The sequence below is a fragment of the Microvirga sp. HS2 genome (assembly GCF_055792805.1).
Map to the genome: position 1 here is coordinate 1 of NZ_JBVVAJ010000039.1, position 43,941 is coordinate 43,941.

A 43,941-nucleotide genomic window follows, 5' to 3' on the forward strand; every position below is an offset into this window, starting at 1 on the left:
GAGATGGCCCCCGGTCACCGACACGGCGCTGATCGTCTCCGTGCGCAGCTCGTCCGCAACCTGCTGCAGCCGCCCTTCGGAAAGACGACGCAGGTCGTCCGGTGTCTTGATGGTATCCAGGAGAGGTGTATGCGTTGCGCTCACGTAGTCACCAGAATGCAGGATGTCCTTCACCGGGAGCCTAAGCTTGGCAGCGCCGTAAAGGTTGAAAGCATAGAAGCCAGATGGTAGACGGCCAGAAACAATATCCCAAGTCCCATGTCGGGAAGAGGATCCCGCTTCCGATGTTTTCCATCTCGTCCCGACTGACATATGCTGCTCTCGGGCTGCGAAAGCAACACGCGGGTCAGGATTGGCTCAATTCCGTCAGCGCAGCGGCTTTCCTCATTTTCGTGGTCGCGTCCTTCTTTATCCGTGGGCATGCAATTCCCGTCGGCACGATCGTTCTGACGGCAATCCTGGCCTTGTTCAGCGGAGCAGCGGCGGTCGCGTTCAGGCAAAGCGTCTGGTTGGCTCTCTTCGGCGTTTTCTTCGGGGCGTGGGTCGTGCTCGGGGGCATGATCGGAGGTCCGGGATACAACACGTCCGATTTCTTCAATCTCGTGCTGCTGGCGGCCTTTTTCCTGTCCATGGCCCAGGTCGCCCGTGTCTTGAGCACGAGACAGGTTCTCTCCATCATCGCCATTGCCGGCGGAGCCAGTGCCGTTGCAGCCATGCTGCTGCACATTGTCTCAGCCGATGATGTCTTCGACCGTCTGGTGCCCCTCGGGCGCGGACGCAATCCCATCCCCGGCGCCGGCGGGCTCGCCGTCGCCCTGATCGCCTTTGCGGCATTGTGGTTCGACCGCCCGCCCGTGCGCCGATTCGCGTCCTTGCACATCATCCTGAGCGTCGCCCTCCTGGCGGCTCTGGCCTGGACACAGAGTCGCGCTCCCATCATTGCCCTCGGGTTGGCGCTGCCGCTGGCTCTATGGCTCAGCCGTCGGGGAGGGACTGCCACCGTGCTCGCCGCCTGCGGCGCGGTCTGGCTCATCGTCACCGGTCTCGGCCTGTTGGAGCCGATGATCAAGGCGGCGATCTGCGGCAGCGACGCCGATTGGTGCCGCCCTGCGCTTCGGACTCAGATTTGGGGCTGGGTGCGCGAGCAGGTCGCCCTTCATCCTGTGATGGGAACCGGCCCGAGCTTCCGGTTCCAGAAGGTCTGGATGAGCCATCCTCACAATGGCCTCTTCGGGATCGCCATGTATTACGGTCTGGCAGCCCTCGCGGTCTTTTGGGTCATGATCGGTTTCTACGCCAGACAGCTGACCCTGCGGGAGAATCGGGCGCTGCGCTTCTTCGGGCTGGCCTCCATCATCTTTTCGTTCGGCTATATGGGAACGGACCTGTCGAACCCGTTCGCCTTCTTCAATATGCACTACCTCTTCCTCTGGTTGCCGATCTTCCTTGTTTTGGCCTCAAGCCAGTCTGCGGCCCGGAACGAGGAGGGAGTTCCCGTACCGGGATCCGGTGAGTTCCAGCGTATCTGACGGCTCGCAATGGCAAGGCATCGTTCAGCGCTCCATCGCAAATTCGACTTCAAGCCGATCGCTTTCCGGGTAATGAAGGGGGTGACCGGCTCTCAACCGGCGCTTCGGAAGGCCGTTTCCTTTTTTCCCGATTTCGGCTGGCCCGACGCGGCGAGGGTCGATCTCCGGGAGGACAGCATCCGCTCCTTCAACCTCCAGCAGGAGCGCTACGACCGTCAGCGGGCCTTCGTGGGTTCCAACGACGTCGATGTGATGAACCCGCATTGCCGGTTCCGGGATCCGGACTCAGCCCATCGGGTGGTCGCCTTCATCACGGATATCCTGGTGCCGGGGCATACGCTGACCCCGGTCGATTCCGCCACCGGGAGGCAGCTCGCCTTCGATACGACCGCCGACAGCAACTGGCACTTCGCCTATCCCGCGCCGGCTGCCTTCCGCACACGCCATGTCGAAGGCGCGGTTGCCGCAATCCCGCCCTACAAGCATTACGGCCACCTGCTCACCGACGTGCTGATGCCCCTGGCCTACGCCCTTCACAGCGGCGCTCTGGGCCCCGGCGAGCCGTTGACCATCGTCACGGCACGATCGGTCAACCCAATGGTGCAGAGCTTCATCGAAGGCTTGGGACGGATCGGCGTTCCCGTGACTCATGTGAAGCTCGCTCCGTGGGAGCGCGTCCGGGCCAAGCGATACCTTTATGCGCGCAGCCATTGCTGCAACCACGAGCGGGTGTTCGCGACGCCCGAGGCGCTGGGCTATGCCCGCTCCATTTTCGATGCGGCCTATGCGGACCGTCCGCGGCCCGAGGCCGCATCCCGGATCTATCTCACCCGCGGCCAGACGCGGCTGCGCCAGGTGGAAGGGGAGCCTGAACTCATCGAGGGGTTGCGCGGGCGCGGGTTCAGGATCGTCGAGGCCTCCTGGGCGAACCATCACGAGCAGATCGAATGGTTCGGGGAGGCGGACACCGTCATGGCCGTCCACGGAGCGGGCCTCGCCAACATTCTCTGGGCCCGCCGACAGCCTCTGCTGATCGAGCTGATGGCCCAGAATGCCCGCAAGAGCACCGGTCTTCATTGGGCCGCCGAGGTGGGGGCGGATTACGAGCCGGTCGTCGGCGGACCGGAAGGGCAGAGGCAGGCTTTCAGCATCGACCCCGCAGCCGTCCTGCGGGAGGTCGATGCCATTCTCGAACGGCGGCCTGCGCGCTGACGCGCAGGCTGGAGCGTGGAAAGACGCTTAAAAACCAAAATCTTAAACAGCGGGCGTGGGGACGATGTATCGTCCGATGCCTTAAGCGTCGACGTCGAGCGGAGCCGCGCCGGAGGCCGCGCCGTCGGGGCCGATGGTGATCTTCTCGATCCGGGCCTCGGCCTTCTTCAGAAGCTGCTCGCAATGCTTCTTGAGAGCCTCTCCGCGCTCGTAGATGGCGATGGAATCCTCCAGCGGCACGTCGCCGCGCTCGAGACGCCGCACGATTTCCTCCAGCTCGGCCAGGGCCTTTTCGAAGGGGAGGGACTTGATGGAAGTGGTGTCGGTCATGCAGCTATCCGTCAATAATCGTTATCGTTCCGCTCTCTCACGAGATTGCGGCATTGCTCGGCCGTCGGGCGAGGAATCTCTGATAGACGAGGCCGATGCCGATGAGAACAAGCCCGAGGCCAGTAAATGACAGGGCCCGCATCACGCCTTCCAGGTTGGACAGGTCGATGATGAACACCTTCAGAACGGCGAGGACAAGATAGACCGCCGAGGCGGTCCGCGCAAAGCGGTTGTCGCGGAGGATGCCATAGCCGAGGAGGGCTATGCCAATGAGGAGGAGCGCCACGGAATAGCTCCATTGCTCGCCTTGGGTATATCCCCTCCAACCGGCGAGCAGCGGGCCGATGAAGATGCGCCGGATTTCCAGCCCGACATAGGTGCTCAGCAGAATGAGGCTCAGGATCGCGGAGGCCAGGGCATGGGGCCAGGGTTTGGTGCGCTGCTCGGTCCATGCCAGCGCTCCGGCCAGGATCGAGGGCAGGAGATAGGCGAGGATCAGGCTGTTGAAGACGGTCCCGCCCGAGACGGCGTGCTCTGAAACGAGCGGGTTCTCGATCAGCAGCAGTCCCAGAGCGGACAATCCGAACGAGGCCGCCTTGAAGACGAGGGAGCCCCATCGATAGACCGGGTCGGGACGACGAACCTCCATGCGTGTGAGCAGGATCGCGAAGGCGAGGCTTTCCGTCGCAATGAGACCTGCCTCCAGAAGACTGAAATCGGCCGCGAGCGGATCGCCCGCATGGAGAGCGTGGCGGATCTCGAAGAACACGAGGAAGGCTGCGAAGACGATGGCGAGGCTCTCGGCAAGCTGGACGATCCGGTCGCGACCGGTGCGCTCCAGCAGGCGGCCCGCCAGCCAGAACGAGACGGCGGGAACCCCGTAGGCCCAGAGAAGCCAATTGAAGATAACCGGCCCCGGATCGCCGCCGACGATGACGGGATCCCAGATCAGGCGCCCCAGCACGATGAGGCCGATGGCTCCCACCGCATAGCGCAGGGCCGGAATGGCGATGCGCCCGGCAATCCAGGCCGTTCCAAGGGCCGCCAGGGCGAAGGCCACGGTGAGCATGCCTTTTTCGAGGGCGAAGGTCAGGCCCAGCGCCAGAGCGCCCAAGGCCGCCGAGGCGGTGGCTCCGAGCCCGAGGCGGATGGCTGCCTCTTCGTCCGCTGATCCACGGCGCATGAGCCATTGGGCGGCCAGCACGAAGGCGAGGGCCAGAACGCCGGCGACGAGAGCGAAGGAGAGGCTGCGCTCGAACGCGGTGACCCGCCAATAGGCGGCGGCCAGGGCGAGGAGGGGACCGGCGCTCACGGCCGCCGCGTACCACGCGGCCACCGGCAGGCGCAGGCCCTGGGACCGCGCGAGCCGCAGCAGGGACGCTCCGGCGATCGCGGCCGGCAGCAGACCGGCGAGAACAAGATAGGTATCGAGGGCATAAGGCCGAACCGCGAAAATATCGCCGCTCTGGTAGAACAGGTTTTCAGGCTCGCCGCCGATCTCGCGGGCGAGGGGCCAGATTACGAGCGCTCCCGTCGCAAGAAGGGCGCTGCTCGCGGCCGCCGTCGAGACATTGGCGATGCGGATGCCCGCCGCCAGGAGAACGAGCGCCAGGGCGGCCACGAAGACCGGCCGCCCGTCGCCCGCGCCGATCGTGCTCGTCACGACGATCCCGGCAATGGCAAAGGCCATGAGGACAAGGCTCGCGGCCCAGTCAGTCCGCGCTTCCTCATCCGGCACACGGCCGTAGGGATCGACGGTGAGGAAGAACGCGGCGAGGCCTGCCTGGAGCACCAGATGCACCATCGCAGGCAGCACGTTTGCCCCCTTGCTCAAGAAGATGGGCCCAGCCCACAGGAGCACGCCAGTCGAGGCCACAAGCGCCAGCCAGCGCCAAAGGCGAAGCCGCGCGACGCCATAGGCGGGCAGAACCACGAAGGCGAGATAGACCACGAGCGTCCAGGGCGGGGGCCTGTCCGAGGAGACGAGGAGCGGGCTCCCCATGGCGCCGAGCAGGCCGAGCGCGGCCAGAGTCGGTCCATGGAGCGTCGAGGCCACCATGGCGAGAACCGCGATGAGCCCGAGGGTCACGAAGGTGGTGCCGGGGCCGATGAGGCCGTAGAGCGCATAGGCCCCATAGGCCGAGGCGAAGGCCGTGCAGGTGCCCGCGGCCGTGAGGATGCTCGGCACGTTGGCGCTCGGAAACCCCGGCAGGCCGAAACGGCGCTCGCGGCGGCGCATCCATTCGCCCGTCCCGATCAGAGTGAGCGCAAAGAGGAGGCCGAGCGCGACGCGGACCCGTGGCTCGAGCAGGCCCTGCTCGATGGAATAGCGCACGAGGAAGATGCCGCCCAACGCCAGGGCCACGCCGCCGACCCACACGGCCCAGCGGGTGCCGAGCGTCTCTTCGAGGTCCTGGCGCGGCGGGATCGGCCTGGCCACGGCGGCAGGGATCGGTGGAACGGAGGTCGGTTTGGTCCCCTCGGGCTCGGGTGAAATGACTTCCTCTCGCTCGGCCGGAACAGGTTCCGGTGAAATGGCGGGACCTTGTTCAGGAGCCCTGTCGGAGGGCCTTTGCGGGGCCCGGGATTCCGCATCGATCCGGTCGAGGCGAAGCTGAAGGCTGTGCAGCTTCCGCTGCAATTGTAGCGCCATTACTACGGCGACGACGGCGGCGATCGGAGCGCCGATCCCGATGAGAACAGCCAGAAGAATGGCAAAGCCGATCAGTGCGTCGTCCACGAAAGCCCCTCCGGATCCAGTATCGGGGCAATCCTCGCACAGGCGGAATCGCGTTAGCCCCTGTTAATCTGTAACATGAAGGGCGAGCCCTCCATAGCCTCGGCTCCCCGGCCGATGGCGCGCACGGCATCCACCATGCGGCCCCGGCGTCCGAGGAGGTCGTCGGCAAGGGCCACGAAGCGTGCATTGGGCGTAGCCGAGGGGGCGGCTGACCTTAAGGCATGGGCGAGCTCGGCCTCGTCCCGCTCGGGCGCGAGAGCGCAGGCGGCGATATAGGCGGCCGCCGTCGAGCGGCTGATTCCCGCCCAGCAATGGAAGAGCAGGGGGCGCTCGCGGTCCCAGGCGCGGACGAAGGCGAGAAGCCGCTCCATGTGCTCGGGGCCTGCCAGCACATGCCCTTCCAGGGGCTCGACGATATCGCTGACGCTGATGACGAGATGACGGTCGGGCGCAATGGAGCCGGGCCGCTCCACCGTCGCGCCCACGCCCATGAGGCTCACCATGTGGCTAGGGCCGACAGCCGCAACCGTTTCCTTCAGCCGGGAGAGGGGGCAAACATGGAGCTTCGGCATGGGCTTCACGCCAGAACGGCGAGAACGCGTTCCCGGTAGCGCTCTTCCGCCTGCGCCACGGGCCATGGATCGAGAAGCGCGTGAACGCCGCGGGGCATCGGGTCCGGCCGGCCGAAGAACTTGATCGCTTCCTCGCGCCCGAAGCCCGCAAGATGCGTCGCTTCGAGATAGGCGGCCTGCCGGTCCGCCTGCTTGATGAAGCGCTTCAGCGCAGCGCTGGGCGCGGCGGGCAATCCGAAATGCAGATGGATCGCGCCGAGCAATCCCGCCTCGATGGCCTTGTAGGCGTCGCCGATCACCGCCTTGAACGGGGAGATGATGTCGCCGATCACGTATTCCGGCGCGTCGTGCAGGAGCACTGCGAGGCGCGTCGTCCGGGGCATGTCGGGATCGAGATGATCGGCGATGGCTTCGACGAGAAGGCTGTGCTGCGCCACGGAGAAAATGTGCCCGCCGATGGTCTGGCCGTTCCAGCGCGCGACGCGCGCGAGGCCATGCGCGATGTCGTCGAGCTCCACGTCGAGGGGCGAGGGGTCGAGCAGGTTGAGGCGGCGGCCGGAGAGCATCCGCTGCCAGACGCGAGGTTCCTTCGCCATTCAGAGCTTCTCGGCGAGAGCCGCGCATTCCGCATGGCGGAAGCAGCCGACGAGGTGATCGTTCACCATGCCCACCGCCTGCATGAAGGCATAGACGATGGTGGGCCCGACGAAGTTGAAGCCCTCCGCTTTCAGGGCTTTCGAGATGCGCCGCGAGACATCCGTTTCCGCCTGAACGTGGCCGCGGCTGATCAGGTTGTTCTGGATCGGGCGGCCGTCGACGAAATTCCAGAGGAAGTTGGAGAATCCCCCTCGTTCCTGAAGGCTCAGCCATACGCGCGCTCCCGCGATCGTCGCTTCGATCTTGGCGCGGTTGCGCACGATGCCCTTGTCGAGCATCAGCGTCTCCACATGCGACTGATCGAACCGCGCGATCACGGCGGGGTCGAAGCCGGCGAAGGCCTGTCTGAAATTCTCCCGCTTGCGCAGGATCGTGATCCAGGAAAGTCCTGCCTGGAAACCGTCGAGAATGAGCTTCTCGAAGAGAGCGCGGTCGTCGAATTCGGGCACGCCCCATTCGGTGTCGTGATAGGCGACATAGAAGGGATCCGTGCCGGGCCACCAGCAGCGGTGCTTGTCGTCGGGGTGCAGGATCAGTCCGTCGGTCATGGGCAAGGTGTAGCGGCCCCGGACGAAAATCGGAAGATCCGCCTGGTCGGAAATCACCGTCGAGGAGGGAGTGGTTTGCGAAAATAGACCACTCGTTCGGTCTCCTCGAAGCCGACGGCTCGGTGCATGCTGTGAGAGATGCTGTTGTGGAGCTCCGCATCGGACGCCAGCTCCGAGCAGCCGAGATCCCTAGCCCAATGCTCCACCGCTTCGATCAGGAGGCGGGCGACGCCTTGCTTTCGCCAGTCCGGACGGACGTAGATTCCTTCCAGGAAGGCGACCGGGGACGTGAAGCACCCGTTCACATAGTCATGGCGGAGCGCCGCCTCCGCGAAGCCAGCGGCCGCACCGTGATCGTCCTGCGCCAGGAAGGCCACGGTCTGACCGGGATCGGTGAGAGCGGCTTCGGTTTCCAGGGCATGGTCCGCCGGGGAGGTCTCCGGCCACAGCTCGGATCGAAGCGCTGTCCATGCGCTCAGGGTTTGAACATCGCAGAGGACGACCCGCATCATGCCCCTCGGGTCTCAACGAGATCGGCCATCTGAAGGGCGGCCTCGCCGCCATCTTCCCGCAGACCGGCCACGACGCCCCTGCGGTCCGCCTCGGGCCTGTTCTGGCTCGCCTTCCATTTGCCCTCGATCCGCGTGATCTCGATCTCCACGCCGACGATGCCTTTCAACTGCGCGGCCAGGAAATCGGGGGGCGCATCGCCGACGGCCCGGGGCTCGGACCGCCTGGCCTCCTGGGTGGACGTCATGGCGGCGACCTGCTCCAGGAGCCAGGCGGGGTCGTCCAAGACCCGCATGCGCCCATAGGCCTGGACGATGGCGTAGTTCCAGGTCGGCACGACCCTGCCGTGCTCGCGCTTGGTCTCGTACCAGGACGGCGTGATGTAGGTTTCCGCGCCCTGGAAGACGACGAGAGCTTCCTGTGCCGGGTCGAAGTCGCGCCACTGCGAGTTTGCGCGGGAGAGATGCGCCCGCAACGTGCCGAGGGGAGAGGCTGACGCGTCCACAATAAAAGGGATGGGGTTGGCGATGAGGCCCGTCCTCCCGCAGGTCACGAGAAGGCCCAGGGGATGTGCCCTGATGAGCGCATGCTGGATGTCCAGGCGGTCTTCGCGAAAGTGCGGCGGCTGATACATGGCATTCCCGTTGCGTGTCGCGGAAATGCTAATCCCAAGCCCCAGGGCGGGACCAATGAAAAATCCTGATCCCGGTGATCAAGGCGACGCGCGGTCGGCAGTCCGCGGCGGACGGAACGTGCGCCAGCGAAGCGGACGAAACGGCCTCCCGTGCGCAACCGCTCCGCGGGGGCGCGGGAATGACTCACAGGGAGTACGGCCATTGCCCAACAGGTTTGCGGTTCAGAAACGGTTATAATTTTCCCGCGGGGGCATGGCTGACACTCGGATTTCCGGAGGGGATGACATGGCACGTGTTTTCGGCACCAACCGCGACGATCTGATTTCCCCTACCAAAACGTCCCCGGGCGTATCAGGCATCCCATCCTCGACCGACTGGAACTTCATCTTTGGCCACAATGGCGACGACACGATCAACGGTGGCCGCGGGAGCGACGAGATCCATGCGGGCAACGGCAACGATACCGTGTCGGGGAGCTACTCCCTGACCGGAGGCCCTGATCTGCTTTATGGCGACAACGGCAACGATCTTCTGTTCGGCAGCTCCAGCAGTGATCGCCTGTTCGGCGGCAACGGCAATGACACGCTCGTGGGTGGTGATGCCGAGTTCGAGAATGGCAACGACTTCCTCAGTGGGGGGAAGGGCAATGACATCCTCGACGGCATGAAGGGAAGCGATACCCTGTTCGGCGGCCAAGGCGCGGATACTTTCCGCTTCTGGGTCGGAGTCACCGGTCCTGTCGCTGTCTCCACGAGTGCTCCGGGCGAGGGAAATCGAGATGTGATCCTCGACTTCGAGGACAGGAAGGACGTGATCGATCTCTCGAACTATCAGACCTATCTGAGCCCTTTCATCACACCAGACGCTCCGCGGTTTATCGGCACCGGTCAGTTCGACGACGGCACGGGCCTGCAGGTCCGTTACAATTATGTCGGCGGGCACACGATCGTGCAGTTCCGGAGTGCTTTCGACCCGACTTGGGGCCGCTCGATGCTGGGCGAGATCGATCTCGTCGGGATCCACCGTCTCACCGCCGACAACTTCGTCCTGATCTAGGAACCTTCGGACACACACATTGATGCGCTCATCGCGAGTCCCCGGCTCGGACCGATGAATATCCGATCGCGGCGATCGCCGCGATCGGTGAAAGCTCAGGAGCCGACCCGCAGGGAGCGTAGCTTGTCGGCCAGCTCCGTCCAGCGATAGGGCTTGCTGATGAAGGAGACGCCCTCGTCGAATCCTTCCGACGGCAGAGCCGACATGGGATAGCCGGAGGCGAGCAGGATCTTGATGCCGGGCCTGAGCTCGCGAGCCTTGCGGGACAACTCGAAACCGTTCATGCCGTTGGGCATGACCACATCGCTGAACAGCACGTCGATGGGCACGTCGCGTTCGAGCACCTCGATGGCCCGTGTCGCATCGGGAGCTGTCAGCACATCGTATCCGAGGCTGTCGAAGATTTCCGTGGCCACGTCCAGCACGGCGGGTTCGTCCTCGACGATCAGCACGGTCCCGGCGGTGTCGCGTGCGGGCCTCTCGGCACCCGACGAAGCCTCTTCGTCGTCATCCTGTTGTCGATCGCCATGGGACGGAAGCAGCATGGTGATCGTCGTGCCGCGGTCCGGTTCGCTCTCGATCTCGATATGCCCGCCCGACTGCGTGATGAAGCCATAGACCTGACTCAGGCCGAGGCCCGTGCCTTTGCCGATTTCCTTCGTGGTGAAGAAGGGCTCGAACACGCGCGCTGCGACCTCCTTCGTCATGCCGCAGCCCGTATCCCGGACCGACAGACGAATATAAGGGCCGGATGGGACATTCCGGGCGACGGCGCGCGCTTCGTCCAGGACGGTTTCGTCGAGAGCGATGGCCAATTCGCCCCCCTCCGGCATGGCATCGCGGGCATTGACGACAAGGTTGAGAAGAGCAGCCTCGAATTGCGCGCCGTCCACGTTGATCGTGCTGGTCCGGGGGGGAAGGGAGAGCTTCAGCCTCACCATTTCGCCGCAGGCCCGGCGCAAGACGGTCTCGAACCCCAGGATCAGCGAGACCGGATTGTGCAGCGCCGGCTGAAGGGGCTGGCGACGCGAGAAGGCCAGAAGCTGCTGTGTCAGCTTCGCTCCCCGCTCGGCCGCGCGCTGCGCGCTCTCGATGAGGCGGGTCTCTCGGGGGCCGGTCACGTTTCGGGTCAGAAGGTCCAGGTTGTTGACGATGATCGTCAGGAGATTGTTGAAGTCGTGCGCGATGCCACCCGTCAATTGCCCGACGGTTTCCATCTTCTGCGACTGGAACAACGCGGCCTGGGCCTGGGCCAGCGCCTCCTGCGCGTTGCGGCGCTCGGTGATGTCGCGCGTGATCTTGGCGAAGCCGATCAGCATCCCACGATCATTGTAGATCGGATCGATCACGACGCTGGCCCAGAAGCGGGTGCCGTCCTTGCGCACGCGCCAGCCTTCCGCATCGAACCGGCCTTCCCGCTTCGCGATGTCGAGGGCGCGGTAGGGCAGCCCGACGGCGCGGTCCTCCTCTGTATAGAAGCGGGAGAAATGCTGACCGCGGATCTCGTCTTCGGTATAGCCCTTGATGCGCTGTGCCCCTGGGTTCCAGTTCGACACGTGGCCTTCGGGATCGAGCATGTAGATGGCGTAGTCGGTGACGGCCTGCACCAGCAGGCGGAAGCGCTGCTCGCTCTCCTTCAGGGCATCCTCGGCCTTGCGGCGCTCGGTCAGGTCACGGGTGATCTTGGCGTAGCCCAGCAGGTTGCCATTGCCGTCCCGGATCGGATCGATCACCACGTGCGCCCAGTAGCGGGTGCCGTCCTTGCGCACGCGCCAGCCCTCGGCTTCGAACTTGCCCTCCCGCGCCGCCGTATCGAGGGCGCGCTGCGGCAGGTTCGTGGCGCGATCCTCCTCCGTGTAGAAGCGGGAGAAATGTTCGCCGATGATTTCGCTTTCGATATAACCTTTGAAACGCTGCGCTCCGGAGTTCCAACTTGCGATGATGCCGTTCGGGTCGAGCATGTAGATGGCGTAATCCGTCACGGCGTCGACAAGAAGCTGGAAGCGTTCCTTGTCCCGCGCCCTCACGTGCGCTTGTACAGCAATCATCGAGAAACCCTTGGAAAGGCGCCTCCGCGCATGACTTCCGGCGCGTGAGAGGTCCGTTCGCGGCTAACGCAGTTTCGATTGATCCGGTTCCTTGGAATATACTCCTAAGCCGGTTCCGCTCCCGAATGAGTAACAGCTTCCCCAGGGTAGGGAAAGTTCACCCAATGCGGTTTTTCGATATGGACGGGAATGCCTCCCGCCAGAATGGGATGTCCGGCCGACAACGCGTCGGCGGCGCGATCCAGGCGGATCATCAGGAGGCCTCGTCCCTCGATTCCCGTGCCGGTCTTGCCGAGGGCCTTGTCGCCGGCCGTCACCTCGACGCCGGTCTCGGCCGCGAAGCCGCCCTCGTAGACGGCGGGCACGATGCGGGTCCGCGCCGTTCCCCGGTGCTGCATGCGGGAGACGACCTCCTGTCCCACATAGCAGCCCTTGTCGAAGTCGACGCCGTGCAGCTGGTCCATCAGCGCTTCATGGGGGAAGGCGTCCCCGAACAGGAAGTCGCGCCCGCCCTCCGGCACGCCGAGCCCGATGCGGTGGGCGTGATAGGCCGTGGCCGGGACCTTCTCGAATTCCCCGGCGTCCTGCGCCGCGACGATGGCGCGCCAGCCGAGCTCGGGCAGGCGAGGGTCCTGCGCCACGAGGCCGACCTCGTCCTCGGGACGCGGCTCGTCCCAGCCCGCCACGACGGCCATGGTTTCCGACATGTCGTCGATCACGACCTTGGCCCGGAGCTTGTAGAAGCGCAGGCGCTTGGCGAGATCGGGGGCGAAAATCCTGAAGGTGTCGAGATAAAATCCCCCGCCGATCTCGTCGGGCGCCTGGAAGACGATGAAATCGAACAGGATCTTGCCCTGGGGCGAAAGCAGGGCGCCGAGCCGCGGGGCCTCCGGCGAGACCCGGTCAAGGTCGCAGGTGACGAGACCGTCCAGAAAACTCTTGGCGTCCTCGCCCGAAACCCTTACCACGCCACGGTCGGCTAAATGGACTGACGGCATGTCCCGCTCCAGTTGCTCTTCACGACAGGCGTGACATATGCCCCCTTTGCTCCAGCCTCAAGGGATGAGATTGCCATGCCCCAAACCTTCGACCTGATCCTCAAAGGCGGCATCGTCGTCAATCAGGACGGGCGCGTCGAGCGCGACGTCGGCGTCCGGGCCGGCATGATCGCGGCCATCGGCGATCTCTCGCAGGCCTCGGCGGGCCGGGAGATCGACTGTCGCGGCCTGCACATCCTGCCTGGGGTCATCGACACGCAGGTGCATTTCCGTGAGCCGGGGCTCGATCACAAGGAGGATCTCGAATCGGGCTCCCGCGCCGCCGTCATGGGCGGCGTGACGGCGGTCTTCGAGATGCCAAACACCGATCCGCAGACCACCACGCCGGAGACGCTCGCCGACAAGGTGCGGCGCGGGCATCACCGCATGCATTGCGATTTCGCCTTCTGGGTCGGCGGCACCCACGAGAACGCGAAGGACGTCGCGGAGCTGGAGCGCCTGCCGGGCGCCGCCGGCATCAAGGTGTTCATGGGCTCGTCCACCGGTTCGCTGCTGGTGGAGGACGACGAGGGCATCGCCAACATCCTGCGCAACACGCGCCGCCGTTCCGCCTTCCACTCGGAAGACGAGGCGATGCTGCGTGAGCGCAAAGGCCTGCGCGTCGAGAACGATCCGCGCTCCCATCCCGTCTGGCGCTCGGCGGAAGTGGCGCTCGCCTGCACGCAGCGCCTCGTGCGCATCTCCCGGGAGACGGGCGCGCGCATCCACGTGCTCCACGTCACCACGGCGGAGGAGATGGCGCTGTTGAAGGACTACAAGGATCTCGTCTCCGTTGAGGTCACGCCGCATCATCTGACGTTGGCGGGCCCTGAGGATTACGAGCGCCTCGGCACCTATATCCAGATGAACCCGCCCGTGCGCGACGAGCATCATCGCGCCGCGATCTGGCAAGGCCTCGACGAGGGCATCGCGGATATCCTCGGCTCCGATCACGCGCCGCATACGCGCGAAGAGAAGGACAAGGTCTATCCGAACACGCCGTCGGGCATGACCGGCGTGCAGACGCTCGTGCCGATCATGCTCGACCACGTGAACGCGAGCAGGCTCACGCTGGAGCGCTTCGTCGACATGACGAGCGCAGGTCCCAAGCGCCTCTTCGGCATCGCCCGGAAAGGCCGCATCGCCGTGGGCTACGACGCGGATTTCACCGTGGTCGACCTGAAGCGCACCGAGACCATCACCAACGACTGGATCGCCTCGAAGTCCCAATGGACCCCCTACGACGGCAGGCGGGTCACCGGCTGGCCCATCGGCACCATCGTGCGTGGGCATGTGGTGATGTGGGACGGCGGCCTCGAGACGCCGTCTCAGGGCGAGACGGTGCAGTTCGAGGAGACGCTGGGCGCAGCCCGATAGGCTGATCATCCGCTTTAAAGGGCGCTGCTGTTGGCCGGATAGCCAAAGGGTTGCAGCACGTCCTTCGTCGCCTTCGTGAAGGACTGCATCACCGCGCCTGCAAACGGATTATCGGCGAGGATCGACCGGAACAGCGCCTCGGAATCGTGGCGCACCATACCGATCATGGATTCGAGATGCGTGTAGGTCGTCGTCTTGTGCTCCAGGGGCGGCACGTCCATGGCGAGCACGATCCGTGAAATCAGATGCGTGAGGCCCTGCACATAGGCCATCTGCCGGTCGTGCTCCTCGGGCGTCATGCGGGCGGTTGCGAGCCGTAGGCGCGATCGCAGGAAGCGTGCGACGAGCGCGCTCCTGCGGCCTCGTGCGGGGCAGATCGCGATGCGCAACCCCGCGATCCCGTCGCGACCGCTCTGCGGGCCGAACAGCGGATGGGTTCCGACGATGTCGACGTGATCCGGAAGTTCCTCCCGCAGAAGCGCGAGCGGCTTCACCTTCACGGAGCAGACATCGATCACGAGGGCCCCGGGCTTCACGTGCGGTGCGATGGCGCGCGCGACGGAGCGCAGGTGACGAAAGGGAACTGCCAGAAGCACGATGTCCTGACGCGCGGCGCTCGCGAGATCGGCGGCGGCGACGCCGTGCCGCTCGCATATATCCTCGAGCTCATGCCTCGGATCGACGACGCAGACGTCGAAGAAGCGCTGCAGATGCGGAATGCAGAATTCCCCGAATGCGCCGGCGCCGATGATGGCGAGGCGAGGCCTGTCGGGCGGGAAGGAAGGAGGGCGGCTCATCCTGTGGTCCTCGGTGGTGCTTGGGACCGCCGCGAGGACGTCACTCGAAATGAAAACGCCGCCACGCGGCGGCATCATTTCGACAAAAACAATCGACCCGTGCCGCTTCTATGAAGACGGCGGATAATACGAAAAAGCGATGTGGCGGGTCGAAGTCATGCGCGCATCATGGCGAGTTTCGGTGTCAGGTCAAGCCCGTTGCTCACATCAGCGCCGGACCGGTGGCGCTTCGCCCGTCAGGGCAAGGCGCAGCCCGAGGGCGACCATGATGATTCCGGCGCCTCTCTCCTGCCACGCGACGAGAGCCGGCCGCCGCGAGATCCAGTTGCCGATGGTCCCCGTTCCGAGGGCGACCGTTCCGAGAACCACGAAGCCGGACATCTTCTGGACGGCGCCCAGGAAGAGCAATTGCGCCGTCACGGACCAGCCATTCGACGGATCGACGAACTGGGGAAGGAAGGCCAGCATGAAGACCATCGCCTTCGGGTTCGTCAGATTGTTGATCATGCCCTGGCGGAGCGCGGCGGCCGCCGAGATCGGCTGAGGCGCTGCGCGCGCGGACCCGCGCGTGCCGAAGGACCCGATGACGAGCTTGGCTCCGAGCCAGACGAGATAGGCGGCTCCCAACCATCGCAGAAGATCGAAGGCGAGGGGCGAGGCTTGAAGCAGCGAGGTCACGCCCAGGGCCAGGAGCGGAAGCTGAACGAGCCCCGCCACCAGGGTCATGCCGGTGGCGGTGAGGAACGCGGTGCGCCGGCCCTGGCCGACACCGCGGCTGAGCAGGAGCATCATGTCCGGCCCGGGAGCAATCTGAAGCGCCAGCACGGCCGTGTAGAAGGTCAGAAAGGTTGGGAGGTCCGGCATGGGAGGTCTCTCGACGCCTCGTTCGACAAGGGCCGACGTTGCAAAGGCACTCGATGCTATCCGGATCGCGGGCGGTGGTCACGCCGATTCGAGAGCCGCATCTCGAGATGCGTGCCGAGTACCCGGCTTGGGGCGGGGAAGCGCCGAAGCTCGGCCGGGGAATGAGGCGCGCAGAGGCCGCTCCCCGTCATCCCCGGGCTTGTCCCGGGGATCCACGCCTTCGTTCCGGCGCGGCTCTCAAGACGTGGATGGCCGTGACGGGCACGGCCATGACGCCTTACGGATGGCGCGCGCTCTCGATCGCGAACCGCGCTCCTCGCGGCTCGTCCGGTGCCCTCAATGCTTCAGCGAGCCCGCCATGGAGAAGACGCCGCTGCGGATCTTGTCCGCGAGCGTCGAGGCGTATTGCGCCACGGCGTCCTCGCCGTAGGTGGCGACGAGTTCGCTGAAGGCGGCGAACAGCGCGGCCTGGGCCATGCAGTCGGCGTCGAGCCCGTCGAGCTCGGCCTCGGCGAAAGCCTCGGTCACATAGCTCAGGGCAGCCTGCTTGATGGCGCTGAGTTCGGGCAGTTCGGTGAGAGGGACGTCGTTATCGTTCATGAATCCATGCCCCTTTGAGGGGCGGCGCGCGGGTCGGTTGAATCGACCTTAGGACATCGCGCCGTCCCGCAGCCAGCATCACCTTGCAAAGAGGTTAACGCGAGAGGGTTGTACGCGAAAAATGTGGATAAAACCCTTTGCAGATAATGGACTTATCGCCGCACTCTCCGATTGGAGAGGAAGGCGGAGGGCTCCCAGGCACGACGGCCGTCAGCCGCCGTAACGTCCGGTGATGTTGCGGGCGAGCTGCTCGCCTTCCCGGATGAATCGGGTCGAGGCCTCCTGGGCCGACGGGGTGCAGACCCGATAGGTGAGGGCATAGGCCTGATAGCCCTTGTTGTAGGCTCCGGCCAGGCGCTCGCGGCGGCCCGGAGTGGTGCCCTCCGTGTCGATCAGGAACTGCATGCGCCGGCTCCATTCACCGGCATCGGGCGCGGTGCAGAGGGGGCGCAGCATCGCGAGCGCTCCCATGATCTCGGCGAGCCGCAGAAGCTCCTTCTCGTAGGGGGCGGGCGGCGGTTCGGCCGCAGGAGCGGGATCGGCCTGCTGCTGATTGGGCTGAGGCTGGGGCGCCGCCTGCTGCGGCCGCCGCTGCTGCTGCTGGGGCTGCGGACGCGGGCGATATTGCTGCGGTGGCGGCTGGTATCCCTGCCGCGGAACGTTCGGGTCCCGTGGGGGGCCGAACAGGCGCTCGAAAAAGCCCTGCGCCGCTCCCGGCTGGACGGAGGCCGGAAGCATCGCGAGGGCGGTGAGCAGGACGAGGATGCGCCTCATGGGCGCGCGTCCTCGCGGGCGATCCTGAAAGCCCGCTCCAGAATTCCGCCGAGTCCCGCTGTCATGGGCAGATTCGCAATATCCCGTTCCGTAACCCAACGGATGTCCTTTGCTTCCGGTCCTGTCTGGGGTTCGCCGGAGACCCAGCGCGCGGCATGGGCGGCGATGACGACATGATGCTTTATATGGCCGCGCCCGTCCCTTTCAATGAATTCTACGGGCGCGATGAGGCCCAGGATCTCCGCTTCGACGCCGACCTCCTCGCGCAACTCCCGGCGGGCCGCCTCGGCGAGCGTCTCTCCCGTTTCCACCATGCCGCCCGGCAGGGAATACAGCCCCTCGCTCGGCGGCTTCCCGCGCGCCGCGAGCAGAATGCGGCCGTCCCGGATCACCGCCACCGAGGCGGCGAGGATGGGGCGGGAGGGATAGAAGCGGTCGCTGGTCATGACGGTCGCGGCTCCTCGCCCACGCTGTATCGGGCGCGGGGACGGATCAGCCGGGCCTGGCTGCGCTGCTCGATGGCATGGGCCAGCCAGCCGGCGCTCCTCCCGACCGCGAAAAGCGTAAAGGCTGCTCCGCGCGGGAGTCCATAGGCGCGCTCCAGCATGACCAGGGCGGCGTCGACGCTGGGCTTTCCGCCCGTGGCTTCTGCGATCACCTGAAGGATCGTTCCATCGGCGGCGAGCAGCGGCACATTCTCGAGAATCGCCGATGTCCGGGGATCCCCCTCGGGATAGAGCCTGTGCCGAAAGTTCGGAGCGGGAGCTTTGTCGGGTGCCTCCAGGAAGGCCCGCACCCGCTCGGTCATGCCGCCGTGATAGGGCCCGCTCAGGGCCGCGAGCCCGGCGATGACGGCATTGCGCAGCGACGCGCCGGTGGAGGCTGTGACCCGCACCGCAAAGGCGGAGGAGCTGAGTTCGTGATCAGCGCAGAGGACGAGGGCCCGGCGGATCGCTTCCGATGCCTGAGGCACCCTCCAGGTCCGGGCCAGATGCAGATGCAGGGGTTCCGATCCCGGGTCCGCTCCGCTGGCCGCGGCAGCCATCAGGCGCAGGATCGTGGCCACTTCCGTGGCCCGCATCTCCTTGGGGACAGGCTCGGAGAGGAGGCGCATGGCGTTCGACACGAAGGCATGCAGACCGTCCGCGGGAGCGGGGAGGCCGTGAGGCAATCGGGAGGGCAGGCGGAAGGCTTCGTCGTCGAGACCGCCGATCAGCAGGAGCGCCGTGTCTTCCAGGGTCGCGTCCTGCGCCCAGCTCAGCGCGTCGTGCCCGCGATAGAACAGCCGCCCGTCCTTGATCTGGGTGATGCTGGTCTCCAACACCGGAAGCCCCCAATCGAGGGCTGTCGCCGCTGCCGCCGTCGGTCGGCGAAACCGGGTCTTGCGGGCGACGAGGGCTTCGACGTCGTCCAGGGCATAGAGCCGCTGACGGGGATCGTGGGGCGAGGAGAAGGACCTGATCAGGCCCCGGCTCACATAGGCATAGAGGCTCGCTCGGCTGATGCCGAGACGGGCGGAGGCTGCTTCGGCGGAGGTCAGTTCCAGGCTCATATGTTGACATGTTGATTCAAGATTGACGGTTCCGCAAGCCCGGCGCGATGGTCCTTGCGAACAAGGAGAAATCTCATGAGCATCGGACTAGACGGCGTCGTTGCCGCGGAGACCGTACTGAGCGACGTGGACGGCGAGGCGGGCCGCCTGATCATCCGTGGGCACGACCTGGAGGAACTGGCCGGCCGCGTATCCTTCGAGGACGTTGCCGGGATGTTGTGGGAGGGCCTGGTGCCCGGAACACCGGCCGATCTGCGCGCCGGGTTCGGCAAGGCGCGGGAGAGGGCCTTCCGCTATCTCTTGCCCTTGGCCGGGAACCTGTCCGGCCTCACGCCGGTCGAAGGGATGCGTCTTCTGCTGGCGGCCCTGCCGGACGCGGACGAGGAGCCTGCCCTGCTCGCAGTTGGCGGGTCGGCGGTTGCCGCCGCCATGGCGATCCGGGGCGCGAAGGGGCTTGCGCCCGTCGCTCCCGACGGTTCGGTCGGTCATGCGGCGGATCTGCTCCGCATGATCATCGGAGCGCCGGTCGACGAGGAGAGGGCGAAGGGGCTCGACACCTATCTCGTGACGGTGATCGACCACGGCCTCAACGCATCGACCTTCGCGGCCCGGGTGGTGGCGTCCACGGATGCCGGTCTGCTCTCCGCCGTCGTCGCGGGGCTGTGCGCTCTCAAGGGACCGCTCCATGGCGGCGCTCCCGGCCCGGTGCTCGACATGCTCGACGCGATCGGCACGGTCGAGAAGGCCGATTCCTGGCTCGACGCCGCCATGGCGCGCGGCGAGCGCCTCATGGGCTTCGGTCATCGCATCTACCGCGTGCGCGATCCTCGTGCCGACGTGCTGAAAGCCGCCGCCGCGCGGCTGCGGGAGGACGGCAATCGCATCGCCTTCGCGGAAGCGGTGGAACGGACGGCGCTCGGCGTGCTCCAGCGCCGCAAGCCCGGCCGCCGGCTCGACACAAACGTGGAGTTCTACACGGCGATCCTTCTGGATTCGCTCGGCGTCCCGCGCGAGGGCTTCACGCCGCTCTTCGCCGCCGGGCGCACGGCGGGCTGGGTGGCTCACGCCTTCGAGCAGGAGAACGCGGGCCGCATCATCCGCCCCCTGTCACGCTATGTGGGGCCGCGGCCGGCAGAGGCCGCTTGAGGCCGATCCGTACGGCTTTGCGAGAAGAGACCGGCCCGCCTATTGCGCGGGCTGGTCGGCCGGGAAGGCGAGGCACGGATCCAGGACCACGTGGTCGTCGTCCGGCCTGTTGTAGTCCCCGGTCACCGTCACCACGTCGCCGGCCTTCATGCCGTTGGCTTGGTAGGTGATGCAGAGCACCTTCGGCTCCGGTGGCGTGCCGCACAGGCCGAGATAGGTCAGCGCCTTGTCGATATGCACGAGAGCGAGCGGCCCCGTCACGCTGAAATCCACGCGCTGGCCGCCCGTCTCGCGCCCCTCGGTCAGGCGGCGAACTTCGTCGCAGCGGGCACGGATGGCCGGAGGCATGTCCGCATCGGCGAAGGGGCTCGGCTCGGCCTGTTCCTGCGCGAATGCGGCGGGCAGCGATCCGGCGCACATGACCATGACGAGCGTGGCGAGGGTTGTGCGCATCGGACCTGACCCGTGACGCGGCTCAGACGTGCTGACCGCCGTTGATGTGCAGCTCCGCGCCGTTCACGTAGGAGCTCGCTTCCGTGCAGAGGAAGTAGATGGCTTTCGCCACCTCGTCCGGGGTGCCGAGGCGGCGCATGGGGATCTGCTCGACGATCTTTTCCGTGCCCGGCGACAGGATCGAGGTGTCGATCTCGCCAGGGGAGATGGCGTTCACGCGAACGCCCAGGGGGCCGAAATCGGCGGCCATCTCGCGGGTGAGCGCGGCGAGTGCCGCCTTTGAGGTGGAGTAAGCCGCCCCCGCGAAGGGGTGGACGCGCGAGCCCGCGATGGAGGTGACGTTCACCACGGATCCCTTGGCGCGGGTCAGCTCGTCCTGCAGGCCGCGGGCGAGCATGATCGAGGCGAAGAAGTTCACCTGGAAGACCCGCAGCCAATCCTCATAGGCCGTATTGATCGCGTTCAGCCGCGAACCGCCGGGGCCCTTGGGCGAGATGCCCGCATTGTTGACGAGCGCGTGGAGGCAGCCGCCCTCGGTCGCGAGGCGTTCCTTCACCTCGGCGATGGCGCGCAGGGTGTCCTGCGCATTCGCGAGGTCGACCTGGAGATGATCCTCCGGCCCCATTTCCCACGGGCAGTTTTCCGGAAAGCCGTGGCGCGAGCAGGTGATCACCCGCCAGCCGGCGGCGGAGAACCGCTTGACCGTGGCATGCCCGATCCCGCGGCTGGCGCCGGTGAGCAGCATGATGCGGCGGGAGGTATTGGACGAAGAGGACATGGCAACATCTCTATGGTCGGGGGCGCATCCTTATCCGATCCGCGGGCGCAAGTCTCACGGATAAAGCCGGACTTTTCGCCATCCGTCACCCTCGCGGGTGAAGACCACCCGGTCGTGGAGGCGGAAGGGCTTGTCCTGCCAGAACTCGATGGAGACGGGCGCGATGCGGAAACCGGTCCAGTAGGGCGGGCGCGGCACCTCGCCGATGGCGTATTTCGCAGCGTTGACCGCCACCGCCTTCTCGAGCGCGAAGCGGCTCTCCAGCGGACGGGATTGCTGGCTCGCCCAGGCGCCGATGCGGCTGTCGCGGGGGCGGCTCTGGAAATAGGCGTCGGCTTCCGCATCGCTCACCACGCTCACCGGTCCGCGCGCGCGGACCTGGCGGCGCAGGGTCTTCCAATGCAGCACGAGGGCGGCCTTCTTCTGTCCCAGCAGCTCGCGGCCCTTGTTGGATTCCGTGTTGGTGTAGAACACGAAGCCGTTCTCGTCGAAACCCTTGAGCAGCACCATGCGGACATTGGGCAGCCCCGTCTCGTCGACGGTGGCGAGCGCCATGGCGTTGGGGTCGTTCGGCTCGGCGGCTTCCGCCTCGCTCAGCCAGGACTGGAACAGGGTGAAGGGCTCTTCGGATTCGGTGAAGTCACCGGTTATTAACTGGTTCAATGGTTTATCTCGGTGTGTGACTTTTCGATACGGGGACCCGACGCGTGCCGTGGACCAATACGCGCCGTTATAGATCAGATGAGATCCTGCGCGAAGCCGGGAAAATCCTGGCGGCGGGCCTTGTTGCCCTGTCGACGTCGGCGTGCAGCTTCTCCCTCGGCAGGGCGGGACTGGACGTCGACGAACCCAAGGCCACGGGCTCCATCGGTTCGATCCAGTCTCAGTCCGCCCCATCCCCGCTCTCGCCGGATCTGAACGATGAGGACTGGCGCCGGGCCAAGGCGGCTCTGGGCGTCGCCCTCGATCCTCAGGGGCCGGGCACTCAGGTCTCCTGGGACAACCCGGACACGTCGATGAAGGGGAGCTTCACGCCCGCGGGCGCGCCCTACGTGAAGAACGACGAGATCTGCCGCGCCTTCGACGCGCACCTCAGCGGCCCGGCCAACGCCTCCCTGCACGGCACCGCCTGCCGCCTCTCGGGCGCGGATTGGGTGATCAAGGAGGTCAGACCCAGCGCTGCCGAGACGAAGCCGGGAAACGGCCCGGCCAAGCCTGAAAAAAAGCTCGCCAAAGCCTGAGCTCCGCCGAAAAGCCCAAGCTCCGCCGAACTGCTCGTTGCGAAGCCGCAACACTTTTCCCATATGAACCTTGAGTTCCGTGGGGCGGTTCTGCCCCAATCAGACGGTTCATGGATTGTCCACGATGCGAAACCCTTACGACGTTCTAGGCGTGTCCCGCTCCGCGAGCGAAGCGGAGATCAAGAAGGCGTTCCGCAAGCTTGCCAAGACCTATCACCCGGACAGCAACAAGAACGACCCCAAGGCCAAGGACAAGTTCGCCGAGGTCAATTCCGCCTACGAGATCCTGGGCGACGCGGACAAGCGCGGACAGTTCGACCGGGGCGAGATCGATGCGGAAGGCAAGCCGCGCTTCCAGGGCTTCGAAGGCTTCGGCGGCGGACGGAGCGCAGGCGGGCAGGGCTTCGAGGGCTTCGGCTTCGGAGGCGGCGGGGGCCCCTTCGGCGGCCGGCGCAGCTCGCGCGGGTTCTCGGGGGCCGATGCGGGCGAAGACATCTTTTCCCAGCTTTTCGGCGAGGCGTTCCGCTCGGCCGGGGCCGAGAACATGCGGCAGCAGGGCCGCGCCCGCGCCCAGAAGGGCGAGGACGTGTCCGCCACGCTCACCGTGACCCTGGAGGAGGTCGGGGCGGAGGCCAAGAAGCGCATCCGGCTTCCCACTGGCCGCGACGTGGACGTGGTCATTCCCAAAGGCGTGAGCGACGGGCAGGTGATCCGCCTGCGCGGCCTGGGGCAGGGGGCTCCGGGCGCGAACCCCGGCGATGCGCTGCTCACCATCCAGATCGCGCCGCATGATCGCTTCACCATGGAGGGCGCGAACCTTCGCCAGCGCCTGCCGATCCAGATCGAGGAGGCCATCCTCGGCGGCTCCGTGCGGATCCCGACCCTGACCGGCGCGGTGAGCATGAACATCCCGCCCATGACCGATTCCGGCCGCACCTTCCGGCTGCGCGGCAAGGGGCTGCCCATGAAGGGCGGCGGGCATGGCGATCTTCTCGTCACCGTGGAGATCAAGCTTCCTCAGGTCGTGTCCGAGGAGCTGATGGATTACGCCCGCAAACGGCGTTCGGCGAAGGCGGAATAGAGAAAGTTCACCGTCGGACGCCTGGATTCGCTTCCTATCGGCCAAGAGGGCTTCCCCAGTCCTGCAGGGTCGGCTAAAGAAGCCGCTCTTTCACGTGTTCCAGCGACGATCTAGGTGAATCTCATGGCGGAGACAAAGGCCACCGGCATTCTGGCCGGCAAGCGCGGCTTGGTGATGGGCGTGGCGAACAACCGTTCGATCGCCTGGGGCATTGCGCAGGCTGCCCGCCAGCAGGGCGCAGAGCTCGCCTTCACCTATCAGGGCGATGCCCTGAAGAAGCGCGTGGAGCCCCTGGCCAAGGAACTCGACGCCCACGTGGTCGGCCATTGCGACGTGACGGACGGCGCCACCATCGACGCCGTGTTCGAGGAAGTGAAGCGCCTCTGGGGCTCCATCGACTTCGTTATCCACTGCATCGCCTTCTCCGACAAGGACGAGCTCACCGGCCGCTACGTGGACACCAGCGAGGGCAACTTCTCCAAGTCGCTCCTCATCTCCTGCTATTCGTTCACGGCCATCGCCCAGCGGGCCGAGAAGCTGATGACCAACGGCGGCTCTCTCGTGACGCTCACCTATTACGGCGCCGAGAAGTGGATGCCCCACTACAACGTCATGGGCGTGGCGAAGGCGGCTCTCGAAGCCTCCGTGCGCTACCTCGCGGCCGATCTCGGCCCGAAGAACATCCGCGTCAACGCCATCTCGGCGGGCCCGATCAAGACGCTCGCCGCCTCGGGCATCGGCGACTTCCGCTACATTCTCAAGTGGAACGAGTACAACTCGCCCCTGCGCCGCACGGTCACCATCGAGGAGGTCGGCGAGACGGCCGCCTACCTCGTCTCCGACATGGCGCGCGGCATGACGGGCGAGATCATGCACGTGGATGCCGGGTACCACGTCGTCGGCATGAAGAATCCGGAAGCCCCCGACCTCTCCCTCGACAAGGAATAATCTGGCCGACATGAATTCGCCTCGCCCGACGATCTACTTCATTCGCCACGGCGAGACGGATTGGAATCTCGAAGGCCGTCTCCAGGGTCAGAAGGACATTCCCCTCAACGACCTGGGCCGCGTTCAGGCCGAAGAGGCGGGCCGCCGCCTCCAGTCGATCCGTCCGCATTACGAAGACCTCGCCTATCTCGCGAGCCCCATGCTGCGCACCCGCGAGACCATGGAGCTCCTGCGGGGAGCCATCGGCCTCCAGCCCCAGGGCTACCGCCTGGAGGAGCGCCTCGTGGAGATCACCTTCGGCGCGTGGGAAGGCATGACCTGGAAGGAGGTCCGCCGGGCGGAGCCGCAACTCGCGGCCCTGCGTGAGCAGGACAAGTGGAACTATGCTCCGCCGGGCGGAGGCGAGAGCTACGCCATGCTTGTCGACCGGATCCGCCCCGTCCTGGACGATCTGACCCGCGATACCGTCATCGTCGCCCATGGCGGCGTGGCCCGTGCCTTCCTGTCGATCTGCTGCGGAATCTCCTCGCGCCAGGCGGCGAGCATGGACATCTGGCAGGGCCGGGTGCTCGTGTTCGAGGGCCGCGATCACCGGTGGGTGTAGCGGCCTTCTCCTCTACCTTCGCCGCATCGACATCCTGACGAATGAAGCCCTTGTTATCGCCTCCCGTCATCCCCGGCCTTGGGCCGGGGATCCACGTCTTCGAGGCCCGGCGTTTCTCAAGACGTGGATGGCCGGGTCAAGCCCGGCCATGACGAGAGGAGAGCCATCGAAGGCTACGTCGGTGGAGGGGAATGACGCCAACCGCCTCTCGCCCATTGACCCCTCACCCCTGTTGCGTGTTACCTCGTCACCGGAGCCGGACGCATCGGCTCCGGGGTCTAGAAGCCCCTCCTGAGCGGTCGGCATCGACCGTAACGATGCCTTCCCAGCCCTATGGCCGGGGAGGCGTTGGCGCATGTCCAGGGCCAAAAGCCTAAAGGCCAATGCAGCCGTCTCAGGCGGCTTTCTAGCTCCCCGACCACCAGGGCTCCTGGTGGTCGCTTCACCCGAAGGGAGTTGCCGCAATGGACCAGCCCTATTCATTTTGGGCAGACCTGCTCAACAAGTTTCACACCTCGTCCGAACTCATCCAGGGCCTGTGGCTCGTCATGGGTCCGCTGACCCTGCTCGGGATGACATGGCTCGTACTGCGCGGCATCCGTGACATTCTCCACGCTGCCCGCCGCGATAGAGACTTCTTGATCGATGGCGTCTCCCAGGACGCGCAAGGCTGCTGGATGGTCTATCGGCACAATCGCCAGCCGCAGGAGATCGACCGGGCCTACCTGCCCGAACTCATCGGACGCGAGCCGAGCTTGTCCAGGAGGACGGAGGAGTGACGGCGGGTTGGCGCTCTTACTCGCGCGCAAACCGGCTTTCGCGCGTCAGCGTGCATATCTGGACTTTGTACTCGGTGTAAAATTCTTTTCGCCCGAGCCTTTTAGCCGCCACATGGCGCGGGTTGCGGGCCCAAGCGCCGACGGCCTCCTCCGACTCGAATTCGGCTATCGTGACGTACTCGCCGTCGTCGGCCACGAAGGACTTATGGGAGATATAGCCGGGGACTTCCCTTGCCATCGCGGCGACAGCATTCGCTTCGTCCCTGTAAGCTTCATCTATGCCATCTTTGCGACGGTTTCGAAATACGACAACGATCATCGTGCCTGCCCTGCTCTGAGCCTCAGGCCATAGAGTTGCCTCAGATCACCAATCTCGTAAAATGAATAATATAGATTATATCGTTCCGGTGGAGAGATATGGAAATTTCCGACCTGCATATCTTTCAGGCCGTTGTCCGGCACGGAGGCATCACGAGTGCGGCCAAGCAACTGAACCGTGTTCAGTCCAATATCACGGTGCGGATCCGGAAGCTGGAGGACAGGCTCGGCGTTCTGCTCTTCCTGCGCGAGGGGAAAAGACTCCGGCTGACGTCGGCGGGCAGGATTTTGCTGGGTTATTCGGAGCAGATCCTTGCTCTCGCGGAGCAGGCGCGATCCGCCGTTCACGAAGCCGAGCCCTTCGGCGTTTTCCGGCTCGGAACCATGGAAAGCACGGCTGCGGCGCGTCTTCCCCAGCCTTTGTGCGACTATCATCAGCGCTATCCTGATGTGTCGATTGAGCTTCGGACGGGTTCGCCGAGGGAGCAGCTTACGCTCGTTCTTTCGGGTGAACTGGATGCTGCCCTTGTCGCGGAGCCTGTCAATGACGCCCGCTTGAACACTCTGGCCATCTACGAGGAGGAGTTGGTGATCGTCGGCGGCATGGGGCACCGGCCGATTGCCAGTCCGCAGGATGTCTGTCCCCGGACCGCCTTGGTTTTCCACCCGGGCTGCCCGTATCGCGCACGTCTGGAAAGCTGGTTTGCCCGTGCTGGAGCGCCCATCGAGCGGGTCGTCGAACTCACGTCGTATCACGCCATGTTAGGCTGCGCAGCTGCCGGCATGGGGGTTGCGATGATGCCCTTGAGCGTCCTCAGGACCTATTCCGAGCGAGCGCGCCTCAGTATCCATCCCATTTCGGATCCTGAATTCAAGACAGCCAGGACGCTTCTCGTCTGGCGCAATAACGTGCAGCGCCCCGCCATCCAATGCTTCGCCGAGGTTCTCCTTGCGCAGTCCAGTGCGGCTGAGGCGTGACACCCGCCCGCTTTGGTTCTAAGACGCCTTGAACCTTCGAAGAAGCGCCATGTCCTACAACACGTTCGGTCACCTTTTCCGCGTCACCACCTTCGGCGAGAGCCATGGCCCGGCCCTCGGCTGCGTCATCGACGGCTGCCCGCCGATGATCCCGCTCGAAGCCTCCGAGATCCAGGCGGAGCTGGACCGCCGCCGTCCGGGACAATCGCGCTTCACCACCCAACGCCAGGAGCCGGACCAGGTCAAGATCCTCTCCGGCGTGTTCACGGACGAGCGCACGGGCCGCCAGGTGACCACCGGTACCCCCATCGCCCTGATGATCGAGAACGTGGACCAGCGCTCGAAGGACTATTCGGAGATCAAGAATTCCTATCGCCCGGGGCACGCGGATTTCACCTACGACGTGAAATACGGCATCCGCGACTATCGCGGCGGCGGACGCTCCTCGGCCCGCGAGACGGCGGCCCGCGTGGCGGCGGGCGCGGTGGCGCGCAAGGTCCTGCCGGGCGTCACCATTCGCGGCGCGCTCGTGCAGATGGGACCTCACGCCATCGAGCGCGGCAACTGGGATTGGGACGAGGTCTCGCGCAATCCCTTCTTCTGCCCGGACGCCAAGGCGGCCGAGTTCTACGCGGAGTACCTGGACGGCCTGCGCAAGGCGGGATCGTCCATCGGCGCGGTGATCGAGATCGTGGCCGATGGCGTCCCGGCGGGTCTCGGCGCGCCGATCTACGGCAAGCTCGATTCCGATCTCGCTTCGGCGATGATGTCGATCAACGCGGTGAAGGGGGTAGAAATCGGCGACGGTTTCGCCGCCGCTACCCTGCGCGGCGAGGAGAACGCGGACGAGATGCGCCCGGGGAACCAGGGCGCGCCGACCTTCCTGTCGAACCACGCGGGCGGCGTCCTCGGCGGCATCTCCACCGGCCAGCCGGTCGTGTGCCGGTTCGCTGTGAAGCCCACCTCGTCGATCCTCACCCCGCGCTCCAGCGTCACCCGCAGCGGCGCGGAGGCCGAGGTGATGACCAAGGGGCGGCACGATCCCTGCGTGGGCATCCGCGCGGTGCCGGTCGGCGAGGCCATGATGGCCTGCGTCCTGGCCGATCATGTCCTGCGCCATCGCGGACAGGTCGGCGAGGGACCGCGCTGGCCGTTCGAGGGGTAACGCTCGGCGGGACTCACTCCGGGAGGCTGGCACCCGCGAATATGGCGCGGGCTTCCCTCCCCCTTGTGGGGAGGGCCAGGGTGGGGGTGCTGGCGTCAGACCTTCATCAGCTATCGCCCACACCCCCACCTCCAACTCCTCCCCACAAGGGGGAGGAGAGCTTGCGTAGCGCTCTATGAGCCAGGCAGGCCCGAAGCTTTGGGGAGGGCTTGCATCGTGCCAAACTCTGAAGAAGGTCAGAGCTTCTGCGCAAAGTCCGATCGGCAAATTTTAGTTTTACTAAAATCGCAGCTTCCGCTAATCCAAGCGCCATGAAGCTTGCTGAATGGTTGTCCCGCAACGGCGTGTCGCGCGTGGAATTCGCGCGGCGGATCGGCGTCACTCCCGGCGCCATCACCCAGATGTGCAATTCCGACCATGCCTGGATTTCGCGGGACACCGCCGAAATGATCGCCCGCGAGACCCGCGGAGCCGTCACCCCCAATGATTTTCTGCCCCTATCCGCCCAGGAGGCCCTGATGTCCAACTCCGTTGCCGATGCCATCGAGGCGTTCGCGCGTGGCGAAATCGTGATCGTCACGGACGATGACGACCGCGAGAACGAGGGCGATCTCATCGTCGCGGCCTCCCTCTGCACGCCCGAGAAGATGGCCTTCATCATCCGCAACACCTGCGGCATCGTCTGCGCGCCGCTCACGGCCTCGGAGGCGCGCCGCCTGCGGCTCGACCCGATGGTGGCTTCCAACGATGCGCCGCTCGGCACAGCCTTCACCGTAACGGTCGACGTGAAGCATGGGCTCACCACCGGAATCTCCGCCGAGCAGCGCTCCAACACCGTGCGCGCGCTCGCCAACAACAACATGGGTGCGGCCGATTTCGTGCGTCCCGGCCACGTGTTCCCGCTGATCGCCAAGGACGGCGGCGTGCTCATGCGTTCGGGCCATACGGAGGCCGCCGTCGACCTCTGCAAGCTCGCCAACCTGCCTCCGGTGGGCGTGATCTGCGAGCTCGCCAACGACGACGGCACGGTGATGAAGGGCGCGCAGATCGACGCCTTCGCCGAGAAGCACGGCCTCAAGCGCCTCTCGGTCGCCGATCTGATCGCCTACCGCCAGTCGCGCGAGAAGCTCGTCGAACGCATCGCCACCTTCCCCGTGGAGACGCCCTGGGGCTCGTTCACGGGCTACGCCTATTCGACGCCGTTCGACAGCGTGCAGCACATGGCCGTCGTCCATGGCCGCATCGGCGACGGCGCCAATGTTCCCGTGCGCCTGCACCGCGCCAATGCGCTGACCGACGTGTTCGAGGGCGGCAAGACCGTGGCGGCCTCCCTCCAGCGCTTCGTGAAGGAGGGCAGGGGCGTCCTCGTCTATCTGCGCGATGGCACGGCGGGCGTGCCGGCGACCCATTTCTCCGAGAGCGAGGAGACCGCATCGGAAGCCGCGCGCTCCAGCCAATGGCGCGAGATCGGGCTCGGCGCGCAGATCCTGAAGGATCTCGGCGTCACGTCGATCCGCAACCTCGCTACGTCCAGCCGCTCCTATGTGGGCCTCTCCGGCTTCGGCATCGAGCTTCTGGGCCAGGAGCCGATCGAGTGCTGACACCTCTTACGTCATCCCCGGGCTTGTCCCGGGGATCCACGCCTTAGGTGATGCTGCGAAGCAAGACGTGGATGGCCGGGTCAGGCCCGGCCATGACGACGCCGACTGAACTCAGGTGTGCATCTCGCGCCCCATGAGGGCGTCGAGGTGGAATGCGGTCGATTTGGCGAGGCCCTCGAGGTCGTAGCCGCCTTCGAGGACCGAGACGATCCGCTGCCCGCAGCGCCGGCCGGCGAGATCCATCAGCTTCTGCGTGGCCCAGGCGAAATCCGTTTCGGTGAGATTGAGGCTGGCCAGCGGATCGCGCCAATGGGCGTCGAAGCCCGCGGAAATGACGATGAGATCCGGCGCGAAGGCGTCGATGCGCGGAAGAATGGCGGTCTCGACGGCTTCGCGGAACGCTTCCGTGCCGTCGCCTGCGTTGAGCGGCGCGTTGACGATGGTGCCGTGCACGCCGGTTTCCGAAGCGGCTCCCGTCCCGGGATAAAGCGGCGCCTCGTGGGTCGAGCAGTAGAGCACGCTGGCGTCGCTCCAGAAGATGTCCTGCGTGCCGTTGCCGTGATGGACGTCCCAGTCGAAGATCGCGACCCGTTCGGCTCCGTGCTTCGTCTGGGCGTGGCGCGCGGCGATCGCGGCATTGTTGAAGAAGCAGAAACCCATGGCCTTGACCCGTTCGGCATGGTGCCCGGGCGGACGCATGGCGACGAAGGCGTTCGTGGCCCGGCCGGACATGACCTCGTCCACGGCCCGCACCGCGCCCCCGGCGGCGCGCAAGGCGGCCTCGTAGGTGCCGGGCGACATCACCGTGTCCTCATCAATTCGGACTAGCCCTTCCCGGGGGCTGATGTCCCGCAGCCGCACGACATAGTCTTCGGGGTGAGCAAGGGTGAGGCTTTCCATCTCAGCCATGGGGGCCTGATCGCGGATCAGCGAGGTGAAGCGCTCCTTTTCCAGGGCGCGCTCGATGGCCCGGATGCGGTCCGGCCTCTCGGGGTGACCAAGAGGTGTCTGATGGTCAAGGCTGGATGGATGGCTGATGTAGAGCGTTGACATGCAAGCACTTGATTAAGGGTGGAAAAACAGTGTCGCAGCCGCGCAACCGATTGTCCATGTTGTTGCGATGCAACACCTCTCCTGCGCCAACCGTGGCATTGTGGCGATGATTCGCTTCGACCCCGGATCTGCCGATCCAAGCGTAAGCGTTACGTCAACCCATGTCGTCTTCGCGACGGCCAAGCAGAGCTTTCCTCCGATGCGCCTCTCGAGCCTCGTCTTCCTTGTGGCAACCATGGCCGCCGCCCTGGCGGGCTGCACTTACAAGGGCGTCCCCGATCCCCAGGTCTCCGCGCGCGATGCGGAGTGGATGGCGCAGATTCCTCCGGCCCAGGAAGAGCCGCGCAATGCCCGCTACGTCGTTGACGATCCAACCGGCGAGGCGCCCGGCACCATCGTCGTCGACACGAAGGAGCGCTTGCTCTACCTCGTGCAGGACGGCAGGAAGGCCATCCGCTACGGCGTCGCCGTCGGCGACGAGGCCTATGGCTGGACCGGCACATCGCGGATCGCGCGCAAGGCGGAGTGGCCGAACTGGAATCCGCCCGCCGAGATGAAGGCGCGCTGGCCGCATGTCCGCGCGATGGAGGGCGGCCCCGCCAACCCGCTCGGCGCCCGCGCCCTCTACCTCTTCGAAGGCAACAAGGACACGCTCTACCGCATTCACGGCACCAACGAACCGGAGAAGATCGGGCTCGCCGTTTCCTCCGGCTGCATCCGGATGCGCAACATCGACGTGATCGATCTCTACAACCGCGTGGCGATGAACACGAAGGTCATCGTCCGGTAGGATTCGGACCTTGGCCTCATAAAAAAGCGCCCTTTTGGGGCGCTTTTTTCGTTGCAGGAATGCGGAGACTTCAGCGGTCCAGCATCGCTTCCTTGCGGAGGATCGCCGGAAGTTCGACCGTCTTGGCCTTGGCCGGCTGACGCTTCGCCGAGCGCATGGCCGCGGCAAGGGCGGGAAGGGCGACGGGCTTGAAGGCCGGAATGACCTGAGCCGGAGCTTGGGGATTCGTTTGTCGATCTCGGTTCGAGGCTTGCGCGGTCATGGATTTCCTCCTGGGCAAAGCGGGCATTCACGCTTGCCGTCATGAACGGGGCAGACGCGTCCTCATTGGGGCGGGCCCTCGATCATATGTTGGTTATCCCAGGGTTAGTTCCAACAGGCTTAATCCTCGATGAACGGCGTAATACTCTAGCTTTGCCGCCGTCACGGGTGCTTCGGGCGGAGGCGGCGCGCGAAACCCTCGCCATCCCTCAGGCCCACCTCATAGGCTTTGCGGATGCCGTCGGGATTGGTGATGTCGAATTGCCCGATCGGGACCGGCTCCGAGGGCTGCACGTAAAGCCGCCCCTTCACCTGCGGAAAGGCGCGGTAGAGGCGGGACAGGATGACGAGCGTCCTGCCGCCCCGCTCCTCGATGGGACGCAGAGGCTCCGCCGGCACGTTGTCCACGAGGCCGCCGTCGAGAGCCGCCATGCCGCCGATGCGCCCCACCGGCATGAAGGGCGGCACGCTGGCGCTCGCCATCAACGCCGCCGAAAGGTCGGCGGGCGTGGCGAGATCCCGCACCCGCACGAATTCGGGCACGAAGCCCAGCGCCCGTCCGCCGCGCGGATGGACGGGGGAGCGCCACTTCTTCTCGATCTGGTAGGTCGCGATCCCGAGCGGGACGGCGAGGGATAGCGGCAGGCGGCGGGGCTTGCGTGCGAGGCCGATCAGGATCTCGGGGCCATTCTTCAGGCGGGCGAGGGCAGACTCGTCGATGATCGCCTCGATGAGGCTGCGATACATGAGGGAGACCGGCCAGGGCGAGCCCTCGCTGCGCCAGGCGCGCCATTCGAAATTGCGTCGGCCCTGGCTGCAGCCCTCGGCGACCATCGCGTTGACCGTCCGGCCCATGCCCAGGAGGCTGTAGCAGGCGGACCAGGCGCCCGCGCTGACGCCCGCGATCAGGGATGGATCGAGGCCCAGGAGAGGGGCGGCCGCTTCCCAGAACCCTCCCTGCCAGTAACAGCGGTTGCCCCCGCCTGCGAATGCCACCGCGTCGAACATGGGCTCCTCGCGCATCGTGCGAAAAAGTGGACTCGGTTTTCGCTAACGCGGCCCTGCGGGTCCGCTTGAACGATGGGCTCTTCAAGGGAGAGCATCGGATCAATCCCAAAAGTGCAGATCCACTTTTGGGTCCGAGGCTCTAACGCTGCAATCTCCCGAGCGTTGCGTCCTCCTCGGCCCGGGCGCGCTCGCGCCAGGCGAGCACGATGCGCTCGAGATCGACGAGATCCTGCTCGGGAAGGGAACCGAGGGTGCGCTGCACATAGGCGCGCTGCATGGCGATGCCCTTTTCGGCCAGATCGCGCCCCTTTTTCGTCAGATGCAGCGCATTCGAGCGCCGGTCGCCAGGGATGGAGCGGCGCTCGACGAGGTCGGCCTCCACCATCCGGTCGAGAAGGCCGGAGACATTCCCCTTCGTCACATAAAGCCGTTCGGCCAGCTCCTGCTGGCTCAATCCCTCCCGCTCCGTCAGCGTGGAGAGCAGGTCGAATTGCGGAATCGACAGGCCGAGCGCCTTCAGCTCGCTGGCGACCGTATTGAGCGCACGGCGATGCAGGCGAATGACGCGAAACCAGATACGAAGCGGATCGGCTCCAAGATCCACGGGAACGGGGGAGGGGGACGTCACGGACAAACGCTCCTGATGGGACGAGATAGTTTATAGAGAAACGATTCAGGCCGCCACCCCGCTGGGAGACTTCCGGGGAAGCATGGATCGGCGGATGGTTGGAATATCCGTGAATAAAACAGCGCGGCCGATTGAAAAACGTTATAAAATCTCATTAATGTGCTGAACCTTGTCCAGTCCTTCCGAGATACCATCATGACCGCCTCGCTCTCCTCCCAGGTTCCGCTCACTCCGCCGCAGGCTTCTTCCATGTCCTTCTCGGGACGCAGGGGGGAGTTCCTGAAGATGCTGGTGACGGGAAGCCTGTTTCAGATCCCCACCTTCGGCTTCTATCGGTTCTGGCTGACAACGAAGCTGCGCCGCCATCTGTGGGCCAACACCCAGGTCGACGGCGAATCCTTCGAATATACCGGCACCGGGAACGAGCTGCTGATCGGCTTCCTGATCGCCCTCGCCATTCTGGCCCCGCTCTACATCGCGATCTTCGTGCTCTCCTTCGTGCTCGAGGAGAAGGCGGCGTTCGCCAGCGTTCCTCTCTTCCTCATCATGTACGTGCTGGCCCATTTCGGCAGCTATCGCGCCCGCCGTTACCGCGCGACGCGAACCGTCTTCCGCGGCGTCCGTTTCTGGATGAAGGGATCGGGCTGGGCCTATGCCTTCAGGGCCATCCTGTGGGACATCGCCAATCTGGTCACGCTCGGCCTCGCGCTGCCATGGGCGGCGGCCTCCCTCGAGCGCTATCGCATGCGCCACACCTATTTCGGCACCGTCCAGGGCGACTTCTCCGGAACGGGCTGGACGCTGTTCAAGCGCGGCTGGTGGCTCTGGGCCCTCTGCTGGATCGCGCTCGGTGGTGGGATGGCCCTCAGCTTTCATCTGGCCGACACCTATCCCGAGCAGAAGGAGACCTATGCCGGAATCGGTCCGTTCATCGCGTTTGCTCTCCTCGCGCTGCTCTGGCCCATCATGATGGCCATCTTCACCCGCTGGCACATCGACGGCCTGCGCATCGGCGATGCGGTGGTGACGAGCAAGCTGCGGACGGGCACGTTCTACGGCCTGTTCTTCAAGGTGCTTTTCTCGTCCCTCGGCTATGCGCTCGTGTTCGGCATCGTCATCGCGGTCGGAGCCGCCATCGTCGGCGTATTCTTCCAGGAAACCGTGGCCGACATGCAAGCCGGCGAATGGACGAGCGGCGCGATCGTCGTCGGCATCCTCTTTGCGGTGGCCTATCTCGCCCTCCTTCTCGGCTTCGGCGTCATTCAGCGCTATTTCTTCGGCCGCGGCCTGTGGGCGGCGATCATCAATACGACGTCGGTTTCGAACCTGTGTTCGCTGGACAGCGCCGTCGCGGCCGGGCAGCCTGCGGGCGGCATGGGCGAGGGCCTCGCGGACGCGCTCGACTTCAACGTCGGCATTTGAGGAAGCCATGATGGATGCGGTGTTCTACGACGGAGTGAGCGCCCGGCGCAGGGTGGTCGCTCTCAGGGTCACCGCATCCAGCCTCGACATCGACGAAGGAGGCGAGTGGATCGCCTCCTGGCCCGTCGGCGAAATCCGGCGGAAGGACGCGCCCGACGGCATCCTGCGCCTGACGCGAGAAGGCGGCCCGGATCTGACCCGCCTCGACGTCACGGATCCCGCCGTTCAGGCTCTCATCCGGCAACATTGCCTTCGGCTCGAGAACAGTCAGGAGCGGGAGCGCACGGGACGGATCGTCTTCTGGTCCGCCGCAACGGCGGTCTCGATCATTCTGTGCGTGGTGTTTCTGATGCCGCTCCTGGCGGAAAAGCTCACGCCGCTCATTCCCGTCGCTTACGAGCAGCGCATCGGCAAGGCCGTCGACAACCAGTTGCGCGCCTTGCTCGGCGACAAGGTCTGCGAGGCGCCCGGGGGCTCCCAGGCTCTGCGCAAGCTCACGGATCGCCTGAGCAAGGCACGGGGGCTCGAGACGGCTCTCGATGTCGCGGTGCTCGATTCCAAGATCCCCAATGCCATCGCGCTGCCGGGCGGGCGGATCTACATTTTCCGGGCGCTCCTCGACAAGGCGGAATCCACGGACGAGATCGCCGGCGTGCTGGCTCACGAGATTGGACATGTCTCCAGCCGGGACGGCCTGCGCAAGTTGATCCAGTCGGGCGGAACCTCCTACCTGTTCGGCCTTCTGTTCGGCGACATCACGGGCGGCGGCGCCATCGTCTTCGCGAGCCGCTACCTGATCGACAGCGCCTATTCCCGCGAGGCGGAAGCCGCGGCGGACGACTTTGCCGGGAGAACCATGGTGTCGCTGGGCCGGCCCGCTCATCCCATGGCGCTGTTGCTCAAACGCATCGAAGCGGGTGAAGATGGGGACGAGGAGGAGGGGGACGGGAACGAAAGGCGCATTCCCGCTTTTCTGTTGACCCACCCCGTCACCGGCCAGCGCTTGAAAGCTTTGGAAAAACAGGTGCCCTCCCAGCCCGGCGAGCCCCTTCTGACGCAACAGGAGTGGCGCGCGCTCAAAGAGATTTGTAAGACCCCTTGATGCGCCGTCTCATTATCGAAGAACCCTATTCCCGGCCGGCCCGATGGTCGCCCATGGTGGCCTGGTTCGCGCTCGTCGTGACGGTTCTCTCCGCTCTGCTGATCCGCTTCGGCCGCATCGATTATCAATCCGGTTTCATCGCTCTGGGTCTTGGGATCGCCATCGCGCTCGTCGCGGCGGGGCTCTCGCTCGTCGCCTTCGTGCGCATCTGGCAGGAAGGGCGCCGGGGCCTCGGCAGCGCCATCAAGGGGCTTTTCCTGGCAGCCCTCGTTCTCGGCTATCCGGCCTATATGGGCCTCAAGGCCGTGACGCTGCCGGCGATCAACGACATCAGCACCGACACGGACGATCCGCCTGCCTTCTCGCGCTCCCATGCGGCCCTGACGGCCCGAGACGGCCGCGTGCCGCCGGACGTTTCCCCGGAGGAGCGTGAATTGCAGCGCGAGGCCTATGTGCAGATCGCGCCGCTCTCGCTCGATATCCCGCCCGAGGATGCCTTTCCCCTGGTTCGCAAGGCGGCTGAGAATCTGGGATGGCAGATCATCGAGGCGGTGCCGCCCGGCGGCCGGACCGGCGCTGGCCGCCTGGAGGCGATCGACCGCTCCCGGATCCTGAAGCTTCCCGAGGACATCACCGTGCGCGTCCGGCCCCGGGTCGACGGCACGCGCATCGATATCCGTTCCGCCTCCCGCGTCGGCCACCACGATCTCGGCACGAACGCGAAGCGCATCCGCGCCTTCCTCGAAGAGGCATCGAACCTCGCTCTCGCGGTGAAGTAAGCCGCCTCAGGCCGGGCGGTATTCCCCGACAAGGCTCGGAGCTCCGTCCGTCGCCGCAAGCTCCCGGGCGACCAGGTCTTCCAGATGCGCAAAGACCGACAGGCCGGCGGCGTTCACGAGGGCCGGATTGAGGCCCTGATAGATCGCCGCCACGATGTCGGGAACCGTCCGGTCGCCGGCTCTCAGCCTGTTGAGAATCGACGTTTCCCGCAGCCGCCGGTGATGAATGAGCGCGCGTACGAAGCGCTGTGGATCCTGGACCGGGCCGCCATGCCCCGGCCAATAGACCGTCTCCTCCCGGCCCTTGAGCTTGTCGAGGGAGGTCATGAACGCACTCATGGAGCCGTCCGGCGGCGCGACGACCGTGGTGGACCAGGCCATGACGTGATCGCCCGAGAAGAGCGCCTTCTCCTCGGGCAGGGCGAAGGCGAGGTGATTGGCCATGTGGCCGGGCGTGGCCACGGCTTCCAGGGTCCAGCCGGGACCCTGCACCACGTCGCCTTCGACAAGCTCCCGGTCGGGGGCGTAGTCCTTGTCGGAACTCGCCTCCAGAGAGTTCACCTCTCCGCTGAACAGGGGCCGGGCGCTCCGGTGCGGGCTGCAGCCGACGACCAGCGCGCCCGTCGCGGCCTGGACGGCGCGGGCGGCGGGGGAGTGATCCCGGTGGGTGTGAGTGATGAGAATATGGGTCACGGTCTCGCCGCGCACGGCGCCGAGCAGGGCCTCGATATGTCCGGGACTGTCGGGGCCGGGATCGATGATCGCCACCTGGCCCGAGCCGACAATGTAGCTGCAGGTCCCGGTAAAGGTGATCGGCCCCGGATTGTCGGCGACGATTCGGCGGACCAGTGGGCTCACCGGCATCGCTTCGCCGGAACGGGCCGGAGATCGGACATCGAAGGTGAGGTCGTCTGCCATGGAGGATCCTGGGAAACGCGACAGTTGAACAGCCTGTCCGCGCCCCTGTTGGAGGTGGGCCTACCCCTTCCTATAAGGCTTCGCAGGCCGCCTGCGAATTGCGGATTGAGGGGAGATAGGTTTCAGGGCGACTGACGCCACCACGCCATCCGATCCGGCGCCCCCCCTCGGTCTGATCTGGCCGTCCCGCGCCGCGGCGACAGCCCGTCGGTAAGAGGCCTCGACAGCATGACTGGGAAGCCGCTTCGGGCGGCTCCTTGCAAGGTGATCCCGGATCCTGGGCTTAACGCATCGTGCGAAAAGCGGATCCGACTGTTCTAGCCTGCCGAATGCACGAGCCGAAGATTGGGCCGCGCCTTGACGCTGCTGTGACGGAAGGTGAGATCGACCCATTCCTCGTCGCCGCCTTCTTCGACGACGCGGTAGCCCATTTGCCGGGCGATCGCTTCTACCTGCCCGAGATTGGACCGGGAAATCCAGCGTGAGAACTCAGGCGTTTCCTGATCCATGAGAACGGCGATCATGCCGATCTCGACGCCTTGGTCGAAATCTTCGCTGCGGCCGGGAAAACGCAAACGCAAACCCTCGTCGAGATGGATATGTCGCATGGTGGGAGCCCCCAAGTTACCGTGTGCGATTATGTTTTGTCGAACTCTAACAACATTCGTCGGAGACAGAAAGGTGTCATGGTGGCGCACCGTTGCAACAGAACATGGCGATCGCGCAAGAACGGCCGGAACCGTCCCATTGAGCGTTCATTAGCTATCGAGACAGCCAAGAATCCGGGAGGCGACCCATGGCCGAGCGCAGAATCACTGCCTTCTTCAACACCTATGACGAGGCAGCCAAGGCCGTGCAGCGGCTGGAGGCGGCTCATATTCCGAATTTTGAGATCAGCCTGATCTCGAACAACGCCGACAACATTTCCTCGCATCACGCGGTACGTTCCCTGGAGGATGCGGATTCGTCTCACGAATTCATCGGCGCCGGGGCGGCTGCAGGCACGATCGCCGGTGGTGGCGCAGGCCTTCTCGCGGGGCTTGGCACGGTGGCGGTCCCAGGGCTCGGCCCGGTGATCGCAGCCGGATGGCTGGTCTCGACGCTCGTCGGGGCCGGGGCGGGGGCCGCGGTCGGCGGCCTCATGGGAGCCCTGGCCGATTCGGGCCTGAGCGAGGATCAGGCCAAGGCCTATGTGGACGGCGTCCGTCAGGGGGGGACCCTCGTGACGGTCGGCGTGGACGAGGCCGAGATCGAGCGCGTCGTGAAGATCCTGGACGACGAGGGGCGCATCGAGCCCGGTGAACAGGAGTCGGATTGGCGCTCCGAGGGGGCCGCTCCCCCGATCGGGGCGGCGGCCTCGACCACGACGGGCCTGACGACGGATCTCATGCCCAATCCCCTCGACGAGGAGGACGACCACACCTTGCATGTGGAGATCGAGGACGAGCGTCTTCGCCGCATGAGGGGCTCGGGGGGCGAGCGGACATGAAAAAAGGCAGGATGCCGAGCGGGCCTCCTGCCTTCGTCACCAGGGCGATGTCTGCTCAGCGGCTCTTGCGAAGGAGATTGTCCAGGCTCCAGACGCCGCCGCCGGCCGCCACGAGGTAGAGAAACACGAAGCAGTAGAGGATCGCCGCGTCTCCGCCGTTCACCGTGGGGAAGAAGCTCTTCGGCGCGTGGGCGATCCAATAGGCGCAGGCCATCAGACCCGAGAGAACGAACGCCACGGGGCGCACGAAAAGGCCGAGGACGAGAAGGGCTCCGCCGATGAGCTCTAGCACGCCCGCGATCCAGGGAAGGCTGAACATGGCCGGGGAGGCGCCCGTCGGGAAGCCGAGGATCTTCTGAGTGCCGTGCGCCATGAAGATCAGCGCCGCGACGATGCGCAGAATGCTGAGAAGGCGCGGCGTCCACACGGATTCGAGCGAGGTTGCATGCATTAGATGGGTCTCCGGTCGGTGTCACGACGGCACTGATGGCTTCGTGCCGTTTGTGATGAACCGGTTAAAGGTCGGGCCTCGTCCTTTCCAGGTGCCAAAGCGCACGCTCCAGTAACGAATTGCTTACCATGCGCGCAGATGACTTTGATCGTTCCCCCGCATGGGGCGTTTCCCTTCTGCCAACAGCACAGGAGGCTCCCATGACCATCCTCGATCCTCGAACCGGTCAGCTCGTCACGATCGATCTCACGCCGCGTCCGCGCCGCTGAAGAAGGAATTCATGGTCCTCCCAGTACCCTGCGTTCCCTTGACCCGGCGATCATCCATCTCCCGCACCGGTCGCCGGGCCGCTCACCACCAGGGCGGAAAGTCTCAACTGAAATGGTGCGGAATATCGTCCTCCAACATTGCGACCATTGGTTCCGGCGAGGCATCGGAACCTGAAAGCCTACGCTCGCATTGGCCTGTGGCGGCGAGGTCCGGCGAAGCAGGCGCCAGCTTTTTGGCCCTGTTCCGGCAACCTGGGCTTTGAGGCGCAATCGTTGCAGAACACCATCACGTTGGGAGAGTTGAATGGCTCTGACAGGACGCTTTAATCTCCGTAAGACCTTCACGGGCCGCATCATCCTGCAGGTCGAAGAGGAGGTGCAGGGCTTCTGGGGCCGTATGATGGGCCGCCCGAAACTGCACCGCCGCTGGCGCGACGCCAGCGTGCTCGACCTGGCTGCTCCCGAGCTGCGATCGCTCGTCGATCTGCGCTTCCGCCCCCGCTACATGCCACAGGCGCACGAGACCACCGAGGATTGGCCGAAAGCCCCGCGTCCGCTGGAGGCCGTGCCGGCTCAGACCCTTCATTACGACACCTACGACGAGAACGGCCGCTTCTCGACTCATTAGGAGGCATCACGGGATTGACCCGCCGGGGGTGACTGAAGGCCGCCCACGGCTGGGCATGTCGCTTCCTGCAAAGGAGCCACTTCACCTACGAGCGGAGCCTCCCAATAGAGGCGGCGCACCTCCGGCTTGTGGGGTATCTATGATCAACGAGACGATTACGAATGCGAGCGCCGTGGGCGCTGCCCCTCATGGTTTGAGCCTAGCATGGGCCGATATCTCGCAGGTTTGTACGACCGCGGGGCGGATCCTAGACCCGGCGCGGTCTGGCAGCCGTTCCAGTCCGAGCTGACGCTCTGAGCCAAATTGAAAGAGCGGTGCCCCGGTACCTCGCTGCCAAGTTGCTCGGCTTTGTCGTCTCTACCTACGAAATGCGGCAGCTCACCGGACAACACGCCCCGCTCGCCCTTGCACTGACGGGGCTTCTCTGTGCGTTTAAGGGCTAGGCTTCAATCCCGATTCGCAATTGGCCAGAATTGGTGTTGATGGGATAGAAATGGCCTCAGGGGTGGTGCTATGCCAGCGCAGATCAGAGCTTCCTCCCGACTACGAAGCGGCTCCCCCCAGCAGGTAAAGCAGCGCCCGCTCTAATTAAGGTCCGCTCGAGGTCCAAGGCTGTTTCAAGGGCTTTGTTTAAGAAGCCCGATACTCGAAGTTCCTCCTGAGGGTCGAAATCAGTGCGCCTGCGTTTGCGCATTCGCGCCAGGGCCATCAATGGCAACAGGCTTGTAACGAATGATGTGCTTCGTTCGACTCTCAGACCGGCTTTGAGACATTTATTGCGTAGTTCGCCCACACGATAGCGGCGCTTGTGGTGAGAGTATTCATCGACAGCGCTCCACAAAGCCGGGTGCTGTGGGACTGATAGGATCACGCCTCCGCCCGGCTTAACGGCTTGGACGATCTGATCGAGAGCGGCTTCGTCGTCGTCAATATGCTCCAGGACGTCAAATGCACAGACGACATCGAATTCATCTACATATGGGATATGACGTGCATCCATCTGAAAGACTTCGCCCTTCCCGTAGAGACGCTTGGCGGCATGCTCCAAACCGTTAGCGTAGATCTCGCTGCCCGTGATGTCAGCGTCTGGTGAAGCTGCCCTGAGCGCGCCCAAGACAAAGCCGGTTCCACAGCCGACTTCAAGGATCTGGCTAGCTCTAGGAAAGTGATACTTGAGGAGGTCAGTGATCAGTTTGTTCCGCGCTCTGAACCAGAAGTTGCTCCCCTGAAGCTCGTTCAAAAGGGCATGGGAACCAGGATCCATTCCATCGTTTTCCTGAGCGAGCTCTGGAGCGAAGGCTCGGAAACCGTCTATCAATGGCGGCTCGAACCCGCAGCTAGGGCAGCTCCATCCCGGACCATCAAAGACACTGGAGCACTTCAAGCAACGCTTCATTGGGCAGCCCAAACAGAGATGAAAACAGACGGGTCGCCGGGGTGAGACTATGCCCAATCTTGAACCAAGACAGAATAACGGCTACCCGGCGTTTATGAGCTTCGTACATAAATACCGCATTGAATTCCAGCTTCTTGCTTTCGGTGTCGCTGTGTCCTTGGCGGGACGAGCCATTGCACTCGTCTCTATTGGGCATAGCCTAGATGATCTGATCTATTGGAGACAGCCGCACTTCAATTTTTATACGGTATACCGTCATGCATTGGCGGAGGGGCGGTTCTCCTATCCTTTGCTGGCTCAGTTGGCTGACTTTCTTGGCGTTGTTGTTCCTCGTGCGCCGACGTTGTCCGGCCTTATATTAAGTGGGGCACTGGCGGGTTCTGGGATTTTGATCTGCCATTTGTGGCGAATCAATCAGGATCGTCTGGTCAGCGCTTTGGTTGTCGGGCTTTTCGTCGGGCATCCCTACTTCACAGATATTTTCGTCTGGAAAATGGCGATGTTCACAGGAGGGCTGCCGTTCGCAATCGCCCTCCTCGGTATGTTGATTGCGCGCATTTCCTGGCTTGCCAGCCTCTTGGGAGGGGCGCTGATTGTCCTGGCTCTTGGGGTGCATCAGCTTCCCTTGAGTGTATTAGGTGCAGTTCTGCTTTTCACCGTTCTCTTCGACATTATGCGATATGACGGTGATGCTTCAGAGATCAAAGATGATCTTCGCGTTTTTACGGCCGTCATATCGGCCACGGTTATTTATGTAATCATCGCTAAGGCGGTGATTTTGTATAGAGCCGAGCCGACAGTCCTTGGCCGTGATGTGCTGATCATCTTCTCGCACCCAGATTTGATCTTCGTCCGGGCCAAAGAACTGTTTCAGATGATGCTGTTCGGCGACGTACTGATTGCACCTGCTACTCGTTGGTTAGCGGGATTGATGCTTGTTCTGGCGGTTATCAGATGCTCTGTAAAAGGACTTCTTATTCCAGTGATAGTCGCTTTAGCGGCATCATGTGCCATAGTGCTGACTGTGGTCCCGTATTCATGGATGCCTTCATACCGTAACTTGTGCGCGATCGCCGTGATCTGGGCTGCAATTGCTGCCCTAGCTGCGATAGGGGCAGGGCCGCGCGCGCGGCTCGCAACTGCAGTTCTCGCGGGATTCGTATTGTTCGGTTTTATCGGGCGTAGCAATGAAATGCTCATGGACCAAGCACGCCAAAGCGCCCGTGACAGATCCATGATGACGCGGATAGCGGCTGGTCTAGAGAGATTACCGGATTTCCGAAATATAAAGATCGTGGAAATTGTCGGGACGAACCGCAGCTCGCTGCAGGGACTAACTACAGCAGCGGACGTTTCCCATGGGTGGGGCGCCTATGGATCAACATTATCGCCGTCTGCAACTTTTTTTGGTGAGACTGTTTACTCCTCGCTGATGCTATTGGAGACGACCGGGTACGGTCTGCGTCCGCGCTCCAAAGAGACCTATGAAGAGGCCAAAGTAGTTTGTAGGGAGGCTCCGAGCTGGCCAACCCCAGGTTCCATCATTCAAAAGGGGAGCTTGGCTGTCGTGTGTCTAAGCCCGCCCTCTGCCGTAATTAAAGGTCCCTTTGATGTACCTTAACACTTGGGCTGATAAGTAAACGGCTTATCGATAATAGTCTGAGTTGTCGACCAGAATGCGTTCCTAGCAAAATCCTAGTCCTTTGCCACAGGGATCATGCAGGATAGAGCCGCCGTAGTTTGGAGCGAGCCTGCGTGGTGGTGAAATGCCAATGCGCCTTGGCTCTGTTGCGATTGCGCTCGGCTTCCCAGGCGGC

General features: G+C 64.7%; 48 protein-coding genes. 20 read left to right on the top strand and 28 right to left on the bottom strand.

The window, feature by feature from the left end; translation table 11 throughout:
- Nucleotides 1-144 (bottom strand): 1-deoxy-D-xylulose-5-phosphate synthase N-terminal domain-containing protein (locus tag ACS5Q0_RS23120; protein ID WP_473129049.1); only part of this gene is annotated, 144 nt, incomplete at its 3' end.
- A gap of 140 nt (nucleotides 145-284) precedes the next feature.
- Here ACS5Q0_RS23120 and ACS5Q0_RS23125 point away from each other — a divergent pair.
- Both ACS5Q0_RS23125 and ACS5Q0_RS23130 read left to right on the top strand, forming a co-directional pair.
- On the top strand, nucleotides 285-1,529 hold the full coding sequence (locus ACS5Q0_RS23125; protein WP_473129005.1) for an O-antigen ligase family protein: 1,245 nt from the start codon (nucleotides 285-287) through the stop codon (nucleotides 1,527-1,529).
- 81 nt (nucleotides 1,530-1,610) lie between these two features.
- Nucleotides 1,611-2,741, top strand: a complete 1,131-nt coding sequence (locus ACS5Q0_RS23130; protein WP_473129006.1) for a glycosyltransferase family 61 protein — start codon at nucleotides 1,611-1,613, stop codon at nucleotides 2,739-2,741.
- 81 nt (nucleotides 2,742-2,822) lie between these two features.
- Here the strand turns inward: ACS5Q0_RS23130 and ACS5Q0_RS23135 are convergent, their stop codons facing one another.
- Genes ACS5Q0_RS23135 through ACS5Q0_RS23165 form a run of 7 tightly spaced genes read right to left on the bottom strand, consistent with a single transcriptional unit; the run spans nucleotide 2,823 to nucleotide 8,732 of the window.
- The gene (locus ACS5Q0_RS23135) at nucleotides 2,823-3,071 is read right to left on the bottom strand and encodes an exodeoxyribonuclease VII small subunit (RefSeq protein WP_473129007.1); all 249 of its coding nucleotides are present in this window, start codon (nucleotides 3,069-3,071) and stop codon (nucleotides 2,823-2,825) included.
- 37 nt (nucleotides 3,072-3,108) lie between these two features.
- Nucleotides 3,109-5,811, bottom strand: coding sequence for a DUF2339 domain-containing protein (locus ACS5Q0_RS23140; protein WP_473129008.1), 2,703 nt, complete (start codon nucleotides 5,809-5,811; stop codon nucleotides 3,109-3,111).
- Nucleotides 5,812-5,864: 53 nt separating this feature from the next.
- Entirely contained in the window at nucleotides 5,865-6,383 is a 519-nt protein-coding gene (locus tag ACS5Q0_RS23145) for a tyrosine phosphatase family protein (protein ID WP_473129009.1), read from the bottom strand.
- 5 nt (nucleotides 6,384-6,388) lie between these two features.
- Nucleotides 6,389-6,979 (bottom strand): YfbR-like 5'-deoxynucleotidase, encoded by a 591-nt coding sequence (locus tag ACS5Q0_RS23150; RefSeq protein WP_473129010.1) that lies wholly within the window; start codon nucleotides 6,977-6,979, stop codon nucleotides 6,389-6,391.
- Nucleotides 6,980-7,588: a DNA-3-methyladenine glycosylase I gene (locus ACS5Q0_RS23155; RefSeq protein WP_473129011.1), complete on the bottom strand. Its 609-nt coding sequence runs from the start codon at nucleotides 7,586-7,588 to the stop codon at nucleotides 6,980-6,982. It abuts the gene before it with no gap.
- Between the two features lie 53 nt (nucleotides 7,589-7,641).
- Nucleotides 7,642-8,097 carry an aminoglycoside 6'-N-acetyltransferase gene (aac(6'), locus tag ACS5Q0_RS23160; protein WP_473129050.1) on the bottom strand — a complete coding sequence of 152 codons (456 nt, stop codon included), beginning with the start codon at nucleotides 8,095-8,097 and terminating at the stop codon, nucleotides 7,642-7,644.
- The gene (locus ACS5Q0_RS23165) at nucleotides 8,097-8,732 is read right to left on the bottom strand and encodes an FMN-binding negative transcriptional regulator (protein ID WP_473129012.1); all 636 of its coding nucleotides are present in this window, start codon (nucleotides 8,730-8,732) and stop codon (nucleotides 8,097-8,099) included. Before ACS5Q0_RS23165 ends, aac(6') begins: the two co-directional genes overlap by 1 nt.
- A gap of 286 nt (nucleotides 8,733-9,018) precedes the next feature.
- On the opposite strand from ACS5Q0_RS23165, the gene ACS5Q0_RS23170 reads away from it, so the two are divergent.
- Nucleotides 9,019-9,789: a calcium-binding protein gene (locus ACS5Q0_RS23170; protein WP_473129013.1), complete on the top strand. Its 771-nt coding sequence runs from the start codon at nucleotides 9,019-9,021 to the stop codon at nucleotides 9,787-9,789.
- A 95-nt stretch (nucleotides 9,790-9,884) separates the two neighbouring features.
- On the opposite strand, the gene ACS5Q0_RS23175 is transcribed toward ACS5Q0_RS23170, so the two are convergent.
- Together ACS5Q0_RS23175 and ygfZ are read right to left on the bottom strand one after the other, a co-directional pair.
- Nucleotides 9,885-11,837 carry a hybrid sensor histidine kinase/response regulator gene (locus tag ACS5Q0_RS23175; RefSeq protein WP_473129014.1) on the bottom strand — a complete coding sequence of 651 codons (1,953 nt, stop codon included), beginning with the start codon at nucleotides 11,835-11,837 and terminating at the stop codon, nucleotides 9,885-9,887.
- Between the two features lie 104 nt (nucleotides 11,838-11,941).
- A complete protein-coding gene (ygfZ, locus tag ACS5Q0_RS23180) occupies nucleotides 11,942-12,835 on the bottom strand; it encodes a CAF17-like 4Fe-4S cluster assembly/insertion protein YgfZ (protein ID WP_473129015.1) in 894 nt (297 codons plus the stop codon).
- A gap of 75 nt (nucleotides 12,836-12,910) precedes the next feature.
- Between ygfZ and ACS5Q0_RS23185 the strand changes: the two genes are divergently transcribed.
- Complete coding sequence (locus ACS5Q0_RS23185) at nucleotides 12,911-14,251, top strand: dihydroorotase (RefSeq protein WP_473129016.1); 1,341 nt, start codon at nucleotides 12,911-12,913, stop codon at nucleotides 14,249-14,251.
- A 14-nt stretch (nucleotides 14,252-14,265) separates the two neighbouring features.
- Here the strand turns inward: ACS5Q0_RS23185 and ACS5Q0_RS23190 are convergent, their stop codons facing one another.
- The 6 genes from ACS5Q0_RS23190 to ACS5Q0_RS23215 all read right to left on the bottom strand — a co-directional run bounded on the left by ACS5Q0_RS23190 (nucleotide 14,266) and on the right by ACS5Q0_RS23215 (nucleotide 18,838).
- On the bottom strand, nucleotides 14,266-15,048 hold the full coding sequence (locus ACS5Q0_RS23190; protein WP_473129017.1) for a prephenate dehydrogenase/arogenate dehydrogenase family protein: 783 nt from the start codon (nucleotides 15,046-15,048) through the stop codon (nucleotides 14,266-14,268).
- A gap of 207 nt (nucleotides 15,049-15,255) precedes the next feature.
- A complete protein-coding gene (locus ACS5Q0_RS23195; RefSeq protein ID WP_473129018.1) occupies nucleotides 15,256-15,912 on the bottom strand; it encodes a LysE family translocator in 657 nt (218 codons plus the stop codon).
- Nucleotides 15,913-16,248: 336 nt separating this feature from the next.
- Complete coding sequence (locus ACS5Q0_RS23200) at nucleotides 16,249-16,512, bottom strand: hypothetical protein (protein ID WP_473129019.1); 264 nt, start codon at nucleotides 16,510-16,512, stop codon at nucleotides 16,249-16,251.
- A 210-nt stretch (nucleotides 16,513-16,722) separates the two neighbouring features.
- Nucleotides 16,723-17,286 (bottom strand): TIGR02301 family protein, encoded by a 564-nt coding sequence (locus tag ACS5Q0_RS23205; protein ID WP_473129020.1) that lies wholly within the window; start codon nucleotides 17,284-17,286, stop codon nucleotides 16,723-16,725.
- Entirely contained in the window at nucleotides 17,283-17,732 is a 450-nt protein-coding gene (locus tag ACS5Q0_RS23210; RefSeq protein ID WP_473129021.1) for an NUDIX hydrolase, read from the bottom strand. The genes ACS5Q0_RS23205 and ACS5Q0_RS23210 overlap by 4 nt, the downstream gene beginning before the upstream one ends.
- A complete protein-coding gene (locus ACS5Q0_RS23215; protein ID WP_473129022.1) occupies nucleotides 17,729-18,838 on the bottom strand; it encodes a citrate synthase in 1,110 nt (369 codons plus the stop codon). The genes ACS5Q0_RS23210 and ACS5Q0_RS23215 overlap by 4 nt, the downstream gene beginning before the upstream one ends.
- A gap of 75 nt (nucleotides 18,839-18,913) precedes the next feature.
- Here ACS5Q0_RS23215 and ACS5Q0_RS23220 point away from each other — a divergent pair, with 75 nt between their 5' ends.
- Complete coding sequence (locus ACS5Q0_RS23220) at nucleotides 18,914-19,984, top strand: citrate synthase/methylcitrate synthase (protein ID WP_473129023.1); 1,071 nt, start codon at nucleotides 18,914-18,916, stop codon at nucleotides 19,982-19,984.
- A gap of 39 nt (nucleotides 19,985-20,023) precedes the next feature.
- Here ACS5Q0_RS23220 and ACS5Q0_RS23225 read toward each other — a convergent pair whose 3' ends face one another.
- The 3 genes from ACS5Q0_RS23225 to pdxH form a co-directional block, all read right to left on the bottom strand.
- Nucleotides 20,024-20,437, bottom strand: a complete 414-nt coding sequence (locus ACS5Q0_RS23225) for a hypothetical protein (protein WP_473129024.1) — start codon at nucleotides 20,435-20,437, stop codon at nucleotides 20,024-20,026.
- Nucleotides 20,438-20,459: 22 nt separating this feature from the next.
- Nucleotides 20,460-21,182 carry an SDR family NAD(P)-dependent oxidoreductase gene (locus ACS5Q0_RS23230; RefSeq protein ID WP_473129051.1) on the bottom strand — a complete coding sequence of 241 codons (723 nt, stop codon included), beginning with the start codon at nucleotides 21,180-21,182 and terminating at the stop codon, nucleotides 20,460-20,462.
- Between the two features lie 87 nt (nucleotides 21,183-21,269).
- Nucleotides 21,270-21,878 (bottom strand): pyridoxamine 5'-phosphate oxidase, encoded by a 609-nt coding sequence (gene pdxH, locus ACS5Q0_RS23235; protein ID WP_473129025.1) that lies wholly within the window; start codon nucleotides 21,876-21,878, stop codon nucleotides 21,270-21,272.
- Between the two features lie 44 nt (nucleotides 21,879-21,922).
- On the opposite strand from pdxH, the gene ACS5Q0_RS23240 reads away from it, so the two are divergent.
- From ACS5Q0_RS23240 to ACS5Q0_RS23260, 5 genes are all read left to right on the top strand, one after another.
- Nucleotides 21,923-22,456, top strand: coding sequence for an RT0821/Lpp0805 family surface protein (locus tag ACS5Q0_RS23240; RefSeq protein ID WP_473129026.1), 534 nt, complete (start codon nucleotides 21,923-21,925; stop codon nucleotides 22,454-22,456).
- A 124-nt stretch (nucleotides 22,457-22,580) separates the two neighbouring features.
- The gene (locus tag ACS5Q0_RS23245) at nucleotides 22,581-23,537 is read left to right on the top strand and encodes a DnaJ C-terminal domain-containing protein (protein ID WP_473129027.1); all 957 of its coding nucleotides are present in this window, start codon (nucleotides 22,581-22,583) and stop codon (nucleotides 23,535-23,537) included.
- Between the two features lie 123 nt (nucleotides 23,538-23,660).
- Nucleotides 23,661-24,485 carry an enoyl-ACP reductase FabI gene (fabI, locus tag ACS5Q0_RS23250; RefSeq protein ID WP_473129028.1) on the top strand — a complete coding sequence of 275 codons (825 nt, stop codon included), beginning with the start codon at nucleotides 23,661-23,663 and terminating at the stop codon, nucleotides 24,483-24,485.
- 10 nt (nucleotides 24,486-24,495) lie between these two features.
- Nucleotides 24,496-25,089: a histidine phosphatase family protein gene (locus ACS5Q0_RS23255; protein ID WP_473129029.1), complete on the top strand. Its 594-nt coding sequence runs from the start codon at nucleotides 24,496-24,498 to the stop codon at nucleotides 25,087-25,089.
- A gap of 464 nt (nucleotides 25,090-25,553) precedes the next feature.
- Nucleotides 25,554-25,868: a hypothetical protein gene (locus ACS5Q0_RS23260; RefSeq protein ID WP_473129030.1), complete on the top strand. Its 315-nt coding sequence runs from the start codon at nucleotides 25,554-25,556 to the stop codon at nucleotides 25,866-25,868.
- A 16-nt stretch (nucleotides 25,869-25,884) separates the two neighbouring features.
- Here ACS5Q0_RS23260 and ACS5Q0_RS23265 read toward each other — a convergent pair whose 3' ends face one another.
- Nucleotides 25,885-26,187, bottom strand: coding sequence for an antibiotic biosynthesis monooxygenase family protein (locus tag ACS5Q0_RS23265; protein ID WP_473129031.1), 303 nt, complete (start codon nucleotides 26,185-26,187; stop codon nucleotides 25,885-25,887).
- A gap of 98 nt (nucleotides 26,188-26,285) precedes the next feature.
- Here ACS5Q0_RS23265 and ACS5Q0_RS23270 point away from each other — a divergent pair, with 98 nt between their 5' ends.
- From ACS5Q0_RS23270 to ribB, 3 genes are all read left to right on the top strand, one after another.
- A complete protein-coding gene (locus ACS5Q0_RS23270; RefSeq protein ID WP_473129032.1) occupies nucleotides 26,286-27,164 on the top strand; it encodes a LysR family transcriptional regulator in 879 nt (292 codons plus the stop codon).
- 49 nt (nucleotides 27,165-27,213) lie between these two features.
- Nucleotides 27,214-28,329, top strand: a complete 1,116-nt coding sequence (aroC, locus tag ACS5Q0_RS23275) for a chorismate synthase (protein WP_473129033.1) — start codon at nucleotides 27,214-27,216, stop codon at nucleotides 28,327-28,329.
- A gap of 311 nt (nucleotides 28,330-28,640) precedes the next feature.
- Entirely contained in the window at nucleotides 28,641-29,930 is a 1,290-nt protein-coding gene (gene ribB, locus ACS5Q0_RS23280; RefSeq protein ID WP_473129034.1) for a 3,4-dihydroxy-2-butanone-4-phosphate synthase, read from the top strand.
- Nucleotides 29,931-30,041: 111 nt separating this feature from the next.
- Here ribB and ACS5Q0_RS23285 read toward each other — a convergent pair whose 3' ends face one another.
- A complete protein-coding gene (locus ACS5Q0_RS23285; protein ID WP_473129035.1) occupies nucleotides 30,042-30,983 on the bottom strand; it encodes a histone deacetylase family protein in 942 nt (313 codons plus the stop codon).
- Between the two features lie 199 nt (nucleotides 30,984-31,182).
- Between ACS5Q0_RS23285 and ACS5Q0_RS23290 the strand changes: the two genes are divergently transcribed.
- A complete protein-coding gene (locus ACS5Q0_RS23290; RefSeq protein WP_473129052.1) occupies nucleotides 31,183-31,773 on the top strand; it encodes a L,D-transpeptidase in 591 nt (196 codons plus the stop codon).
- A 70-nt stretch (nucleotides 31,774-31,843) separates the two neighbouring features.
- On the opposite strand, the gene ACS5Q0_RS23295 is transcribed toward ACS5Q0_RS23290, so the two are convergent.
- The 3 genes from ACS5Q0_RS23295 to ACS5Q0_RS23305 all read right to left on the bottom strand — a co-directional run bounded on the left by ACS5Q0_RS23295 (nucleotide 31,844) and on the right by ACS5Q0_RS23305 (nucleotide 33,670).
- Nucleotides 31,844-32,035, bottom strand: a complete 192-nt coding sequence (locus ACS5Q0_RS23295) for a hypothetical protein (protein WP_473129036.1) — start codon at nucleotides 32,033-32,035, stop codon at nucleotides 31,844-31,846.
- A gap of 161 nt (nucleotides 32,036-32,196) precedes the next feature.
- Nucleotides 32,197-33,042: a patatin-like phospholipase family protein gene (locus ACS5Q0_RS23300; protein ID WP_473129037.1), complete on the bottom strand. Its 846-nt coding sequence runs from the start codon at nucleotides 33,040-33,042 to the stop codon at nucleotides 32,197-32,199.
- A gap of 139 nt (nucleotides 33,043-33,181) precedes the next feature.
- The gene (locus tag ACS5Q0_RS23305; protein ID WP_473129038.1) at nucleotides 33,182-33,670 is read right to left on the bottom strand and encodes a MarR family winged helix-turn-helix transcriptional regulator; all 489 of its coding nucleotides are present in this window, start codon (nucleotides 33,668-33,670) and stop codon (nucleotides 33,182-33,184) included.
- Nucleotides 33,671-33,865: 195 nt separating this feature from the next.
- Between ACS5Q0_RS23305 and ACS5Q0_RS23310 the strand changes: the two genes are divergently transcribed.
- Genes ACS5Q0_RS23310 through ACS5Q0_RS23320 form a run of 3 tightly spaced genes read left to right on the top strand, consistent with a single transcriptional unit; the run spans nucleotide 33,866 to nucleotide 36,973 of the window.
- A complete protein-coding gene (locus ACS5Q0_RS23310; protein WP_473129039.1) occupies nucleotides 33,866-35,092 on the top strand; it encodes a DUF898 family protein in 1,227 nt (408 codons plus the stop codon).
- A gap of 7 nt (nucleotides 35,093-35,099) precedes the next feature.
- Nucleotides 35,100-36,194, top strand: a complete 1,095-nt coding sequence (locus ACS5Q0_RS23315) for a M48 family metallopeptidase (RefSeq protein WP_473129040.1) — start codon at nucleotides 35,100-35,102, stop codon at nucleotides 36,192-36,194.
- Entirely contained in the window at nucleotides 36,194-36,973 is a 780-nt protein-coding gene (locus ACS5Q0_RS23320) for a DUF1499 domain-containing protein (protein ID WP_473129041.1), read from the top strand. The genes ACS5Q0_RS23315 and ACS5Q0_RS23320 overlap by 1 nt, the downstream gene beginning before the upstream one ends.
- Nucleotides 36,974-36,979: 6 nt before the next feature.
- Here the strand turns inward: ACS5Q0_RS23320 and ACS5Q0_RS23325 are convergent, their stop codons facing one another.
- Nucleotides 36,980-37,891, bottom strand: coding sequence for an MBL fold metallo-hydrolase (locus ACS5Q0_RS23325; protein ID WP_473129042.1), 912 nt, complete (start codon nucleotides 37,889-37,891; stop codon nucleotides 36,980-36,982).
- A gap of 317 nt (nucleotides 37,892-38,208) precedes the next feature.
- The gene (locus ACS5Q0_RS23330) at nucleotides 38,209-38,499 is read right to left on the bottom strand and encodes a hypothetical protein (protein ID WP_473129043.1); all 291 of its coding nucleotides are present in this window, start codon (nucleotides 38,497-38,499) and stop codon (nucleotides 38,209-38,211) included.
- 188 nt (nucleotides 38,500-38,687) lie between these two features.
- Between ACS5Q0_RS23330 and ACS5Q0_RS23335 the strand changes: the two genes are divergently transcribed.
- The gene (locus tag ACS5Q0_RS23335) at nucleotides 38,688-39,380 is read left to right on the top strand and encodes a hypothetical protein (RefSeq protein ID WP_473129044.1); all 693 of its coding nucleotides are present in this window, start codon (nucleotides 38,688-38,690) and stop codon (nucleotides 39,378-39,380) included.
- Between the two features lie 55 nt (nucleotides 39,381-39,435).
- Here ACS5Q0_RS23335 and ACS5Q0_RS23340 read toward each other — a convergent pair whose 3' ends face one another.
- Nucleotides 39,436-39,831 (bottom strand): DoxX family protein, encoded by a 396-nt coding sequence (locus ACS5Q0_RS23340; RefSeq protein WP_473129045.1) that lies wholly within the window; start codon nucleotides 39,829-39,831, stop codon nucleotides 39,436-39,438.
- Nucleotides 39,832-40,404: 573 nt separating this feature from the next.
- Between ACS5Q0_RS23340 and ACS5Q0_RS23345 the strand changes: the two genes are divergently transcribed.
- Entirely contained in the window at nucleotides 40,405-40,728 is a 324-nt protein-coding gene (locus tag ACS5Q0_RS23345) for a hypothetical protein (protein ID WP_473129046.1), read from the top strand.
- 526 nt (nucleotides 40,729-41,254) lie between these two features.
- On the opposite strand, the gene ACS5Q0_RS23350 is transcribed toward ACS5Q0_RS23345, so the two are convergent.
- Nucleotides 41,255-41,992 carry a class I SAM-dependent methyltransferase gene (locus tag ACS5Q0_RS23350; RefSeq protein WP_473129047.1) on the bottom strand — a complete coding sequence of 246 codons (738 nt, stop codon included), beginning with the start codon at nucleotides 41,990-41,992 and terminating at the stop codon, nucleotides 41,255-41,257.
- Nucleotides 41,993-42,173: 181 nt separating this feature from the next.
- On the opposite strand from ACS5Q0_RS23350, the gene ACS5Q0_RS23355 reads away from it, so the two are divergent.
- Nucleotides 42,174-43,745 (top strand): hypothetical protein, encoded by a 1,572-nt coding sequence (locus ACS5Q0_RS23355; protein WP_473129048.1) that lies wholly within the window; start codon nucleotides 42,174-42,176, stop codon nucleotides 43,743-43,745.
- The last annotated feature ends 196 nt before the right edge of the window (nucleotides 43,746-43,941 follow it).

Excerpts from the sequence above, each read along its gene's own strand:
- ACS5Q0_RS23125 (WP_473129005.1), top strand. The coding sequence starts at position 285 with ATGTTTTCCATCTCGTCCCGACTGACATATGCTGCTCTCGGGCTGCGA.
- ACS5Q0_RS23135 (WP_473129007.1), bottom strand. The coding sequence starts at position 3,071 with ATGACCGACACCACTTCCATCAAGTCCCTCCCCTTCGAAAAGGCCCTG.
- ACS5Q0_RS23145 (WP_473129009.1), bottom strand. The coding sequence starts at position 6,383 with ATGCCGAAGCTCCATGTTTGCCCCCTCTCCCGGCTGAAGGAAACGGTT.
- ACS5Q0_RS23150 (WP_473129010.1), bottom strand. The coding sequence starts at position 6,979 with ATGGCGAAGGAACCTCGCGTCTGGCAGCGGATGCTCTCCGGCCGCCGC.
- ACS5Q0_RS23155 (WP_473129011.1), bottom strand. The coding sequence starts at position 7,588 with ATGACCGACGGACTGATCCTGCACCCCGACGACAAGCACCGCTGCTGG.
- ACS5Q0_RS23165 (WP_473129012.1), bottom strand. The coding sequence starts at position 8,732 with ATGTATCAGCCGCCGCACTTTCGCGAAGACCGCCTGGACATCCAGCAT.
- ACS5Q0_RS23170 (WP_473129013.1), top strand. The coding sequence starts at position 9,019 with ATGGCACGTGTTTTCGGCACCAACCGCGACGATCTGATTTCCCCTACC.
- ACS5Q0_RS23175 (WP_473129014.1), bottom strand. The coding sequence starts at position 11,837 with ATGATTGCTGTACAAGCGCACGTGAGGGCGCGGGACAAGGAACGCTTC.
- ygfZ (WP_473129015.1), bottom strand. The coding sequence starts at position 12,835 with ATGCCGTCAGTCCATTTAGCCGACCGTGGCGTGGTAAGGGTTTCGGGC.
- ACS5Q0_RS23185 (WP_473129016.1), top strand. The coding sequence starts at position 12,911 with ATGCCCCAAACCTTCGACCTGATCCTCAAAGGCGGCATCGTCGTCAAT.
- ACS5Q0_RS23190 (WP_473129017.1), bottom strand. The coding sequence starts at position 15,048 with ATGAGCCGCCCTCCTTCCTTCCCGCCCGACAGGCCTCGCCTCGCCATC.
- ACS5Q0_RS23195 (WP_473129018.1), bottom strand. The coding sequence starts at position 15,912 with ATGCCGGACCTCCCAACCTTTCTGACCTTCTACACGGCCGTGCTGGCG.
- ACS5Q0_RS23200 (WP_473129019.1), bottom strand. The coding sequence starts at position 16,512 with ATGAACGATAACGACGTCCCTCTCACCGAACTGCCCGAACTCAGCGCC.
- ACS5Q0_RS23205 (WP_473129020.1), bottom strand. The coding sequence starts at position 17,286 with ATGAGGCGCATCCTCGTCCTGCTCACCGCCCTCGCGATGCTTCCGGCC.
- ACS5Q0_RS23210 (WP_473129021.1), bottom strand. The coding sequence starts at position 17,732 with ATGACCAGCGACCGCTTCTATCCCTCCCGCCCCATCCTCGCCGCCTCG.
- ACS5Q0_RS23215 (WP_473129022.1), bottom strand. The coding sequence starts at position 18,838 with ATGAGCCTGGAACTGACCTCCGCCGAAGCAGCCTCCGCCCGTCTCGGC.
- ACS5Q0_RS23220 (WP_473129023.1), top strand. The coding sequence starts at position 18,914 with ATGAGCATCGGACTAGACGGCGTCGTTGCCGCGGAGACCGTACTGAGC.
- ACS5Q0_RS23225 (WP_473129024.1), bottom strand. The coding sequence starts at position 20,437 with ATGCGCACAACCCTCGCCACGCTCGTCATGGTCATGTGCGCCGGATCG.
- ACS5Q0_RS23230 (WP_473129051.1), bottom strand. The coding sequence starts at position 21,182 with ATGCTGCTCACCGGCGCCAGCCGCGGGATCGGGCATGCCACGGTCAAG.
- ACS5Q0_RS23245 (WP_473129027.1), top strand. The coding sequence starts at position 22,581 with ATGCGAAACCCTTACGACGTTCTAGGCGTGTCCCGCTCCGCGAGCGAA.
- fabI (WP_473129028.1), top strand. The coding sequence starts at position 23,661 with ATGGCGGAGACAAAGGCCACCGGCATTCTGGCCGGCAAGCGCGGCTTG.
- ACS5Q0_RS23255 (WP_473129029.1), top strand. The coding sequence starts at position 24,496 with ATGAATTCGCCTCGCCCGACGATCTACTTCATTCGCCACGGCGAGACG.
- ACS5Q0_RS23260 (WP_473129030.1), top strand. The coding sequence starts at position 25,554 with ATGGACCAGCCCTATTCATTTTGGGCAGACCTGCTCAACAAGTTTCAC.
- ACS5Q0_RS23265 (WP_473129031.1), bottom strand. The coding sequence starts at position 26,187 with ATGATCGTTGTCGTATTTCGAAACCGTCGCAAAGATGGCATAGATGAA.
- ACS5Q0_RS23270 (WP_473129032.1), top strand. The coding sequence starts at position 26,286 with ATGGAAATTTCCGACCTGCATATCTTTCAGGCCGTTGTCCGGCACGGA.
- aroC (WP_473129033.1), top strand. The coding sequence starts at position 27,214 with ATGTCCTACAACACGTTCGGTCACCTTTTCCGCGTCACCACCTTCGGC.
- ribB (WP_473129034.1), top strand. The coding sequence starts at position 28,641 with ATGAAGCTTGCTGAATGGTTGTCCCGCAACGGCGTGTCGCGCGTGGAA.
- ACS5Q0_RS23285 (WP_473129035.1), bottom strand. The coding sequence starts at position 30,983 with ATGTCAACGCTCTACATCAGCCATCCATCCAGCCTTGACCATCAGACA.
- ACS5Q0_RS23290 (WP_473129052.1), top strand. The coding sequence starts at position 31,183 with ATGCGCCTCTCGAGCCTCGTCTTCCTTGTGGCAACCATGGCCGCCGCC.
- ACS5Q0_RS23295 (WP_473129036.1), bottom strand. The coding sequence starts at position 32,035 with ATGACCGCGCAAGCCTCGAACCGAGATCGACAAACGAATCCCCAAGCT.
- ACS5Q0_RS23300 (WP_473129037.1), bottom strand. The coding sequence starts at position 33,042 with ATGTTCGACGCGGTGGCATTCGCAGGCGGGGGCAACCGCTGTTACTGG.
- ACS5Q0_RS23310 (WP_473129039.1), top strand. The coding sequence starts at position 33,866 with ATGACCGCCTCGCTCTCCTCCCAGGTTCCGCTCACTCCGCCGCAGGCT.
- ACS5Q0_RS23315 (WP_473129040.1), top strand. The coding sequence starts at position 35,100 with ATGATGGATGCGGTGTTCTACGACGGAGTGAGCGCCCGGCGCAGGGTG.
- ACS5Q0_RS23320 (WP_473129041.1), top strand. The coding sequence starts at position 36,194 with ATGCGCCGTCTCATTATCGAAGAACCCTATTCCCGGCCGGCCCGATGG.
- ACS5Q0_RS23325 (WP_473129042.1), bottom strand. The coding sequence starts at position 37,891 with ATGGCAGACGACCTCACCTTCGATGTCCGATCTCCGGCCCGTTCCGGC.
- ACS5Q0_RS23330 (WP_473129043.1), bottom strand. The coding sequence starts at position 38,499 with ATGCGACATATCCATCTCGACGAGGGTTTGCGTTTGCGTTTTCCCGGC.
- ACS5Q0_RS23335 (WP_473129044.1), top strand. The coding sequence starts at position 38,688 with ATGGCCGAGCGCAGAATCACTGCCTTCTTCAACACCTATGACGAGGCA.
- ACS5Q0_RS23340 (WP_473129045.1), bottom strand. The coding sequence starts at position 39,831 with ATGCATGCAACCTCGCTCGAATCCGTGTGGACGCCGCGCCTTCTCAGC.
- ACS5Q0_RS23345 (WP_473129046.1), top strand. The coding sequence starts at position 40,405 with ATGGCTCTGACAGGACGCTTTAATCTCCGTAAGACCTTCACGGGCCGC.
- ACS5Q0_RS23350 (WP_473129047.1), bottom strand. The coding sequence starts at position 41,992 with ATGGATCCTGGTTCCCATGCCCTTTTGAACGAGCTTCAGGGGAGCAAC.
- ACS5Q0_RS23355 (WP_473129048.1), top strand. The coding sequence starts at position 42,174 with ATGCCCAATCTTGAACCAAGACAGAATAACGGCTACCCGGCGTTTATG.